Origin of the sequence: uncultured Bacteroides sp. (genome assembly GCF_905207245.1) — a bacterium.
Classification (GTDB): Bacteria; Bacteroidota; Bacteroidia; order Bacteroidales; family Bacteroidaceae; genus Bacteroides.
Map to the genome: position 1 here is coordinate 1 of NZ_CAJLKP010000005.1, position 57,671 is coordinate 57,671.

The 57,671-nt window shown below is 41.0% G+C and carries 50 protein-coding genes and 1 tRNA gene (1 of these 51 running past the window's edge); 24 read left to right on the plus strand and 27 right to left on the minus strand.

All coding sequences use genetic code 11. From position 1 onward, the window contains the following. The 4 genes from QZ135_RS02665 to QZ135_RS02680 form a co-directional block, all read left to right on the plus strand. On the plus strand, positions 1-305 hold a 305-nt coding region (locus QZ135_RS02665; RefSeq protein ID WP_294605706.1), incomplete at its 5' end, for an ATP-binding cassette domain-containing protein. A gap of 122 nt (positions 306-427) precedes the next feature. Beyond that, positions 428-1,564: a porin family protein gene (locus QZ135_RS02670; RefSeq protein ID WP_294605707.1), complete on the plus strand. Its 1,137-nt coding sequence runs from the start codon at positions 428-430 to the stop codon at positions 1,562-1,564. 12 nt (positions 1,565-1,576) lie between these two features. Beyond that, positions 1,577-3,430 carry an IPT/TIG domain-containing protein gene (locus QZ135_RS02675; RefSeq protein ID WP_294605709.1) on the plus strand — a complete coding sequence of 618 codons (1,854 nt, stop codon included), beginning with the start codon at positions 1,577-1,579 and terminating at the stop codon, positions 3,428-3,430. A 119-nt stretch (positions 3,431-3,549) separates the two neighbouring features. Then, positions 3,550-5,220 carry a formate--tetrahydrofolate ligase gene (locus QZ135_RS02680; RefSeq protein ID WP_294605710.1) on the plus strand — a complete coding sequence of 557 codons (1,671 nt, stop codon included), beginning with the start codon at positions 3,550-3,552 and terminating at the stop codon, positions 5,218-5,220. A 78-nt stretch (positions 5,221-5,298) separates the two neighbouring features. On the opposite strand, the gene glyA is transcribed toward QZ135_RS02680, so the two are convergent. The 5 genes from glyA to pyrB form a co-directional block, all read right to left on the minus strand. Continuing rightward, positions 5,299-6,579: a serine hydroxymethyltransferase gene (glyA, locus tag QZ135_RS02685; protein WP_294605712.1), complete on the minus strand. Its 1,281-nt coding sequence runs from the start codon at positions 6,577-6,579 to the stop codon at positions 5,299-5,301. Positions 6,580-6,683: 104 nt separating this feature from the next. Beyond that, positions 6,684-7,436: a porin family protein gene (locus QZ135_RS02690; protein ID WP_294605883.1), complete on the minus strand. Its 753-nt coding sequence runs from the start codon at positions 7,434-7,436 to the stop codon at positions 6,684-6,686. Between the two features lie 29 nt (positions 7,437-7,465). Further along, positions 7,466-8,032 carry a flavin reductase family protein gene (locus QZ135_RS02695; RefSeq protein ID WP_294605714.1) on the minus strand — a complete coding sequence of 189 codons (567 nt, stop codon included), beginning with the start codon at positions 8,030-8,032 and terminating at the stop codon, positions 7,466-7,468. Between the two features lie 117 nt (positions 8,033-8,149). Beyond that, positions 8,150-8,611, minus strand: coding sequence for an aspartate carbamoyltransferase regulatory subunit (gene pyrI / locus QZ135_RS02700; RefSeq protein WP_294605716.1), 462 nt, complete (start codon positions 8,609-8,611; stop codon positions 8,150-8,152). Between the two features lie 33 nt (positions 8,612-8,644). After that, positions 8,645-9,574 carry an aspartate carbamoyltransferase gene (pyrB, locus tag QZ135_RS02705; RefSeq protein WP_294605718.1) on the minus strand — a complete coding sequence of 310 codons (930 nt, stop codon included), beginning with the start codon at positions 9,572-9,574 and terminating at the stop codon, positions 8,645-8,647. A 535-nt stretch (positions 9,575-10,109) separates the two neighbouring features. Here pyrB and QZ135_RS02710 point away from each other — a divergent pair. The 5 genes from QZ135_RS02710 to QZ135_RS02730 all read left to right on the plus strand — a co-directional run bounded on the left by QZ135_RS02710 (position 10,110) and on the right by QZ135_RS02730 (position 16,259). Further along, the gene (locus QZ135_RS02710; RefSeq protein ID WP_294605720.1) at positions 10,110-12,431 is read left to right on the plus strand and encodes a transglycosylase domain-containing protein; all 2,322 of its coding nucleotides are present in this window, start codon (positions 10,110-10,112) and stop codon (positions 12,429-12,431) included. Between the two features lie 14 nt (positions 12,432-12,445). Further along, positions 12,446-12,814 carry a 2-amino-4-hydroxy-6-hydroxymethyldihydropteridine diphosphokinase gene (locus tag QZ135_RS02715; RefSeq protein WP_294605722.1) on the plus strand — a complete coding sequence of 123 codons (369 nt, stop codon included), beginning with the start codon at positions 12,446-12,448 and terminating at the stop codon, positions 12,812-12,814. Between the two features lie 58 nt (positions 12,815-12,872). After that, the gene (kdsB, locus tag QZ135_RS02720) at positions 12,873-13,622 is read left to right on the plus strand and encodes a 3-deoxy-manno-octulosonate cytidylyltransferase (RefSeq protein WP_294605886.1); all 750 of its coding nucleotides are present in this window, start codon (positions 12,873-12,875) and stop codon (positions 13,620-13,622) included. Beyond that, positions 13,616-14,905, plus strand: a complete 1,290-nt coding sequence (locus tag QZ135_RS02725) for a pitrilysin family protein (RefSeq protein WP_294605723.1) — start codon at positions 13,616-13,618, stop codon at positions 14,903-14,905. Before kdsB ends, QZ135_RS02725 begins: the two co-directional genes overlap by 7 nt. A gap of 187 nt (positions 14,906-15,092) precedes the next feature. Further along, positions 15,093-16,259 carry a phosphatidylinositol-4-phosphate 5-kinase gene (locus tag QZ135_RS02730; RefSeq protein WP_294605725.1) on the plus strand — a complete coding sequence of 389 codons (1,167 nt, stop codon included), beginning with the start codon at positions 15,093-15,095 and terminating at the stop codon, positions 16,257-16,259. A 97-nt stretch (positions 16,260-16,356) separates the two neighbouring features. Here QZ135_RS02730 and QZ135_RS02735 read toward each other — a convergent pair whose 3' ends face one another. Further along, positions 16,357-17,295 (minus strand): ribose-phosphate pyrophosphokinase, encoded by a 939-nt coding sequence (locus QZ135_RS02735; protein ID WP_009127479.1) that lies wholly within the window; start codon positions 17,293-17,295, stop codon positions 16,357-16,359. A 178-nt stretch (positions 17,296-17,473) separates the two neighbouring features. Between QZ135_RS02735 and QZ135_RS02740 the strand changes: the two genes are divergently transcribed. The 5 genes from QZ135_RS02740 (at position 17,474) to QZ135_RS02760 (ending at position 25,254) form a co-directional block, all read left to right on the plus strand. Continuing rightward, the gene (locus QZ135_RS02740; RefSeq protein WP_294605888.1) at positions 17,474-21,820 is read left to right on the plus strand and encodes a DUF5113 domain-containing protein; all 4,347 of its coding nucleotides are present in this window, start codon (positions 17,474-17,476) and stop codon (positions 21,818-21,820) included. Positions 21,821-21,831: 11 nt separating this feature from the next. Beyond that, positions 21,832-22,560, plus strand: a complete 729-nt coding sequence (locus QZ135_RS02745) for a DUF5932 domain-containing protein (protein ID WP_294605728.1) — start codon at positions 21,832-21,834, stop codon at positions 22,558-22,560. Then, a complete protein-coding gene (locus tag QZ135_RS02750) occupies positions 22,553-24,007 on the plus strand; it encodes an AbgT family transporter (protein ID WP_294605889.1) in 1,455 nt (484 codons plus the stop codon). Before QZ135_RS02745 ends, QZ135_RS02750 begins: the two co-directional genes overlap by 8 nt. Positions 24,008-24,107: 100 nt before the next feature. Continuing rightward, positions 24,108-24,181 (plus strand) — tRNA-Arg (locus QZ135_RS02755). 317 nt (positions 24,182-24,498) lie between these two features. Further along, positions 24,499-25,254, plus strand: a complete 756-nt coding sequence (locus QZ135_RS02760; RefSeq protein WP_294605730.1) for a hypothetical protein — start codon at positions 24,499-24,501, stop codon at positions 25,252-25,254. Between the two features lie 80 nt (positions 25,255-25,334). Here QZ135_RS02760 and QZ135_RS02765 read toward each other — a convergent pair whose 3' ends face one another. The 3 genes from QZ135_RS02765 to QZ135_RS02775 are packed head-to-tail and all read right to left on the minus strand — an operon-like array spanning position 25,335 to position 28,525. Further along, positions 25,335-27,344 carry an alpha amylase C-terminal domain-containing protein gene (locus QZ135_RS02765; protein WP_294605732.1) on the minus strand — a complete coding sequence of 670 codons (2,010 nt, stop codon included), beginning with the start codon at positions 27,342-27,344 and terminating at the stop codon, positions 25,335-25,337. A gap of 30 nt (positions 27,345-27,374) precedes the next feature. Beyond that, positions 27,375-27,821: a YhcH/YjgK/YiaL family protein gene (locus QZ135_RS02770; protein WP_294605734.1), complete on the minus strand. Its 447-nt coding sequence runs from the start codon at positions 27,819-27,821 to the stop codon at positions 27,375-27,377. 38 nt (positions 27,822-27,859) lie between these two features. Continuing rightward, positions 27,860-28,525 carry a DUF2461 domain-containing protein gene (locus tag QZ135_RS02775; protein WP_294605736.1) on the minus strand — a complete coding sequence of 222 codons (666 nt, stop codon included), beginning with the start codon at positions 28,523-28,525 and terminating at the stop codon, positions 27,860-27,862. A gap of 299 nt (positions 28,526-28,824) precedes the next feature. Here QZ135_RS02775 and QZ135_RS02780 point away from each other — a divergent pair, with 299 nt between their 5' ends. Then, positions 28,825-29,064: a hypothetical protein gene (locus QZ135_RS02780; RefSeq protein ID WP_294605737.1), complete on the plus strand. Its 240-nt coding sequence runs from the start codon at positions 28,825-28,827 to the stop codon at positions 29,062-29,064. A gap of 72 nt (positions 29,065-29,136) precedes the next feature. Here QZ135_RS02780 and QZ135_RS02785 read toward each other — a convergent pair whose 3' ends face one another. From QZ135_RS02785 to QZ135_RS02820, 8 genes are all read right to left on the minus strand, one after another. Next, positions 29,137-30,834 carry an alpha-amylase family protein gene (locus QZ135_RS02785; RefSeq protein ID WP_294605739.1) on the minus strand — a complete coding sequence of 566 codons (1,698 nt, stop codon included), beginning with the start codon at positions 30,832-30,834 and terminating at the stop codon, positions 29,137-29,139. Between the two features lie 12 nt (positions 30,835-30,846). Then, positions 30,847-31,674 carry a patatin-like phospholipase family protein gene (locus tag QZ135_RS02790; RefSeq protein ID WP_294605741.1) on the minus strand — a complete coding sequence of 276 codons (828 nt, stop codon included), beginning with the start codon at positions 31,672-31,674 and terminating at the stop codon, positions 30,847-30,849. A gap of 161 nt (positions 31,675-31,835) precedes the next feature. Then, positions 31,836-33,356 carry a 4Fe-4S binding protein gene (locus tag QZ135_RS02795; protein ID WP_294605743.1) on the minus strand — a complete coding sequence of 507 codons (1,521 nt, stop codon included), beginning with the start codon at positions 33,354-33,356 and terminating at the stop codon, positions 31,836-31,838. A gap of 25 nt (positions 33,357-33,381) precedes the next feature. Beyond that, a complete protein-coding gene (locus tag QZ135_RS02800) occupies positions 33,382-34,317 on the minus strand; it encodes a DUF362 domain-containing protein (RefSeq protein ID WP_294605745.1) in 936 nt (311 codons plus the stop codon). Between the two features lie 39 nt (positions 34,318-34,356). Continuing rightward, positions 34,357-34,752 (minus strand): phosphoribosyltransferase, encoded by a 396-nt coding sequence (locus QZ135_RS02805; protein WP_294605747.1) that lies wholly within the window; start codon positions 34,750-34,752, stop codon positions 34,357-34,359. A gap of 27 nt (positions 34,753-34,779) precedes the next feature. Beyond that, complete coding sequence (locus QZ135_RS02810; RefSeq protein WP_294605748.1) at positions 34,780-35,289, minus strand: ECF transporter S component; 510 nt, start codon at positions 35,287-35,289, stop codon at positions 34,780-34,782. 152 nt (positions 35,290-35,441) lie between these two features. Further along, positions 35,442-36,563 (minus strand): DUF362 domain-containing protein, encoded by a 1,122-nt coding sequence (locus QZ135_RS02815; protein WP_294605750.1) that lies wholly within the window; start codon positions 36,561-36,563, stop codon positions 35,442-35,444. 126 nt (positions 36,564-36,689) lie between these two features. Next, positions 36,690-37,187: an HU family DNA-binding protein gene (locus tag QZ135_RS02820; RefSeq protein WP_294605751.1), complete on the minus strand. Its 498-nt coding sequence runs from the start codon at positions 37,185-37,187 to the stop codon at positions 36,690-36,692. A 295-nt stretch (positions 37,188-37,482) separates the two neighbouring features. Between QZ135_RS02820 and QZ135_RS02825 the strand changes: the two genes are divergently transcribed. Then, complete coding sequence (locus QZ135_RS02825) at positions 37,483-38,574, plus strand: 6-bladed beta-propeller (RefSeq protein WP_294605753.1); 1,092 nt, start codon at positions 37,483-37,485, stop codon at positions 38,572-38,574. Between the two features lie 12 nt (positions 38,575-38,586). Here the strand turns inward: QZ135_RS02825 and QZ135_RS02830 are convergent, their stop codons facing one another. The 6 genes from QZ135_RS02830 to QZ135_RS02855 all read right to left on the minus strand — a co-directional run bounded on the left by QZ135_RS02830 (position 38,587) and on the right by QZ135_RS02855 (position 43,793). Then, complete coding sequence (locus QZ135_RS02830) at positions 38,587-39,348, minus strand: class I SAM-dependent methyltransferase (protein ID WP_294605891.1); 762 nt, start codon at positions 39,346-39,348, stop codon at positions 38,587-38,589. A gap of 7 nt (positions 39,349-39,355) precedes the next feature. After that, complete coding sequence (locus tag QZ135_RS02835; RefSeq protein WP_294605754.1) at positions 39,356-39,841, minus strand: YdeI/OmpD-associated family protein; 486 nt, start codon at positions 39,839-39,841, stop codon at positions 39,356-39,358. Between the two features lie 29 nt (positions 39,842-39,870). Beyond that, positions 39,871-40,881: a hypothetical protein gene (locus QZ135_RS02840; protein ID WP_294605755.1), complete on the minus strand. Its 1,011-nt coding sequence runs from the start codon at positions 40,879-40,881 to the stop codon at positions 39,871-39,873. A 634-nt stretch (positions 40,882-41,515) separates the two neighbouring features. Continuing rightward, positions 41,516-42,088 (minus strand): DUF5043 domain-containing protein, encoded by a 573-nt coding sequence (locus tag QZ135_RS02845; protein WP_294605756.1) that lies wholly within the window; start codon positions 42,086-42,088, stop codon positions 41,516-41,518. A 182-nt stretch (positions 42,089-42,270) separates the two neighbouring features. Further along, complete coding sequence (locus QZ135_RS02850; RefSeq protein WP_294605757.1) at positions 42,271-42,705, minus strand: hypothetical protein; 435 nt, start codon at positions 42,703-42,705, stop codon at positions 42,271-42,273. Between the two features lie 137 nt (positions 42,706-42,842). Continuing rightward, complete coding sequence (locus tag QZ135_RS02855; protein WP_294605758.1) at positions 42,843-43,793, minus strand: hypothetical protein; 951 nt, start codon at positions 43,791-43,793, stop codon at positions 42,843-42,845. A 119-nt stretch (positions 43,794-43,912) separates the two neighbouring features. On the opposite strand from QZ135_RS02855, the gene QZ135_RS02860 reads away from it, so the two are divergent. After that, positions 43,913-44,566, plus strand: coding sequence for a DUF4476 domain-containing protein (locus tag QZ135_RS02860; RefSeq protein WP_308757897.1), 654 nt, complete (start codon positions 43,913-43,915; stop codon positions 44,564-44,566). A 205-nt stretch (positions 44,567-44,771) separates the two neighbouring features. Here the strand turns inward: QZ135_RS02860 and QZ135_RS02865 are convergent, their stop codons facing one another. After that, complete coding sequence (locus QZ135_RS02865) at positions 44,772-44,996, minus strand: DUF4248 domain-containing protein (RefSeq protein WP_294605762.1); 225 nt, start codon at positions 44,994-44,996, stop codon at positions 44,772-44,774. A 240-nt stretch (positions 44,997-45,236) separates the two neighbouring features. Between QZ135_RS02865 and QZ135_RS02870 the strand changes: the two genes are divergently transcribed. Next, the gene (locus QZ135_RS02870) at positions 45,237-45,425 is read left to right on the plus strand and encodes a WG repeat-containing protein (protein WP_294605764.1); all 189 of its coding nucleotides are present in this window, start codon (positions 45,237-45,239) and stop codon (positions 45,423-45,425) included. A 31-nt stretch (positions 45,426-45,456) separates the two neighbouring features. Continuing rightward, positions 45,457-45,987 (plus strand): GNAT family N-acetyltransferase, encoded by a 531-nt coding sequence (locus QZ135_RS02875; protein ID WP_294605766.1) that lies wholly within the window; start codon positions 45,457-45,459, stop codon positions 45,985-45,987. A gap of 10 nt (positions 45,988-45,997) precedes the next feature. On the opposite strand, the gene QZ135_RS02880 is transcribed toward QZ135_RS02875, so the two are convergent. Beyond that, positions 45,998-46,525 (minus strand): hypothetical protein, encoded by a 528-nt coding sequence (locus QZ135_RS02880; protein WP_294605768.1) that lies wholly within the window; start codon positions 46,523-46,525, stop codon positions 45,998-46,000. A gap of 122 nt (positions 46,526-46,647) precedes the next feature. After that, entirely contained in the window at positions 46,648-47,535 is an 888-nt protein-coding gene (fabD, locus tag QZ135_RS02885; RefSeq protein WP_294605770.1) for an ACP S-malonyltransferase, read from the minus strand. 396 nt (positions 47,536-47,931) lie between these two features. Here fabD and QZ135_RS02890 point away from each other — a divergent pair, with 396 nt between their 5' ends. The 4 genes from QZ135_RS02890 (at position 47,932) to xylE (ending at position 53,132) form a co-directional block, all read left to right on the plus strand. Beyond that, positions 47,932-48,663, plus strand: coding sequence for an NUDIX domain-containing protein (locus tag QZ135_RS02890; protein ID WP_294605772.1), 732 nt, complete (start codon positions 47,932-47,934; stop codon positions 48,661-48,663). Positions 48,664-48,731: 68 nt separating this feature from the next. Next, the gene (locus tag QZ135_RS02895; protein ID WP_294605774.1) at positions 48,732-50,222 is read left to right on the plus strand and encodes an FGGY-family carbohydrate kinase; all 1,491 of its coding nucleotides are present in this window, start codon (positions 48,732-48,734) and stop codon (positions 50,220-50,222) included. 39 nt (positions 50,223-50,261) lie between these two features. Continuing rightward, positions 50,262-51,578 (plus strand): xylose isomerase, encoded by a 1,317-nt coding sequence (gene xylA, locus QZ135_RS02900; RefSeq protein WP_294605776.1) that lies wholly within the window; start codon positions 50,262-50,264, stop codon positions 51,576-51,578. Positions 51,579-51,680: 102 nt separating this feature from the next. Then, the gene (gene xylE / locus QZ135_RS02905; RefSeq protein ID WP_294605778.1) at positions 51,681-53,132 is read left to right on the plus strand and encodes a D-xylose transporter XylE; all 1,452 of its coding nucleotides are present in this window, start codon (positions 51,681-51,683) and stop codon (positions 53,130-53,132) included. A 96-nt stretch (positions 53,133-53,228) separates the two neighbouring features. On the opposite strand, the gene QZ135_RS02910 is transcribed toward xylE, so the two are convergent. Beyond that, complete coding sequence (locus QZ135_RS02910; protein ID WP_294605780.1) at positions 53,229-56,501, minus strand: TonB-dependent receptor; 3,273 nt, start codon at positions 56,499-56,501, stop codon at positions 53,229-53,231. Between the two features lie 217 nt (positions 56,502-56,718). On the opposite strand from QZ135_RS02910, the gene QZ135_RS02915 reads away from it, so the two are divergent. Beyond that, positions 56,719-57,671, plus strand: partial view of a carbon-nitrogen hydrolase family protein gene (locus tag QZ135_RS02915; RefSeq protein WP_294605782.1) — the 5' portion only. Its footprint extends 580 nt past the window's final position; the window shows 953 of its 1,533 coding nt (coding positions 1-953); it begins with the start codon at positions 56,719-56,721; the stop codon falls past the right edge of the window.

The following is a 57,671-nucleotide window of genomic DNA, read 5'->3' on the forward strand; positions in this document are numbered from 1 at the left end:
CGAAGCTGGTGCAGATCGAGGAGCTGATGGATCGCAAGCCCAAGGAGCTGTCCGGCGGCCAGCAGCAGCGTGTGGCCATTGCCCGCGCCATTGTTACCAATCCCCGCATTATCCTTGCCGATGAGCCTACGGGAAATCTGGACTCTACCAATGGCCGCGAAGTGATGAACCTTCTGAAAGAACTGAACCGGGAGGGGGCAACAGTAGTCATGGTTACCCACTCCGAAGAGAATGCCCGGGAAGCCGGACGAATCATAAGAATGATGGACGGATATATTCTGACCGAAAGCAGGAGCGCGAGATAAGGGAATCATATGCTTTGCAACACTTATTAAGAAAAAGGGCTTTTCCGGTAATGTAAATACAGGAAAAAGTCCTTTCTTTGTTTCTATAATTTACAATTAATGCGAATCACTCTGTTTTAGCTATGGCACATTCTGCAAGATTATTATTGTTCCTGATTGGTATCTGTAGCATGTCTTCTATGTATGCACAAAAGCGTAATCTATTGATTTATAAAGATACGGTTACCGGGAAGGATACCCTTATTCATAGTATCTCATTTTTCACAGAATCTCCTAAGAATAAGCAATATTTCATATCGATAGAAAAAGGCGGAGTAAAAGTGAAGACTTATGCTGCCGGAGATATACTATTGTATCGGGAAGGAGGCACCTCTTTTCTTTCAAAGACTATTATCGTAGATGGTGAAAAAAGGCAGGCTTTGTTACCACGCATTTATTGGAAAGAGCCTGTGAATATGTATTCTTTCATAACGGATAAAGGAAAAACAGAATACTATTTTCAGGAAGGTACAGATAATAATGAACCTCTGAAACCCATGAAAGATGATCCGCAAACAGGTTATGTAAATCCTTTGAAAACATATCTGGAACAGTTTCCGATAGCTCAGGAGAATGAAGACGTGAAAGCATATATCCATTCTATGAAACCTACGGCGAACTCTTTCAGAAGCCGGTATAAGGTTTGCCTGACGGGCAATGCGAATTATATCCCACGTGTCCGTTGGGGAGTGCTGGCAGGAGCGGGTATCGCCAAATTATCTTTTGAAACTTATGATTTTAAGTCCCAATTGCAAGGCTTTGTTGGGATATTTGCCGATATACCTCTGATTGATGGATTTTCTTTTCATCCGGAACTGACCTATCGTAAGTATGCTTTTAGTAAATTAGAGGAAACCATACAGAAGTTGAGTGCTGTTTGTAACAGGCAGGATTTCGTTTTGCCGTTAATGTTGCGCTATACTTTCCTGTCGCAGAAAGGAAAAGTGTTACCCTATATACAATTGGGCGCAGAATTGGAATATGCTTTAAAGAATGAGTCAGCCAGTCAATATATGACTACCGATTCGGAGGGTTTCAATGTATGGACTGAGAGCGGAACCATAAAACATGATAAGTTCGGGGTTGCCTATACTGGCGGTATTGGCGTCGAGTGGAAAATCCTCTCTAATCACTCTTTGTTTTTGGACTTGCGTTATAATAGAGAGACGACAAAGGAACATCTGACAGGTTACTATGCTGTTCTTTCTTTTAATCTTTAAAAACAGTCGGTTATGAAAACAAATCATTTTATAGTTTCCTTCTTCCTTTGGATAAGTTGTGCATTACTTTTTGTCTGTTCTTGTGGAGATGCGGAACTGGCCCTTTTTGATGCAGCCAAAGTGAAAATAAAGGCTGAGTGGAAAGATTACTCGTTTCATTTTTCAGCAGATGTCGAGAGCTCAGGCAATCTAAAGATAGAGGAACGAGGATTTGTGCAGGTTATTCCGGCCCACTATGAAGATATGGGTTCGTGTCCGGAGCAAACAGAAACTTTGATAATTCCATTAACCGGAGATTTTTCCTACCAGACAGAGAAAGATAATTTGATGAATGGTCTAGAATGTCGGGTTTATGCATATGTAAAGACTAATTTTGGTAACTTCCGCAGTGAAATGGCAGTGTTGAAAATACCCAACCAATCGCAACCGCAGATAACTTCGGTACATCATGTCCCTTTACCCGAAGGTCCCTATTGGGGAGGTGGCACTGTCTATATTGATGGCACCGGCTTCTCCAATATAAAGAAACGGATTGTGGTCTCTATAAAAACAGTGGGAGATTTATGGAATCCACCACAGAGTATTTATCTGGATGTTCAAGAAGTATCATTTACGCGGATTGTTGCTACCTATCCTTCCAATAAATGGAACCTGGTGGGAGATTTTCCGTTGACTGTATTTGTGGGTAATTATGAAAATAAGGCTGTTGGTACATTCAAAGTAGAAGGGGTAATATTAGAAAACATATCACCTTCTGTGCTTCGGTATGGAGAAAAGGCAATGATACAAATGTCAGGATTCTCTCCGGACAATGACTTTCAACTTGCAACGTATGCCCCCGGAGATTATAAAATAGTGTCTACTTCCGAGCAAGGGGTGGAATTGCAAGTATTTCCTAATCATTATGATTCCAATAGCGATAGGGAATATCAATTATTCTATTATGATAAGAATACGAATATGTATTCTACACGCCTGTCATTCCATGTGCCTGCGTCTAAGTGGGTGGAAAGGAATTCTTTTGAGATGCTAAGTCCTAATGCCGGGCAATATAATTGCTTCTATCAAGGTAAAGGCTATTTTTATGATACTGACAATTTTTTTAATTCGGATAACAATAAACTGAAAGTATATGACCTGGAAACATTTTCATGGGAATATTATCCGTTAATGGACAACGAACACAATTATGGCACTAATGAATATGCCAACTTATTTGCTCATGAGGGGTATATTTATCTTTCAATCAAGCGTCGGAGGTATAATGAAGAAACAGGTACTGTTCTCTCTTGGCAGTGTTTCTATCGCTTCAATGTCAATACCCATCAGTGGGAACAGTTGAAGAACATTGCCGACAATGCTGAAGATTGTATGAATATAGATGCTGTATGGTTTGATGGACAGCAGCTATATATGCATTCTGATAAGCCCTTTTTGTGGAAATATAACCCTACGACAGATAGCTGGCAAAAAACTACCATACATTTCCCTGCCGACTTCATATTTGCAGGTGAACACAACAGCTATATCTACTATCAAACAGAGGATACGCATATTTACCGCTTTAAGAAAGAGCAACCGGAAAAGGTTGAATATTTTGGTACGCTGGAACTTCCTGTTTCTAAAGAAGCGGCAGTCTGCGGGAACTATATTTACTATAGACATAAGATAGGGGTATTCCGCATACCGCTATCGCAACCAATAGGAGGAGAGATGCTTGAGGTCGAATCATTAGGTGCCATGGATGCATTCTATTATTGTCATGGTACATTCTTCTCTCACAATGGGGATATCAATTATCTTCTGGCTACCCGGCCTATTGCTATGGGATGGGGAGACTGTTATTTATATGAATATTCCAATTGAGACTTATATGAATGCTCAGCATGGCATGTCCTTTCCTTTTTTAATTCTTGCTATCTGCGCTCTTTTTCGTACTTTTGCAGTTTAATGAAAAGAAGTAGTTATTAAAACAAATATTCTGTATGAAATCAGACATTGAAATAGCCCGCAGCATTGAGCTGAAAAAGATTAAGCAGGTAGCCGAAAGTGTAGGTATTCCTCGTGAAGAAGTAGAAAACTACGGACGATACATTGCCAAAATTCCTACGCACCTGATTGATGAAGAAAAGGTGAAAAAGAGTAACCTGATACTGGTTACTGCCATCACCGCCACTAAAGCCGGTATAGGTAAAACAACAGTTTCCATCGGTCTGACATTAGGACTGAATAAGATTGGAAAGAAAGCGATTGTAGCTTTGCGCGAACCTTCATTGGGGCCTTGTTTCGGAATGAAAGGTGGTGCAGCAGGTGGCGGTTATGCCCAGGTGCTCCCCATGGAGAAAATAAATCTACATTTTACAGGAGACTTCCATGCCATCACATCAGCGCATAACATGATATCTGCATTGCTCGACAATTATCTGTATCAACATCAGGCGGATGGTTTCGGACTGAAAGAAATCATCTGGAGACGTGTACTCGATGTGAACGACCGCTCTTTGCGTAGCATTGTCACAGGTTTAGGTCCCAATACGAATGGTGTTACTGAGGAATCCGGCTTTGACATCACTCCGGCATCCGAAATCATGGCAATTCTTTGTCTGGCAACAGACGTAGATGACCTGAAACGACGGATTGAGAACATAATTCTTGGCTTTCGTTTTGATGGTTGCCCGTTCACTGTGAAAGAGTTGGGTGTGGCAGGTGCTATCACTGTTTTACTGAAAGATGCTATAAATCCGAACTTGGTTCAAACTACCGAAGGCTCGGCTGCATTTGTTCATGGCGGTCCATTCGCAAACATTGCCCATGGCTGCAATTCTATTCTTGCTACAAAAATGGCAATGACATTCGGAGACTATGTAGTGACGGAGGCCGGCTTCGGCGCTGATCTTGGTGCAGAGAAATTCTACAATATTAAATGCCGCAAGAGTGCTTTGCAACCGAAATTGACGGTGATAGTCGCCACTGCCCAGGGACTGAAAATGCATGGTGGTGTTAGTCTTGACCGCATCAAGGAACCTAATATGGAAGGACTGCAACAAGGTTTCGGAAATCTCGATAAACATATACGCAATCTGCGTTCATTTGGCCAGACAGTTATTGTTGCTTTCAATCGTTTTGCAAGTGATACGGATGAGGAGGTGGAAGCTATCCGCCATCATTGTGAAGAGAAATTAGGAGTGGGGTTTGCTGTCAATAATGCTTTTGCAGATGGAGGAGAGGGAGCGATGGAGCTTGCCAATCTGGTTGTTGACACTCTTGAAAATAAACCTTCCGAACCATTGAACTTTAGCTATAATGAAGATGACAGTGTAGAACAAAAAATAGAAAAGATAGCTTGCAATCTTTATGGAGCCAGTGTGGTGACTTACAGTATTCATTCGCGTAAAATCATTAAACTGATTGAAAAAATGGGTATCAGTCATTATCCGGTTTGCATTGCTAAAACGCAATATTCTTTTTCTGCCGATCCCAAGATATATGGTGCAGTGAATAACTTTGAGTTTCACATTAAGGACATCGTAATTAATAATGGCGCTGAAATGATTGTTGCCATTGCCGGAGAAATTCTTCGTATGCCGGGACTTCCCAAAGAACCACAGGCAATGCATATTGATATTGTGGATGGAAATATAGAAGGATTGAGCTAAGCCCACAATATATAAAAAAATAATCCGTAGCCTTGTAAAGCTACGGATTATTAATAATTACTGAAATAAATTATACTATTAATATGCGAAAAGCGGATACTTTTCCATTGTCTTATTCACACGTGCGCGAATTTCAGCAATAACCGCTTCATTATCTACATTAGAAAGAACTGTTTCAATCATTTCTGCAATTTCCAGCATCAAATCTTCCTTAGCACCACGAGTTGTGATGGCAGGAGTACCTAAACGAATACCAGAAGTCTGGAATGCAGAACGACTATCAAACGGAACCATATTCTTATTCACAGTGATATCCGCAGATACTAATGCTTTCTCAGCTACCTTACCGGTAAGATCAGGATATTTGCTACGAAGGTCAACCAGCATAGAGTGATTATCTGTACCGCCTGAAACGATAGTAAAACCACGATCAATCAATGCTTGTGCCAATACAGCAGCATTTTTCTTTACCTGAGCAGCATATTCTTTAAATTCCGGTTGCATGATTTCACCGAAAGCAACAGCTTTAGATGCAATAACATGCTCCAACGGACCTCCCTGTATACCGGGGAATACGGCTGAGTCTATCAATTGTGACATCATCTTGATTTCACCCTTCGGAGTAGTCTTGCCCCATGGGTTAGGGAAATCTTTACCTATCAGGATAATACCTCCACGAGGACCACGCAGAGTCTTATGTGTGGTAGAAGTAACAATATGGGCATACTTCACAGGGTTTTCCAGTAATCCGGCAGCTATCAATCCGGCAGGGTGAGCCATATCAATCATCAGGATAGCACCTACTTTGTCTGCAATTTCACGCATACGTTTGTAGTCCCATTCGCGGGAATATGCCGAACCACCACCGATAATCATTTTTGGTTTTTCGCGCAAAGCAACCTCTTCCATCTGATCGTAGTCTACGCGACCGGTTTCTTTATTCAGATTATATTCACAAGGAGTATATATGATACCCGAAGTGTTTACCAAGGAACCATGTGAGAGGTGACCGCCGTGAGCCAGGTTTAATCCCATGAATTTGTCACCCGGGTTCAAAACGGCGAGAAATACAGCAGCATTAGCCTGTGCACCCGAGTGAGGTTGTACATTAGCCCATTCTGCACCGAAAATTTCCTTTATGCGGTCAATAGCAATTTGTTCGCTCTGGTCTACCACCTCACAGCCTCCGTAGTAACGTTTGCCGGGATAGCCTTCTGCGTACTTGTTGGTAAGACAGGAACCCATTGCCTGCATAACTTGGTCACTTACAAAATTCTCTGATGCAATCAGTTCAATACCTTTGAGCTGACGTTGATGTTCTTTTTCGATGATATCGAAAATTAAATCGTCTCTTTTCATTTTGCTTACTTAGATAAGTTTGATAAATCTGTGTTCTCTTATTAAGCGCACAAATTTACGGTAAAAAAACGAATAAATTGACAGAAAAGGCAGAAATTTACTTTCTAAAAGAAAACTCCGAGAGAAAAGCTAAGTACATTATCCCGGCGATGGAAGCGTATTTCATCGACAGGAGGAATTTCGCCGTTCGTACCATCATCATAAGTAACCTTTCGGGAAATGTTATGCAATCCTATATCATAACGGAAATCGAAGAAAACGCGGGAAATAGTGACTGCTACTCCGAGAGTAAAACTAAGATTCAACGGACGTAGTTTTTCACTGATTTCCTGTTGGTCGAAATTCTCGAAAGTGACTTCACTTTTTTTATTCCAGATATAACGGAACTTAGGACCACCAAACACAGCCAGACTGTAAGGCCCCTCTTTGATAACATTATATCCATAGATAACGGGAACATCAATGCTATGAATGGACGAAGTAATAGATGCCATTTCCAAAGGAGCATCGTCTTCAGCCGGCTTCTCGAAAGTGATGTTGCAACGGTTGATATTGTAAGATATCTCCGGCTGCAAGAAATGGCGTTCAAAATTGATACGCATGAAGATGGAAGCAAAATAACCTATCTTATAGTTATTCTGCACTTCATCTATAGTGATACCATTCAGTGTGAGATTGGATACAAGGAAGAGGGAAGAGGTGAACCCGCCTTTAATTCCGAAATTCACCGGGCGATCATGGTGGTGCTTCTTTAAGGGTTCTTCGACTGCTGTACCGGGCACAAGGGGAGATTGTCCCCACAAGGTGGCGGGGAGAAATAAAAGGCACAGCATAAAGATTTTCAAAACTCTGTTCATCATTTATCGCTAACCGTTAATCATTCATTTTATTTCTTCTTTTCGACCGACCAGCCAAATTTGCCAATCTTTTCGCCCAATTCGTAATATCCTCCGTGTACATAAACCAACGGATTAGCTTCTGCCAATTCCAGTTTTCCCGTTTCCGGATTCAAGTTACGGTCGTCAGCACGTACATTTACTACGTCGGCTATAAACATGGCATGCGAACCGAGCGACATGATTTCCTTCACGCGGCATTCTATGCACAAGGGAGATTCCTCAATAAACGGAGCACTGACTACAGTACTTTTTCCCGGTGTCAGGTGCATCTCTTCAAACTTATTATAATCTTTGCCCGAGCGTACGCCACACCAGTCGGTAGCACGTGCCATATCCTTGGTGGTGAGGTTGATGACAAACTCCATATTCCGTTTCAGAATATCATAGGAGTGACGTTCGGGACGTACAGATATATAACACATGGGCGGGTTCGTACAAATCGTTCCCGTCCATGCAATTGTTAGTATGTTATATTCCTCCGGTGTATTCCCGCAACTCACCAATACGGCAGGGAGCGGATAAATCATTGTTCCGGGCTTCCAATCTTGCTTCATGTCATGGGTTTTAGTTACAAACTACAAGTACCTTTCGGTGTATCGGCATAAACTATACATTTTCTTCAAAATCATTGCACAGCCACCTGTAGCTTGTAGCTTTGTAGCTCGTAACTTTTATATTATCTCAATATCTTCTCTTCTCTGTTCTTTTTCGCAATAGTGGCATCTTATTACGCAATTCTCCTTGTCCACTACGTGGAATAACGTCGGCATAGGTTCATTGTTCGTTATGCACTTTGGATTGGCACATTTTACAATACCGTGGAGTTCTTCGGGCAGATTTACTTCACGCTTTTCCACCACTTCATAATCGCGGATGATATTCAGTTTCACATTCGGTGCCACCACAGCTATACGGTTAATTTCATCATCGCAAAAGAACTTGTCGGCAATTTTGATGATACCTTTGGTGCCTAGCTTTTTGCTTTTCAGATTGAACCCAATAGTGATATTATTACTCATGTGTTCAAGACCCAGCAAAGAGACTACAGTGAATAAATTCTCAGAGGGGATATGGTCGATGACAGTGCCATTTTCTAAAGCGGCTACCTGTAATTCTTGTTTCTTTTCGCTCATAGTTTTCTGATGTAACTTCAATTGTAATATTATTCATTCTTTCACATCATCCAGAGTAATGCCTAACACATCGCAAAGAATGGCTTCACGGGCATACAGGCCATTTTGTGCCTGTTGGAAATAATAAGCCTTCGGACTATCGTCTACATCATAGGCTATTTCGTTGACGCGAGGCAGGGGGTGCAGAATGCGCAAATTGGGGCGGGTATGTTCCAACATCTTTTTGCGCAGAATATATACATTTTTCACCCGTTCGTACTCCATGAGGTCGGTAAAGCGTTCACGCTGTACACGAGTCATGTAAAGAATATCGGCATCAGCTATTATTTCTTCGGTAAAGTCCGTGTGCTCCACGTATTTAATGCTATGATTGCGGCAATAGATTTTATATTCTTCGGGCATTTTCAGTTCGTCGGGAGCAATGAAATGGAAAGTGGGGTTAAAGTGGCGCATCGCCATCAGCAACGAATGCACTGTACGACCGTATTTGAGGTCGCCAACGAGGAAAATATTCAGATTTTCCAGCGTACCTTGGGTCTTGTAGATGGAGTAGAGGTCGAGCATCGTTTGTGAAGGATGTTGATTAGCTCCGTCTCCGGCATTGACGATGGGAATGTTGGTAACTTCACTGGCATAGCGGGCAGCACCTTCCAAATGATGCCGCATCACGATGATATCGGCATAATTACTCACCATTTTGATGGTGTCTTTCAAGGTTTCTCCTTTTGAAGAACTCGTGGCTTTAGGGTCGCTGAATCCAATTACACGGGCACCTAAGCGATTGGCTGCAGTCTCGAAACTGAGTCTTGTGCGGGTGGATGGCTCGAAAAAAAGGGTGGCAACTACTTTCCCTTCCAGTAAAGTGCGGTTGGGATGGGCTTCAAATTGTTTTGCCATCTCAATCATGTAGAGGATTTTTTCCTTGCTATGTTCGGCGATGGTGACTAAACTTCTGTTTTCCATATCGTTCGTTATTTTGTTTCTTTTCGAGAGTGTAAAGGTAGATAAAATATGCGGAGTACGAAAAAACACAGGAGAAAATTTAGAAGAAAATTTTGCCCTATGGCTGATAAGCTTCGTCTCATGAGATGAAGTTTATCAGCTTGCGAGACGATGCCGGAATATAATTTTTCATCATCATCAGCAGCAGCAGCTTTTTTTCTTTTTATGATGATGATGTTATATAAAGAATATATAAGAAAGAAAAAGCGTACTTTATTTTAGCTGTTTTTTGGGGAAATAAGCACTTTACGCTTTTTATTCCTAAGCAAAAAATGACGTTTTTTGGCGAAAAATGCATTAAAAACGGCCGATTCCTGCATGAAAAAGTGCTAAATCGTATCTGTTTTAATAGAATAAAGTGTGGCATTCCGGACGATAGGCTGTGGCATTTTAAGAGTTTTTCTATTGAAATTATAAGTGTGTTCCAATATAATTCCGTACCTTTGCCCTATTATTTTTACAGGTTAATCTATTTAGTGAATTTACAGTATTAAGCATGATAAAGAACATCATAAAAATCCTCTGGATATTCTTAGCCGTCGTTGTATTGGCTTGTGCCACTGTTTTCTTCTCCATTGCAAAAGGTTGGATTGGCTATATGCCTCCTGTTGAAGACTTGGAAAACCCTAATTATAAGTTTGCTACACAAGTCTTCTCTGAAGATGGAAAAGTGCTTGGCACTTATTCGTTTAGCAAAGAGAACCGTGTTTATGTGGGTTATAACGACCTGTCTCCCAATATTATCAATGCATTGATTGCAACAGAGGATGTGCGTTTTGCCGAACATTCCGGAATTGATGCCATCGCTTTATTTCGTGCCATCGTAAAACGCGGTCTGCTGTTCCAGAAAAATGCAGGTGGCGGTAGTACCATTACTCAACAATTGTCCAAGCAGCTTTATTCGCCCAGTGCGGATAATGTGATGGAACGTTTATTCCAGAAACCCATAGAATGGGTGATTGCTGTGAAATTGGAGCGTTATTATACCAAAGAAGAGATACTCACCATGTATCTTAATAAATTTGACTTTTTGAATAATGCGGTAGGTATAAAGACAGCAGCTAATACTTATTTTGGATGTGACCCGAAAGATTTAAAAATGGAAGAAGCTGCCACATTGGTTGGTATGTGTAAAAATCCATCTTATTTTAATCCGGTGCGTTTCAAGGAACGTTCACGAGGACGTCGCAATGTGGTACTCGACCAAATGCGTAAAGCCGGATATATCACTGTCGAAGAGTGCGATTCTCTGCAAGCACTCCCTCTTACTTTGAAGTATACTCGCGTAGACCATAAAGAAGGTTTAGCTACCTATTTCCGCGAATATTTGCGTAGTGTGTTGAATGCCAAGAAGCCTGTGCGTAGTGAATATCGTGGTTGGCAGATGCAGAAATATTATGAGGATTCTCTCGATTGGGAGAATAATCCTTTGTTTGGCTGGTGTGAAAAGAATACGAAGAAGGACGGTTCAAAATATAACCTTTATACAGACGGTCTGAAAATTTATACTACTATTGATTCCCGTATGCAACAATATGCAGAAGAATCGGTAGAAGAACATCTGAAAGAATTGCAAGGATACTTCTTCAAAGAGAAAAAAGGACGCAAAAAAGCACCTTATAGTAACAGGATTACTCAGGAACAGGTAGATGAAATTCTGACTCGTACAATGAAACAATCTGACCGTTACCGCATCATGAAAAAAGCCGGAGCATCGGATGCAGAAATAGAGAAGGCTTTCAATACGCCCGAAGAAATGTCCGTATTTACATGGGATGGAGAGAAAGATACGATTATGACTCCGATGGATTCTATCCGCTACTACAAACACTTCCTTCGTGCTGGTTTCATGTCAATGAATCCGCATAACGGACATGTGAAAGCATATGTGGGCGGTCCCAATTATAACTATTTCCAGTATGACATGGCAATGGTGGGCCGTCGGCAGGTTGGTTCTACTATAAAACCTTATGTTTATACGTTGGCTATGGAAAGCGGTTTTTCCCCTTGTGACGAAGCCCGCCACGTGGAATATACTTTAATTGATGAAAATGGTAAGCCATGGACACCTCGTAATGCCAACACCAAACGTTATGGAGAAATGGTAACCATCAAGTGGGGACTGGCTAATTCCGATAACTGGATTACAGCTTATCTGATGAGCAAACTCAATCCGTATTCCTTAAAACGCCTGATAGAAAGTTTTGGTGTGCGTAATCGTGAAATTGTACCGTCGGTATCCCTCTGTCTCGGCCCTTGCGAAATTTCAGTTGGAGAGATGGTAAGTGCCTATACGGCATTTCCGAATAAAGGTATCCGTGTAGCTCCTTTGTTTGTAACACGTATTGAAGACAATGAAGGTAATGTTCTGGCTACTTTCTCGCCGGAGATGGAAGAGGTAATCGGCGTTTCCAGCGCTTATAAAATGTTGATTATGCTTCGTGCCGTAGTCAATGAAGGCACAGGTGGCCGCGTTCGTCGTTTGGGTGTGAAGGCTGATATGGGCGGTAAGACCGGAACAACGAACTACAATGCGGACGGTTGGTTTATGGGCTTTACTCCTTCGTTAGTATCCGGATGCTGGGTAGGTGGAGAAGAACGAGACATTCACTTTGATACCATGCTTCATGGACAGGGCGCTTCGATGGCATTGCCTATCTGGGCTAAATATATGGTGAAAGTTTTTGCCGACAAGACTTTGGGGTACGATGAAAATGAACAGTTTCAACTTCCTGAAGGATTCGATCCCTGTAAAGACAATGCCGAAATAGATTTAGATTCGACATCTGAAAGTGGCTTGGATGAATTATTTAATTAATTCTTAATTTCCCCGTGGTTTACACAATTAGTATCGGCAGCAATGAGCGTCGAAAAGAAAACCTTTCATTGGCGCGGAAGCGTTTGAAAGAACTGTTTCCCGGCATCTGCTTCTCTACGGAAGAAGAAACGAAACCACTTTACTTTCGCCGCACCTCTTTATTTTCCAATCAAGTGGCACGTTTCATTTCCGATAATAATGCGATGGAAGTAACTTCTCATTTGAAGGCTATTGAAAAGGAGGCGGGGCGAATACCTGAAGAAAAAAAACAGGAAATAGTTCGGCTTGATATTGATTTGCTGTCATGTGACGATACAGTCTATAAACCGGAAGATTTGAAACGGGATTACATCTGCCGGGGATTGAAAGAGCTGAAAAAGTGATAAGTCATAAAGGTCGCGTAATTAAATAGTAAAATATCAAATAGAAAATCAAGATATGTTGAAGTTTTTAGGAATTATTCCTGCCCGTTATGCATCTACACGTTTTCCTGCAAAGCCGTTGGCGATATTGGGTGGAAAAACTGTGATACAGCGGGTATATGAACAAGTGGCAGGCATTCTGGATGATGCCTATGTGGCTACAGATGATGAAAGGATAGAAGCGGCAGTAAAGGCCTTTGGCGGTAAAGTGGTGATGACTTCTGTAAATCATAAGAGCGGCACGGACCGTTGCTACGAAGCATATACCAAGATTGGAGGAAACTTCGATGTCGTAGTCAATATACAGGGAGACGAGCCTTTTATACAACCTTCACAACTGGAGACGGTAAAGGCTTGCTTTGATGATCTTACAACTCAGATAGCTACATTGGTAAAACCTTTCACACCTGATAACGGATTTGAGGCATTGGAGAATATTAATTCACCCAAAGTGGTATTGAATAAAAATATGAATGCGCTTTATTTCAGCCGCTCCATCATTCCTTATCAGCGTAATGCTGAAAAGCAGGATTGGCTGAAAAATCATACTTATTATAAACATATAGGTCTGTATGCTTACCGTGCCGAAGTATTGAAAGAAATCACTTCTCTGCCGCAATCTTCCCTTGAATTGGCAGAATCTTTGGAACAACTTCGTTGGCTGGAGAATGGATATACCATCAAAGTCGGTATTACTGAGGTCGAAACAATAGGTATTGATACTCCGCAGGATCTGGAGAAAGCAGAAGAATTTTTGAAAACATGTTAGACAGAAGCATTCAACCTATTATCCGCGAACCTGAACAATTGGAAGTGCCATCACCTGAACGGCGGGTGATGCCGAATGGTGTACCTTTATATATACTCAATGCCGGAGATAATGAGGTAGTACGCATTGATTTGTTGATGGAAGGCGGACGATGGCAACAAACCCAACGCCTGCAAGCTTTGTTCACCAACCGAATGTTGCGTGAAGGGACTCGCCGCTATTCCGCTGCAGCGATTGCCGAGAAGCTGGACTATTATGGTGCATGGTTGGAGCTTTCAAGCTCGTCCGAGTATGCTTATGCCACTCTCTATTCTTTGAATAAATACCTGCCTGAAACTTTAGATATTTTCGAGTCTATTATAAAAGAACCACTTTTTCCTGAGAAAGAGTTAGGAGTAATTGTTGATAATAACATTCAGCAGTTTCAGGTAAATAGTTCGAAGGTTGATTTTCTGGCTCATCGGGCTCTGGTAAACGCAGTGTACGGTGATAAACATCCTTGTGGACAATTGGTGCAGGAAGAAGATTATCATTTAATCAATCCCTCTGTTCTGCAATCCTTTTATGACAGTTATTATCATTCGGAAAATTGCAGCATTTATCTTTCGGGAAAGGTCAGTGAAGATGCTATCCGCCGTATAGAAGTTCTTTTTGGAAGTGAACCTTTTGGAAAAGGTTTCTTAAAACCGGAAAAAAACTTTTATATTCCGGTAACGTCTCCCGGGAAACGCTTTTTTACCGAGCGTACCGATGCGATGCAGAGCGCCGTTCGTATGGGGATGATTTCTTTGGATCGCCGTCATCCCGATTATTTGAAAATGCGTGTCCTGGTAACTTTGCTGGGTGGATATTTCGGCAGTCGTTTAATGTCCAATATCCGTGAAGAAAAAGGCTATACATATGGTATTTCTGCTGGTATCATGCCTTATCCAGACAGTGGATTGTTTGTTATCAACACCGAAACAGCCAATGAATTTGTAGAACCACTTATCAAAGAAGTTTACCGCGAAATAGATTGTTTACAAAATGACCTTGTATCTGATAAAGAGCTTGCTATGGTACGGAATTATATGCTGGGAGACATGTGTCGCAGCTATGAGTCTGCCTTTTCGCTAGCGGATGCCTGGATTTTTATTCATACTTCCGGCCTTTCGAACTCTTATGTGAAGGATGCCGTAGAAGCAGTGAAGACGATTACGTCCAATGAAATACGAGAACTTGCCTCACTTCATTTGTGCAAAGAGACATTAAAAGAAGTCGTATCCGGCAAAAAAATGTCATAAAAGACGTGTGATATCTCTTCCTTTTGGGAGATTAATCGTATCTTTGTGCAAATCCTGTATAAAGCATGTAACAAATTACTGCCTTTATACGTCTTTAGAACAGGTTTCTCTATTTGCAAACTCAAAGGAATCTGATGTTTTTCGCAAACATCTCCTTTATTATTTAATTGCTAATTAATAATTTTCAATGAAATATCTATATACTGCACTCATTCTGGTATTTTTGTCCCAAAACGGGGCCACAGCCCAGGAAAAGAAACAAGGTTTCTTCGATAAAGTTAAAAGCACATTCTCTTCTGAAATAAAGATCGGAACGCATACATTCAAGGACGGCTCTGTGTATACGGGTGAAATGAAAGGACGTAAACCCAACGGAAAAGGAAAGACTGTTTTTAAGAATGGTAATGTCTACGAAGGTGAATATGTAAAAGGTAAACGTGAGGGATATGGCACATATACTTTCCCTGACGGCGAAAAATATGAGGGACAATGGTTCCAGGATCAGCAACACGGTAAAGGTATTTATTATTTTATGAATAACAACCGTTACGATGGCATGTGGTTCCAGGATTATCAACAGGGCAAAGGAACCATGTTCTACTACACCGGTGATGTTTATGACGGTGATTGGGTGAACGATAAGCGTGAAGGTCAAGGTACATATACCTGGAAAAATGGTTCTAAATATGAAGGCGAATGGAAAAATGATAAAAAAGAGGGCCAAGGTACATTTGTTTGGAATGACGGTTGCAAATATGAAGGCGATTGGAAAAATGATGTTCGTGACGGAAAAGGTACTTTTGAATATGCCAACGGAGATAAATATATAGGTGACTGGAAAGATGATATGCAACATGGTAAAGGTATTTATTTCTTCCATACGGGCGATCGTTATGAAGGCTCATATGTACAAGGTGAACGTACAGGAGCCGGTATCTATTACTATGCCAACGGAAATAAATATGTAGGAAACTTCAAGGACGGTATGCAGCATGGCAAGGGCGTGTTTACCTGGGCTAGCGGTGCTGTATATGACGGAGATTGGAAAGATAACCAGCGCGACGGGCGTGGATTATACAAATGGAATGTTGGAGATTCATACGAAGGCGAATGGAAAAACAATCAATTCAATGGTCAGGGCACTTTGATTATGACAGACGGAACCAAATATAAAGGTAGCTTTGTAAATGGCATGGAAGAAGGGAACGGCGTGCAGGAAGATAAAGATGGTAATCGCTACGAAGGTTTCTTTAAACAAGGAAAGAAACATGGTCCTTTTGTAGAAACAGATAAGAATGGAAAAGTGATAAGGAAGGGAACCTACAAAATGGGAAGATTGGATTTGAATAATTAAAAGTTATAAATTAAAAATTAAAGGCTGCGCGATGTTTAACTGCGCAGCCTTTAATTTTTAATTTATAACTTTTAATTTCTGATTTGCTAAATGCAAATCAGATAATGTATTGTGAACTGATTGATTCATTATTCACTACTCTCTTGATTGTTTCAGCAAACATGTCAGCGATGCTAAGCTGTTTTACTTTCGCACATTTCTTAGAGTAGGGGATACTATCAGTAAATACGATTTCAGTCAGGCTGGATTCTTGCACGCGGAAGGAAGCCGGGTCAGACATCACACAGTGACTTGCAATGGCGCGTACTGAACTCGCTCCGGCATCTAACATGATGTTAGCAGCTTTTGTGATAGTTCCGGCGGTATCTACGATATCATCTACCAACACAACATTCTTATTTGTTACATCACCGATGATTTGCATGGAAGCAACTTCATTTGCTTTTTCACGTGATTTATTGCACAATACCAAAGGAACCCCTAGATATTTGGAGAATGTGCTGGCACGCTTGGAACCACCAACGTCAGGCGTAGCAATTACAAGGTCTTTCAACTTCAGTGACTCAATATAGGGGAGGAACACTGCAGATGCGTACAAGTGATCTACCGGAATATTGAAGAAACCTTGAATTTGATCGGCATGGAGATCCATCGTAATCAGACGGTCGATGCCTGCTACTGAAAGTAAATCGGCTACCAATTTAGCGCCGATAGAAACACGTGGTTTGTCCTTTCTGTCCTGTCGTGCCCATCCGAAATAAGGAATAACAGCAACAACGCTTTTGGCTGATGCTCTTTTTGCTGCATCAATCATTAGCAGAAGTTCCATTAAATTGTCGGAATTAGGGAAGGTAGATTGAACTAAGAATACATGTGCGCCACGAATTGACTCTTCATAGGAAACAGCAAACTCACCATCAGCAAAGTGGGTGATGTTCATCTTTCCCAGAGGGCAATCAAGGCTTGCGCAGATTTTTTCTGCGAGGTATCTCGAGTTAGTGCCTGAGAATACCATTACGGGTGCTTTTTCGCTCATTTTGTAATAGATATTACCTATTTATTTAATTCGGCTGCAAAGTTATGAATTTCCCGCTACATTCTACAAGACTTATTGTAGAAAAATCTTTTTTCTTTCCCGGATTTATTTGTAGCTTTGCTAAGTGAAACAGTTTTCCCTCATACTATCGGCAAGTTTGCTGCTTTCCTGCGTGGCAATGGTTTCTTGTGTGGGCACTGCCCCCACCAAAGAAGTGCGTCTTATCGATTCGCTCAATCAAGTGGCTTATTCATACCGCTATAAAGATTTGGACTCTTCCTGTCATGCCGCCACACAAGCATACGAAAACGTAAACCTCTATCGCCAAGGTAAAGCAGAAGCCTCCAATAATTTAGGATTTTGTGCATTTATGCGTATGGACTTCGAACAAGCGGAAAAGTTTCATAATGAAGTGTATGGTTTAACCAAAAACGAACTGGAATTATTAATCGCTGACATCGGATTAATGAAAATCTATCAGCGAACTGCTATGAACAAAGAATTTTACGACTATCGTAACAGTGCTCTTCGCCGTATGAAACGAATTGACGAAGACAATAACCTTTTCGTAGATAAACACGAGCAACTACGGTTGAACTATGCACATTCTGAATTTTACATCGTTTCCGCAGTCTATTATTACTATCTTCAACAACGCCCGGAAGCAGTTGCTTCCATCAACGAAATATATCCACAGGAAGAACTGGCTGCAGATACCAATCAACTATTATATTATCATTATATAAAAGGTTCGGCAGCACTGTGTGATGGTGAAACAGCCGATGAACGTCGTTTGCGTGAGTTTGATGAATTATATACGGCTTGGAAACTGGCTTCCCGTGGAGGATACTTGTACTTTGAAGGAAATGGCGTTCAGGGGCTTGCTAACCTAATGGCATCGCCGGATAATTATGAGTTTTTTCAGACCCGGCGTTCTCATGCATTGAAACAGTTCGAAGTGCCGGTCGATTCTTTATTACCTATGCGTTTAGGTCAACTGGCTCTTAAGAAGTTTAAGCAATACAATGATTTATATCAAATTGCCGGAGCGTATGTTTCAATCGGCAAATATCTGAATGCACATGGTAACTACACCGAAGCACTGGATACGCTGACACTTGCTCTGGAATGTGTGAATAACCATCATCGACGTTTTTACGATTGCCACGATAGCCTGGACTGGCTAAAAACCTTTGATATCCGGGATACCATATCTTCTGAAAAAGCATGGATACAGAGGGAACTGAAAACGGTTCCCGAATGGATTTCACGTATTCGTGAACAACTGAGTGTTACATATGCCGGATTGGAGATGAAGCAACATTCTGACTATAACAGGAACATCTATCTGGATATTCTGGAAGATACCCGCCAGGACAAAGAACTGGAGAGCCGTTACCTGGCTTTGGAAAGTGAAGCGCGGCAACTCAATATTCTTCTTTTCTTTGTAATTGTCGGTTTTATTTTGGTAGTTTTATTCTTCTGGGTATTCAATAAACGTTCTAAGGAACGCAATCGTATCCACTTACACCGTTTGAAACAAATGTTGGATATTTGTCAGAAAATAACTGCATCCATTCCTGCAGATGCGCAAACAGAAGAAGAAATAGTAGATGCTATTCTATCTGCCGTTCAGACGGATATAGAGGAACTTTTCGGAATAAAAGATATTCGGATAGAAGACGGACAACTCATCTTGCCTAAACGGCTTGCAAAAGACGAACGGGCCATAGTGCATGTGATTACTCCATATATCACGTGGGCACTTGATAATGGAATGACATCTATTTCGCTGGGTGACGAACGCCGCCGTTTAGAGAAAGAACGCTATGTCTATGAACAACATATAGCGGGAAACAAACGTCAGAATCTGATAAAAAAAGCCTGCATGGCTATAGTAAATGGTATTCATCCATATATAGACCGGATTATCAATGAAGAACACAAACTGATGGAGAAAGGTTTCATCCATGATGAACGCATCAAGGCTGAAAAGTATCAGTATATGGATGAACTGGTGACAACTATCAATGAATACAATGATATTCTGGCTTTGTGGATTAAAATGAAGCAGGGTAGCCTGAGCCTGAATATAGAGATATTTGGGCTGAATGAACTTTTTGACTTGATAAGGAAAGGAAGCCGTGCTTTCGAGATGAAGCAGCAACGCTTGGAAGTCACTCCAACCGATGTTTATGTAAAAGCAGATAAAGCATTGACGCTATTCATGATAAATACGCTTGCAGAAAATGCCCGCAAATATACTCCGAAAGGAGGCAGCGTAAAAGTGTATGCCCGTTCGACAGAAGAATATGTGGAAATCTCAGTAGAAGATAATGGTTATGGCCTTTCGGAAGAAGATGTGACGCGCATTATAGGAGAGAAATTATATAATTCACAAGAAATAGGTATACTTGATGCTGCTGACCGGGAGGAACTGCGGAAAAATAAAGGGAGCGGTTTCGGCTTAATGAATTGCAAGGGCATTATCGAAAAATACAGGAAAACGAATGAGATATTCAGAGTATGCTTGTTCAATGTGGAAAGTACATTAGGAAAAGGCAGCCGTTTCTATTTCCGTCTGCCGACAAGTGTGCGTAAAACTCTGATGTCCTTTTTATGCATATTTTTGTCTTTGAGTATGAGCTCGTGTCATAAATCTATAGATGAAGTAATTATGCAGCTGGATGAGGTGTATGCGCAAACTGCACAAGATTCCCTGTCGCTGGCTGCGGAAAATGAGTATGAAATTTTACTAAATGAAGCTTCCGAATATGCAAATGATGCCTATTACAGTAATGTGGCAGGCGACTTCGAGCTAACATTGGAATATGCAGACTCCGCCATAGCTTGTCTGAATGCCCATTACAAGAAATATGCCCGTCACCCACAGCGCTATATGACATTGACAGGAGAAGGGGAACCAGGTGAGTTGTCCTGGTGGAATAATCTGTTCAACTCGGATTTTCATGTCATATTGGATATTCGGAATGAAGCAGCCGTTGCATTTCTTGCATTGAAGCAATGGGATGCGTACAGTTATAATAATGCTGCTTATACAACTTTATATAAGTTACTGGGTGAAGACCAATCGCTGGAGGAATATTGCCGTCAGTTGGAACGTTCTACTAATAATAAGATGGTGGGCGTCATTCTTTTTGTCGGGCTGATAGCGGTTTTATTGCTTGGGTACTACATTTTATATATACGTAAACGCCTTATGAACCGTTGGAATCTGGAACAGGTTCTGGAGATAAACAGGCAGATCTTTTCTGCTTCCCTGACGCAAGTTTCCGAAACAGAAGAAGCCCTACAACAAGAAGAAAATACGTTGAAAGCTATTCCACAACGTATTGTTGACGAAGCTTTTGACGCCGTAAATGAATTGCTGACTATTGACAGATTGGGGGTTGCCGTCTATAATGAAGCAACACACCAATTGGAATATGCATCCAACTCTGTAGCTGAAAAAGTAACATCAGTAGTCGGAGAGAATGGACTTTCAACGCGGAATGAAGCATGGAAAGAGGTTGTTCAGCATTGTTTTGAACAACATGCACAATTGTCCGCGCCGGGATTTGAAGCTTTGCCTTTGGTGGTGGACGCCGCAGGAGATTCACGCTGTATCGGCGTTCTATATCTTGAACGTCAGGAACGTGTTGAGCAGGAAACTGCTCATTTATTATTAGAGTTAATAGCGCGCTATATAGCCATTGTGGTATTCAATGCCGTAGTGAAACTGGCAACGAAGTACCGAGATATTGAAGCTGCCCATGAAGAAGCGCATCGGGCATCATGGGAAGATGGCCTACTGCACGTCCAGAACATGGTATTGGACAACTGCCTTTCCACTATCAAGCACGAGACAATTTATTACCCTAACAAGATTAAACAACTCATTGGTAAGCTCCGTTCGGGAATGTTGGCAGAAACAGAAGAAAGAGAAACTGTATCGGCCATCGGTGAATTAATAGAGTATTATAAAGGTATATTTACGATACTGAGTTCATGCGCATCCCGTCAGTTGGAAGAAGTTACATTCCGTCGCGGAATAATTGCTGTGCCGGAATTGTTTGCTTTAGCTGAAAAATATTTCCGTAAAGTAAACAAGGGAAAGACATTTACTGTATCATTTCATACCAAAGCTATCGACGAACGGATAATCGGCGATTTCATCCAACTGCGTTTCTTGTTGGAAAATCTCATAGACGAAGCATTGTCTGTGTCTTTAAATGGAGAAATATCTTTAGAGGCAATGACCGATGGAGAATATATTCGTTTCCTCTTTACGGATATGCGAAGGGAGAAGACCCGTGAAGAACTAAACCTGTTATTTTATCCTAACCTGGAACGTATGACGGCGACGGGAGAGAAAGGAGAGTTGCGAGGAACGGAATACCTCGTCTGCAAACAGATTATCCGCGACCATGACGAATTTGCAGGAAAACGCGGTTGCCGTATCAATGCCGAGCCGGCTGAAAAAGGCGGATTTACAGTTTATTTCACAATACCAAGAAGAAAATAAAAGATAAAAATATGGAAGATAAAAAATTCAAAGTTATTATTGTAGAAGATGTCAAGCTGGAACTGAAAGGGACAGAAGAAATTTTCCGTCATGAAATTCCGAATGCAGAAGTAATAGGTACAGCCATGACCGAAAGTGAATTCTGGACACTGATAGAAGGAGGAGTTCCTGATCTTGTCTTGTTGGATTTAGGTTTAGGTGGTTCCACTACAATTGGTGTGGATATTTGCCGAAACATCTTTAAACGTTATCCGGGTGTACATGTGCTGATATTTACCGGAGAAATTCTGAATGAAAAGCTCTGGGTGGATGTACTGAATGCGGGTGCGGATGGTATCATTCTTAAAACCGGTGAACTGCTTACAAAAACAGATGTGCAAGCAGTGATGGATGGGAAGAAGCTGGTGTTCAATTATCCTATTCTTGAAAAAATAGTAGACCGTTTCAAACAATCTGTTGCAAATGATGCAAAACGTCAGGAAGCTGTTATCAGTTATGATATTGATGAATATGACGAGCGTTTCTTGCGCCATCTGGCTTTGGGATATACCAAAGATATGATTGCTAATCTGAAAGGCATGCCTTTCGGTGTGAAGTCTTTGGAGAAACGCCAGAATGATTTGGTAAACCGATTATTCCCGCAAGGAGAACGTGTAGGGGTAAATGCAACCCGTTTGGTGGTACGTGCTTTGGAACTTCGTATACTTGATATAGATAACTTGGAAGCGGATGATGAATAACAGATGGCGTTTGCCACATCCGGCAACAATGTTCTTCCTGTTGACACTGACTGTCATTGTCCTCTCATGGATATTTGACATTTATGGCTTGAGCGTATTCCAACCCCAAACAGGGGAGGAGATACGGGTGCAGAGTCTGCTCAGTCCGGAAGGTATTCGTTGGCTATTGCGACATGTTGTTACTAATTTCACAGGGTTCGCTCCGTTGGGACTGGTGATTGTGGCAATGTTTGGTATCGGTGTGGCACAACATTCGGGATTTATTGATGCTTGTATCCGGAGGGGGGCACGACGTAAACATAATCCGTGGCGTATGGTCATACTGGTCATCTTTTTGGGGTTACTCTCCAATGTAGTAGGAGACGCAGGATATATAATCTTGCTACCGATTGCCGCAACTTTATTTCATTCGGTCGGTTTGCACCCGGTTGGCGGTATCATTACAGCGTATGTTTCCGTTTCGTGTGGTTATAGTGCCAATGTGTTGTTAAGTACGCTTGATCCCATGCTTGCAGCCAGCACTCAGAAAGCTGCGGATATGGCGAATGTAGTATCAGGCAATACGGGACCTCTGTGTAATTACTATTTTCTGATTGTTTCTACTTTTTTGCTGGCTTTTATTATTTATCAGATAACCCGTCGTAATCTGCTTCCGGCTTTGGGAGAGTATTCGGGGCATATTCGTTTTAACGGTTACAAGCAGCTTTCGCGTAAAGAGCGCCGTGCTATGATTGGGGCAATATCTATCGGAGCCATTTATACAACCGTAATCCTTTTTGCCACATTCTCGTCGTGGGGAATTCTGCGTAGTGTCAATGGAGGTTTAATCCGTTCTCCTTTTATAGAAGGAATTTTATTTCTGCTTTCTTTTGGTATTGGGCTTATGGGCATGGTTTATGGCTTTGCCTCCGGTCGTTATCGCACAGATGGCGATGTGATTGAAGGCCTCACTCAGCCTATGAAGCTATTGGGCGTTTATTTTGTCATTGCTTTCTTTGCTGCACAGATGTTTGCCTGCTTCGAATACTCTCATTTGGATAAGTGTATTGCTATTATGGGAGCGGATATGCTTTCGTCTATTCGCTTGGGAAGCTTATGGATATTAATCCTATTTATTCTCTTCACGGCACTCGTTAATCTTATTATGGTTTCCGCCACGGCCAAATGGACTTTTATGTCTTTCATCTTCGTACCGGTTTTTGCCGGTATGGGCATTTCTCCCGACATGGTGCAATGTGCATACCGCATTGGTGATAGTGCCACAAATGCAATCACTCCTTTTATGTTCTATATGCCCCTTATCCTTACTTATATGCAGCAATACGATAAGCGGGCTACTTATGGGTCACTATTGAAATATACATGGAGATATTCTTTATATATACTCTTGGCTTGGACATTGTTATTTGTGTTGTGGTATGTAACTGGTTTACCATTAGGATTATAGCATCAACTCGAATATGAAAATGATTCTTTTGTGAATATTTTATGCGTAAAATCTTTGCAACTTTCGCAAAAAAGTGTACCTTTGCACCGCAATTAAGGATGGTTCCGTAGCTCAGCTGGATAGAGCAACGCCCTTCTAAGGCGTGGGTCTTGCGTTCGAATCGCAACGGAATCACAAAGAAAAACCGCAAATAGCTAATAAATAGGCATTTGCGGTTTTATTTTTATATCTATAAAGATATACTGATGTAATGCAATCTTCTTTTAATGCATTATATATTTTCATTATAAACATATTATTGTTTGATTATATACATAATTTGTTTTGATTATATCACTAAATCCGTTCTACCCTTCAGTTTACAAAAGAAGATTTACGTAAAATAACACTTGTTACAGCAATTCTAAAAACTACAAAAAAGTTAAAAAGGTTTTGCTCCTATAGCTATGAACACTAATTTTGGGATATCAACTTTTAAAAAATTAAAGCACATGAAAAAATTATTGTTATCCATTGCACTTTGTTGTGCAGCTACAAACTTTTTTGCACAAACTACAGAACCTGGAGATCTGATTAACGAAGGAAAAGCAGCTCTCGAAGCTAAAAACTATCAGGAAGCATTCACTAAATTCAGTACTTACCTGACACAGACAAACGATCAGGATTCTGTAATTGCTTATAACTGCGGGGTTTGTGCCGATAAAATCAAAAATCCGGAAGCAGCTCTCAAGTATTTTGATATTGCCATTCAAAAGAAATATAATCTGGGAAATGCGTATGTAGGTAAAGCCGGTGCATTGAAAGATTTGAAAAAAGATGCTGATTATCTTGCAACCTTGAAAGAGGGAATAGAGGCAGCTCCGGAAAACAAAACTCTGAGAAGACTCCACGCTAATTATTATTTGAATGCTGGTATTAAGGCACAAAAGGCTAATAAACTGGATGATGCCGAAGAAGCATTTAAGCAAGTATTGGCTGATGATGCAAAAAATACAAATGCTCTGTACAGCTTAGGTACCCTCTCTTATAATAAAGCTGCTTTGGTTCTGAAGAACGCTGCTCCATTGGCTAACACAGACAAAGCAAAGTATGATGCACAAAAAGCAATTGCAGACAAAAATTTCCAGGAATCTAAAACTTATTTGGAACAAGCACTTACTTTATTGTCTGCTGACAAACCACGTGAAAAAAGTATGATAGATAATATAAAGAAATTGTTGCCACAGATTGAGACACAATTGAAGTAATCTATCAGAAGAGAACATAAAGAAAAAGCCCTACCGGAATTTAATTTTTCCGGTAGGGCTTTTTTCTTTACGCAATTATCTTATTTCGTTTTCTTCAATATCACCGCTGTACGTGCAGGAATATAAAGTTTCAACCATTCCTTCTGTTCCTTTTCATATAGCGGATCAGCAACAGTGAAGTGTTTCACTGTGTCGTCAGCAAAACCATTGCCACCATAAGCCGGATTATCCGTATTTAATATAACCTCATACGTTCCGGGAGAAACCAAGAAGCCATAATCAGTAAAAGATTGTTTCGGGTTGAAATTAAACACAAAGACGTAATCTTTACGCAAATATGCCAATACTTGATCGCCGTCATTGTGCCAGATTTCCTGAATAGGTGTTGCCTGGAAACCTTTCACACTCTTGATGATTTTGAGCATATCAGCATCGAAGTCCGCCATATAATGGTAAGTGAGGTTCTTGTTATCTACCAAGTCCCACTGACGACGAGCATACTTGCATGACCAACCATTACCTTCACGCGGGAAGTCAATCCATTCGGGATGACCGAACTCATTACCCATAAAGTTAAGATAGCCGCCATTGATAGTGGTTGCTGTCAACATACGTATCATTTTGTGGAGAGCAATACCACGATTTACAGTATAGTTTTCATCACCTTTTTGCATGTGCCAATACATATCAGCGTCTATCAGCCGGAAAATAATCGTCTTATCGCCCACTAATGCCTGGTCATGGCTTTCTGCATAAGAGATGGTCTTTTCATCTTTACGGCGATTAGTCACTTCCCAGAACATGCTGGACGGTTTCCAATCTTCGTCAATCTTTTCCTTAATGGTCTTAATCCAGTAGTCTGGGATATTCATCGCCATGCGATAATCAAAGCCATAGCCACCATCTGTCGTTTTGGCAGCTAATCCGGGCATCCCCGATACTTCTTCAGCAATGGTTAGAGCTTTTGCATTGACTTCATGAATCAATTTATTGGCAAGAGTCAGATAGCAAATGGCATTATCATCCTGATGGCCATTAAAATAATCTCCATAATTACAGAATGCTTCACCCAGACCATGGCTATAATAGAGCATAGAAGTTACACCATCAAAACGGAAACCGTCAAAACCATATTCTTCAAGCCAGTATTTACAGTTAGATAAGAGGAAATGTATCACTTCATTCTTGCCGTAATCAAAACAAAGCGAATCCCACGCCGGATGCTCGCGACGGGCACCGGGATAGAAATACTGGTTTGGATCACCGGCAAAGTTGCCAAGTCCTTCTACTTCATTTTTTACAGCATGAGAGTGGACGATATCCATGATTACTGCAATGCCTAATCCATGCGCAGTGTCAATCAATTCCTTTAGTTCATCCGGTGTACCGAAACGGGAAGAGGCTGCAAAAAAGCTGGATACATGATAACCGAAACTTCCATAGTAGGGATGTTCCTGGATAGCCATGATTTGAATACAGTTATATCCGGCTTTAGCTATACGCGGAAGTGTTTTTTCACGAAACTCGTTATATGTGCCTACCTTTTCGTCCTTTTGGGCCATGCCAATGTGACATTCATAAATCAACAGCGGATCAACAGAAGGTTTGAAAGCACGTTTCTTGGCTTTATATGGTTTTTCCGGAGCCCAGACTTGCGCACTGAATATCTTGGTTTGCTCATCCTGCACTACACGGGTAGCCCAAGCGGGAATACGTTCTCCACAACCACCTTCCCAATGTACAATGAGTTTGTATAAGTCACCGTGTCTCATGGCATCTGCAGGAAGTTCAATTTCCCAGTTACCATTCGTGATACGTTTAAGGCTGTACTTCTTTTCTTCTTTCCAGTCGTTGAATGTACCAACTATGAATATTTGTGTGGCATTGGGTGCCCATTCACGAAAAATCCAGCCGTCGGCTGTACGGTGTAGTCCGAAATATAAATATCCCGAGGCAAAATCAGATAAAGTCTGTTTCCCCTTGTTCGTCAATTCAGCTTCTTTCTCTAATGCATGCTGATGACGGCCGTTGATGGCATCTTCGTAAGGTTCCAGCCAAGGGTCGTTCTTAATCAAGTTCAATGTTTCCATAAAGGATAAGTTTTTGATTGATTGGAATTATTATGCTTTCACTTTCACGATGATCTTCTTTACTCCATCGGCAGAAATGCCGGGAGCATGTCCGTCTTGCGGGAAGAAGATGGCAAACATACCGGGTTTTACGGTGATGTAGGTTTCAGCCAGTCCTTCGAAGAAAGTTATATCTTTTTCTGCATTATAAAGAGCGTCAGCCGGTACACAATCTTTTCCCGCAGTATAACCCATTACTTCCGGTCCGGAAAGTGGTATTTGAATATCAATAAATTCATTGTGTGTTTCCAGTTTGGCTTGTTCTTTAGCTTTAGGGGTAGTTTGAGCCACGTTTACAACCAAATCTTTACCATTCAGTTCGGTTTTGCCAACTTCCATTGCGTTTAAGTCGTGTGATTTCAAAAAATCAATAGCTTGGGCAAACAAGGGGTTCAACGATGCATATTTTTCTAAATTTTCTAATCTATCTACTACCATAGCTTTAATGTTTTAAGTTAGTTATTTATTTTCAGATTTTATTCGATTTCATCTATAGTATAATTCAGGAAATCGGCAAAAGGCTTCATTTGCTTGAAGATATCTGCTGCACGGTCCGGGAAGTCCGAAGCCAAAAAGAAATCATCCGATTGATAACTACAGCAGGTATATTCCTTGCATTTCAGGTATTGTGCATACTCAAAATCTTTCGGAAAACCTTTGGGAACCGTCTTCAGGAATGTATCGCCGATGACAGGAAAGTATTGCTTGAAAGCAGGAGCTTCAACAATGCCACGATACTCATCTATATTATCATAGATAGCTTGCCGGATGGCTTTAAGCGTCTTTGGAGGTAAGCAATAGCTACCGCCTGCCAACAGACAATTACCCGGCTCGATATGAACGTAGTAACCACAGTGGTCTGATTTCTTACCGTGGGCGTTGATATATCCACCCAAATGAGTTTTATACGGGGTTTTGTCCTGCGAGAAGCGCGTATCACGATAAATGCGGTAGGTGCAATCTTTAGCTTGTACGCCGCGAATGCTTTCATCGAAAAGCGAGATACGGTTAATGATGACCGATAATAAGTTCTCAAATTCACCACGGGCTTCTTCATATAAGTCCTTATGGGCATTGAACCATTCACGGTTGTTGTTAGCGGACACTTCTTTCAGGAAGTGAAAAATAACAGGGATGTTCATATTTATATTTTCCTTATTATCTGACAAATTTACGCATAATTTTCCTAACATGCTACAAAGAGGGACAAAAAAAGCATCGGCTCTGGTAAACCGATGCTCCTTACACATTTATCAATCAAACAGACGCTTCTGTTTTTGATGTACTTACTTATCACAAGCGGGTACGTCTCCTTTAATTAATCTTATATCTAATACTATGAAAAACACAATTATATAACACGGCTCCTCAGAAAAAGTTCGCTAAGGTAGAGGGCATTTTATCATTTGTTTATATCTTTGTAGAAAAATTATACGAACATATGGAATATAAATATGATGAAGAAAGCGTGAATGCCTTGATGAAGTGGGCTGAGAACGCGCAATTACCCAATGAGTTACAGTTGAGTGAAGCTGAAAAAATAGTGGATGTGAAGCAATATGCGTTGGCAAATGTAAGTGATATCAGGGCGCATTACCCAGACGAATTTTACAATCCTGCCATCCAACGTTTATATAGGTTAAAGGATAAGCTGGAAGGAGAGGGAGTGCAATTATCATAAAACTACGTGCCGAAGGTGTGACACAGTACAATATTTGTGTCGCCACCTTCGGTACGTAGTTTTATAATTTTATTATAACTTGATTTTTAAAATTTTTCCACTGCAACCTTCCACAGAGATTTCTGTAGCTTTATATGGCAGTAAACTGATATTTTCCGTCTTGCCGGTCAGTAAATCCACTGCCGGATAAACATCCATCTGCGGTATTTGCAGGAAGTCGAAGGCATGTGAGGGAACGTTTATTGCCACGTCTACCGAAATATGATCGAAGTTCACGATAATGAACAATAATTCGTTTCCGGCTTTGCGCAGGAAGGTGTATTGTTTATGTTCGTTGAAACGCCAGCCGTTTACATTGGCATACATCAAATCAAAGAATTCCCCTTCAGTAATTGCTTTTTCCTTATTGCAAAGCGTCAAGATGCGCTGGTATATGCTATATATATGTTTCTGGTCTTCCGTCAACATCTTGCCGTCAAACTTACCGCCATTGCGCCAGCGACGGATCGTATCGACACTCCAATAGTCAAAAATAGTAGTTCGTCCGTCTCTGCCACTAAAGCCTTCACTATCCATACCCAGTTCCCCGAATTCCTGCCCGAAGTAAATCATCATCGGATTGGTGTTCATACAAGCCGATACAATCAGCCCGGGAATAGCTTTACGTGGATTTCCGGCAAAGAAATCGGAAGCAATGCGTTGTTCATCATGGTTTTCCAGGAAATTCAGCATTCGTTTCTCAATACCGGTCAGGCTTTGCCATGCACGAGTGATAGCTGTGGCTGAGTCATAACCGCAAATCACATTCCGAAGTGTATCATATAATCCTACTTTGTCATACAGATAATCGAATTTGCCACGAAACAGGTAGTTCTGATACTCTGCCGGATTATAGACTTCGGCAATGAATAACAAATTGGGATGCTTCTCTTTAACTTGAGGAATCACCCATTCCCAGAACTCAACCGGAACCATTTCCGCCATGTCACAGCGGAAACCATCTATATTCTTATCCGCCCAGAAAAGAAGAATATCAAGCATTTTAGTCCAGGTATCAGGAATAGGATTAAAATAGCGGGTTCCACCATTCTGGTAGTCTACACCGTAATTCAACTTCACAGTTTCATACCAATCGGATATATTGGGATATGCATCAAAGCGGTTATTTCCCGTAGCTTTGGCAGGACATTCCTTATAAGGTTCGGCAGCAGAACCCTTCATGTCAAACTGACCGTGCAACTCAGATTGGGGAATGTAATAGAAATTATTATAAGGACTGAAGGCATAAGCCGGGTCGTCATTTGCCCCCAACTGTGATGTTCCATCAGGTTGTGTATCCGAGTGATACTGACGGGCTACGTGGTTCGGCACAAAGTCTATAATTACCTTCAAGCCACTGCGATGTGTGCGTTGCACCAGATTCTCGAACTCCTTCATACGTTCCGGCACATCATTGGCAAGGTCAGGGTCTACATCATAATAATCTTTGATGGCATATGGAGAGCCCGCTTTACCTTTCACAATAGCCGGATGATCGGGACGGATGTTATGGCGGCGGTAATCCGTTTGCGTAGCATGTTCTATGATGCCCGTGTACCAAATGTGTGTAGTTCCGAGCTTCTTTATTTCAGTCAGTGCTTTGGTAGTAAAGTCCGCCATTTTACCACATCCGTTTTCGGTTATGCTACCGTTGTTGATGCAGTGATTATGATTGTTACCAAACAAGCGTGTAAACACTTGATAGATAATAATTTTTTCTTCTTTCCCCATTCTATTTTTATTTTATGATTTGATAATAACTTCTTCTTTCCAGATGGAACCTTTTTCCACTTTCAATTGATCTAAAAGAGTATTAGCTGCATTATATCCTTGCATAAATATCTCTTCAGCCTTCTCCAACTCCGTGTTGCTATATCCGTCCAGATTATATGGTTCTATCAGCAAGTCTGCTTTTTCCCGCTCTGGAAAGGTATTTGCGCGAAACATGAAGTGGTAAGAGCGCATAGCAATACTTACAATATTCATCTTGTATTTATTTGCCATCAGCGGACTGACATTTATCGCTACCACCTTGTCGCAAACACGCCGGATTGTAGTAACTGGCAAATTCATGAACAAACCTCCGTCTACATAGTGTGTACCTTCTATCTTAACCGGAGAAAAAAGTATAGGCATACAACAAGAGGCCGCTACACGCTCGGCAATATTTCCTTTATGGAAATGAACCATGCGTCCGTGGTCGAGGTCGGTAGCCGTGATGATGAGAGGTATTTGCAACTCTTCCATCGTCTTTGCCTTTAGATTTGTTTTCAGGAAGTCAATAAATTCGCCTAATTCAAAAAGTCCTACTTTCGGGATGACCAATTTAGTCAGATCCTGGAATTTATGTCCGGCAAAAAAGTCCAGAACTTTGTGTGGTTCATTGCCATCGGCATAGAACACGCCGGCCAGCGCACCCGCACTTACACCCGAAAGGATATTAGGTTTGATGTCATGCTCCAACAATGCCTGCATCACTCCCAGATGTGCGAAGCCTTTGATGAAACCACCACTCAAAGCAAAACCGATAGGATATTTTTTCGTAAACCAATTATTTGTTGTTACCTCCATGTCAAAAATCTACCATATATTTGTTCGGCACGAAATTAGTGATTTTATCGTAGGTTGAAAGTAAAAAGGAAGAAAAATGTGCGAAGATAAAGAAAAAGTAACGCCTGCCTCTGATTTACTATGCAGAAGGCAGGCGTTGATGGAATCGGGAACATATTCAATCAGAAACCAAAATCATCCACTTGGATTTCTTCCTGATGATTATCAGTGAAGGGTTTAGCTTCTTGTTGCACTGCATTCCCTTCGATATACACGGCACGGAAGGGACGGACAGGGCAGATGTATTCACAGCCGCCACAACCCACACAAATATCCGTATCTACATGGGGAATAGTCAGTCCGTCTTTGAAAGGTATCATTGAAAGAGCCTGTGTAGGGCAATGTTCGGAACATGCTCCGCAACTGGTGCCATCACGATAGACAATGCAGTTCTCTTTAATAAAAACAACCTTGCCCATTTGCGTCAAATGTTTCTGCTCTTTCGTCAGAGGCAAAATAGCCTTGTTTGGACAGACATCTCCGCACACTGTACAATCAAAATTACAGAATCCTTTCTCAAAATAAACCGTCGGCTGCATCATGCCTCCCAAGCCATACTCCATAAAAGCTGGCTTCAATACATGAGAGGGACATTTGCTGACGCACAAATGACAAGAGGTGCAATGCGCCTGAAAGTGTTCCTGGCTGACGGAGCCCGGCGGTGTTATAGGAATAGTCCGCTTTTCGCTTTTCATACCCGAAGCTGCTGCCACTACGTTCTGTGCCTGTGCCATCACTTTTGGAACCACAGCGGCGGTTGTAAAACCTGCAACCAAAAAACGGCGTTTAGAAGCATCAGCGACAGCCTTTCCTTTTGTTCCGGAAGGCAGCGTATAGCGAAGTGCCTTCTGGCGACACGTCCCCAGACAATCAAAACAATCCACACAACGGCTATAGTCAATAGCTTGTTCCTTACTATCAATGCACGATGCTTTACATTTCGTGGCACACAGTCCGCAATGGTTGCATTTTTCTGCATCAATACGTATCTTGAATAATGAAAAGCGACTGATGAATCCAAGTAATGTACCTACCGGACACATTGTATTACACCATGTGCGCCCGTATTTCCATGCCAGAAATCCGATAAGCAAGAACGTCACCAGCCCAATAATAAACGAAGAGATACTTAGCAGGGAGGCGTCCACCTGATAAAATGTATAGTTATCGAATCTGGAGAAAATGCTTTCCAGCAGATTGTTTCCTAACATGTACACAGGTTTGAACACGTTGACCACCATACGTCCGAAAGCACTGTATGGGTCGAGCAGACCTAAAATCACAGTGAAATTTAGGAGAAAAGCCACAACGGTTGCCCCCAATACACCCCAACGTAATATATTTCTGGCAGGAGAGTAGCGGAAACGTTTCTTCTTCTTTGCTGTTTTTTTAGAAATCCAGGTCACTATATCCTGAAATATACCCATCGGGCAAATCGTGGAACAATAAATACGCCCGAATAGTAACGTAATCAGTATCAATACAGCCAACGTTATAAAACTGAGTGACACCAATGCCGGTATAAACTGGATATGAGCCAGTCTATGGAAACTATTCGGCAATATTTCCGCAAAATCCAGAAAATAAAAAGTTATCAGTCCGAAGAAGACAACGGACAGTATAACACGTGCTTTTCTTAACATAAATGTGTGTTTTTATACTCTTGAATTAAAGCCTGATGCGCTTTACATTCAGTTTATCCAAATCCATTGTTCCAATCTTTAAGGCCTGACCGTTAGCAAGATGGGATACGCTTTCAACAGGCATTTCACGCACTTGATTAAAGAATTTGGTAGCGGCAGTATCCACAGCTACAATATCTTGCGAAATAAACAAACCTTTAGTCAGTACTACGTCGGAAGCAGAACGCCCGCGCGGACCATTCGTCTTCAAAACACGGTACGCATCTACTACATTCAGCACGGCTTTCTTATCCATAGTGCAGATATCTGCAATGCACTGCTGCAAATCGTTGGAATGGAAAAAGCCACGGTCCCAGACAATACCCATGTGATTCTTCATAGAAATGGTCAGATTGGCGCCTCCATGATTTTTCAGAATGGGAACATTAATCCAGACATCGCTGTTTAGGATAGCTTCGTGCACTTTGGCACTCTTCATACGCTTGCCTCGAGGTAATGAAACGTTTTTGTAGTAACTTTCCAGATGGGCCGGCATCACTTTTGCACCCGCAGCTTTTGCGGCTGCTTCGATACCACTGTTCTTGTAGCACTTCTGCCAGTCATCACAAGTATGGTCGAAAACCGTCACTTCTTTTGCACCGGCAGCAAGACATTGCTTCACGATTTCCGCAACCAACTGCGGGTTCGTATTACCCGCCAGTTCGGGCACTTTGTCCCAACCGATATTCGGTTTAACTACCACTTTTTGTCCCGGCTTGATAAACTGTTTCATGCCACCCATTTCGGCAATGGCCCGCCGAAACATAGCTTCCGGTTCTCCACCCATAACGGCCACCAAATCAACCTTACCTCCACCCGCATTCGTCAGCTTCTGCGCCAGTATATCCATTGCTTCAGAGCGTTGCACGGTCATCACTGCGCCCGTTACCGCCAGAGTCTTTAAAAAATCTCTTCTATCCATAGGCCCTTTTTAAACTATTAATTATTAATTTTCAATTGTCTACACTATCCAGGGGAACTTGAAACATGTCTCGTCGAACAAGGCATAATCTGCCGTACCATTGACTGCGAATGTTTTTATCAGGCGTGCTTCTTTAAGTAATTCGCATGCCAAACGAATGGTAGAACCACTTTTAATCCGGTCATCTACCAATAAGATGCTTTTATCTTTGAAGTCAAAATCAACCGGAGCAAGCAACTGGGGAACGTCATACTTCGGATGTTGATATTCATCCCGCAGATTGATGTGCAGCAGATGCACTTCTTTTTGCAGCCGCTGATTGATGATACCTGCCGGAACGATGCCGCCATTAGCAATTGCCACAATCATATCAAAATCATCGTGGAACTCGATTGTGCGGAAGCGCTCCAGCACTTCTTCCATTGTTTTCGCCATATTCTATGGGAGATTAGGAGTTGGTTTTTAAAGTTTGGAAATGGCTTTCAGTACAGCATAGCCACCGAACCATTGAATCAGCATACCCGGAATACCTATACGGAAGTCCTGTACGGCCAAGAAGAAGTTACCGCACCAAGCCCATTCAAAAGCCGTACCAATCACCTGATAAATAAGAATTGCACCAAGTAATGCAATTAAAGATACCTTTTTAGTATATCGTGCGGCAAGCGCAGCAGCCCCCGCTAATAAACCTGATTTTACTAACAACACAGGCAACACGGCTGCGGCAGGCATGCCAAACAGCAAATGATTAATCACCGGAGAAAGCAAGGCTGTAAGCAATCCTACACGGAAGCCGAATTTATAAGCGGCAATCAGCGTAAAGAAATAGATAGGCAGTAATGTTTGGCCCCCCATAGGCACCAGATGGCAAAGCTGTGGCAATGCAATATTTCCTGCAATAAATAAGAGTGCAAACAAGTAAGTCTTTACGTTACCAAACGACAAAGAGTAGAGTTTAACAGATGTTTCCATTATTCAATGATTAGATTTTAATTTATTATTATGATAATTTTTCAAGATACAAAGGTAGGGGATGAGTAGTCATTCTGTTTATAGATTTGTATCAATCCCTATTAGTTTTGTATCGGTATGTTTGTATTAAGACTCTTTCGGAGTGAAAAGGTTTAAATCTTCACCAATTCATATTGCATATTGCCCAATCCTATCTTTTCTGCATGACACAATCCGGCCAGCCAGTCGGTATTCGGATGCATCAGATGAAATTTATCGTGACCACACAAATCATCATGTTCATGCTCCGAAGAGAGACGGTTTTCCGTATGTAGGATAGGAGCTTGGATAACCATATCCGCGCATGCTTTATCCAAAGCTACGGGGTCTGTAGAAGCTAGAATACCGAGGTCAGGGATAATGGCTGCATCATTATGGTTCCAGCAGTCACATTCCGGAGAAACATTCATGATAAAGCTGATATGAAAGTTCGGTTTATCCTTTACAACAGCCAGTGAATATTCGGCAATCTTGTAGTTCAAGCGTTCGGAGGTATCTTCATCGCCCATCACGGCACCATCATATTGGCACAGAGCAACACATTGCCCGCAACCAACACATTTAGCATAGTCGATTTCTGCTTTGCGTCCTGCATTCAGATGTACAGCATCGTGTGCACAGTGTTTCACGCAAATATTACAGCCGATACAGCTTTCCGTATCAATCCTGGGTTGAGAAGCCGAATGCAATTCCAACTTTCCGGCTACACTGGCACAGCCCATACCCAAGTTTTTTAAAGCGCCTCCAAAGCCTGCCTGTTCGTGTCCTTTAAAGTGGTTCATACTGATGATGATATCAGCATCAGCAATGGCTGTACCGATTTTGGGTGCGGCACAATATTCACCGTTCAAAGGGATTTCCCGGCAGTCCGTACCTTTCAAACCGTCTCCGATGATAACCTGACATTGCGCGGATATAGGATTATAACCATTTTCCATTGCACTTTGCAGATGATCGACTGCATTGGCACGTCGACCAGAGTAGAGTGTGTTGCAATCCGTCAGGAAAGGTTTTGCACCATGCGTACGCAGTAAGTTCGCCATGCGTGCCGCATAGTTCGGACGGAGATAAGCAAGATTTCCAGGCTCACCGAAATGAATCTTGATAGCTACAAAATTGTCTTTTAAAGGGAGCTGTTCAATACCAGCCCGCTTCACCAAGCGTTCCATCTTGTCGAGAAGATTGGAAGTAGGAGAGGTACGCAAGTCTGTGTAGTATACTTTTGATGTTTCCATTATAATACCTATTTATTATTATAGTATGTGCAAAAATAACAGATATTATCCATATAAATAGGTATAAAACAAAAAAAAGTAGCGAAAATGCTTTCACTACTTTTTCATTCTCATCCCGAAGGAAGATTATCCTAACGGGTTATCCTCCAAACCACCTTCACCGCCTTGACTGCCACCGCCCTGGTTGCCGCCATTGCCACTATTACCGGAACTGCTTCCGTCTGTATAATCCGTATCCACCGGAACGGCACGTGTCACACTCATCTCTCCCAATGTACGTTGGAAAATCTTACCCGGAGTGAATACAATACGTTTACGGATGATGTTACTTGCCGTAACCTTTTCAGCAGAATCTTCGCTCTTGGCCTTAATGGTAGGACGAAAAATTCCAAACTCACCCAATTGAACACTCTTACCGTCATCAATATCTTCCGCCATCATATCGACTAAGCCACTGACTACCAAGTCCACTACCTTGCGATGCACTCCGCAAAGACGACTAACCTTAGCACACGTTTTGCTAAAACTCATCTGTCCCGAACGAACAGATTTGGCTACATACTTCTCTGTTTTTGAATCATCAAAACCAAATACTCTCTTTGTTACTACATACTCTAAAGCCATAATTGTTAAAGTTTAAATGGTTAAAAAAATAAGGTTTACTGTTGTCATTTGTTTCAATGACTTTGCAAAGGTACAACGAGATGTTTGATGTATTGTCCCCTTTTGGTACCTTTAGAGGTGTTTTTCTGAGAAAAGTAATAAGATGCTAATTTTCAAGGCATTGAAAAAAGGTATAAGGTTTGCATAGAAGATTATTATGCTTTTACCCTCTGTTTTTGCTTTAATGTTTTGCACATTCTATTATTATTCAATATCTTAGTACTCTAATTTATAAACACATAAAAAAGAAAGCGCTATGAAACACTCTTATTTCTATTCTTTCGCTTGTTTTATTTTACTTCTTACTGCTTGTTCGGGAGAAAAAACAGCTGATGCCAAACTCCCGATCATAAATATAGATGAGAGTACTGGGCATTTTGAGAATGATTACACTTCGGAAGCGTACAAAACACTGCTCAAAAATCCTAAGATTCTCCAACTGGAAACGAAAGACGACTGCTTGTTGGGTGGTTTTGTCTCTATTTGCGACGTCACTCCTAAATACATCGTTGTGGGAGGTGATAAGAAAATCTATTTCTTTGATGCGCATAGCGGGACATTCCTTTCGAAGATAGACAGACAAGGAGATGGCCCCGAAGAATATAATGATATATATTTCAGTTATTTTGATGAAGAAAATGAACTCGTTTATATCGCAACGCTCAAAAAGATTAAATCCTATAAGCCGGACGGGACCTTTGTCAATGAATATCCCAAAGATAGTTTTACCAACCTTGCGCATACCACCGATGGTTATTGGGGGATTTACGAGAGGGAATATTGGAAACAGCATTTAATTGCTTTACTGGACAAGGACTGGAAAGTAAAGCAATCTTTTTTTCCTGACCGTGAGGCTGCTTTTGTGAATGGAGACTTTTATATTCCACCCCGATTTAGAGAAGCTAATAACCATATATATACTATGGTAGACGATACGCTTTATACAAATAAAGAGGATAAGCTTTTTCCTGCTTTGGTTATTAATAAGGGCAAACTGAAGATGCCGAATGAAATCATTGGTGTTTTAGACCGCCTTGTCTCGGAAGGACAAAAGTACATCCAGATGGATGCTGCATTAATTGTGGGTAACTTAATGTTCTACAATTTCTTTTTGGAGCGTGGTCGGCATTATACCGTTTGGGATATAAAAACCGGAGAATTGCTGACACATTCTAAAAGTGGATACTTTATGCCTTTAGATGAAAAGACTACTGTAAATGCGCAGTTTTCTTTAATTAAGAATGATAAAGGTTATGCACTGCTTTCTACTAATGAATTGGCTAAATATGGACTGAGGGATGATGAAGATGATTCCAATCCGTTGCTGCTGCGTGTAGATTTAGAATGAAGATGAGAAACATCATTTATTTAATGCCAAAACATATATTTGTTTTTCAGAGCTATCACTAAAGGTTTCTTCTTTAAAATCTCCAAACTTGTACATAATATTAAATCCTGCCCATTCCAGATATGAATCCAGTTCTTGAGGGAAAAACAATCTCATATCCAAATCTTGAACTGAATGAAACTTACCATTTATAAAATAATGCCATTTTATACGATTAATTTGGGTTGCGTTTTCATAACGCATTGTTTGTTTTATCAATATTTTCCTTCCGTCACCGGTGACATATTCGGCTATTACTTTCTGCTCTTTTTCGCTTTCAACAATGTATTGAATATTAGGGTTGAAACAATCTAATAGCAATATTCCTTTTTCTTTGAGATGACCTTTAATAGCCTGTAATGCTTTAAATAAATCTTCATTTTTATATAAATGATGGATTGAATTAAATGGAATAAAAATAAAATCGAATTTCTCTTGTAGGTTCAATGTTCTGATATCTGCCTCAATGAAGTTAATCTCTAAACCCGCTTCGAAAGCTTTTGCCTTTGCTTGTTCAAGCATTGATGAAGTGTAATCTACTCCACAAATATTGTATCCATCTTTTGCAATGGGAAGTGTTAGTCTGCCTGTGCCACAGCAAAGTTCAAGTATCTTGGCGTCCTTGTTTTTCGGCAACCACTTTTTGTAAAATGGTAAATCAGAGAGGAAGGTGTTCAATCCATCATAAATATTTGCGTCATAAATCAAATCACCAACATTGTAATTTGTACTCATTTTATTTTTATTCTCTATCTGCATATTTTTTACTTTTGGAAAGTCCGACAAGTGTTTCTGCTATCCTGTTCACTTTTGTTTGTTCCGTCTTTGCAGAATATATCCACTTGACATACTTCTCTTGTTCATTCTTGTTGAGTGAATTGAAAAATTGTAAAGCTTCGCTGTCATCTTGCAGGCATAACAAAAACTCTTCGGGAATTTCTATCGGTTCATTGTCCGGATACAAAGTGATGTGAACGCAATCGCCTGCCTGTTTCTTTATCTTTTTTCGGATTTCAGATTTTACGGCAAGAAGTAAATCACCTTCTCCGGATGGCATTAAATGATAGTTTCTGATTTCATAGCCGTCGATGCTTCCACGTACTTTTACCCAACCGAACGGAGCATTCGGATCTGGTTGAATTTCAGGAATGATCGTATAAGTCCAACCACATTTGCCAGGCATTTTTTCAAGCAGATATTCTTTATTGACCAATGGCTTTTCATTCATTTTATTGCTCTTCTATATTTATACCAGATTTAGTCTTCTCTGAAAGGCGTATTATCTTTGGCATATGCCCCCTGACAAAATATAGGGTATCCATAAGACAATTCAGTAAAAGGAGTGTTCAAAAAAGCATCTAAATCTGTAAAACTTCTATATACCTCAGCCGTTTGTTGGGAATCAGCAACGGTAAATAAAGTGATTGTTGAATTCTTCAAGATGTCTTCCGTATTTTCCACATTACTCAATGATAGTTTTGATAAGACAGCATCCGCAACTTCTTTATACGAATACTTACTCTCAATAACAAAAAAGGCAGCTTTCCCATAAGAAATAGAACGTACATACACCGGGTTGTCCTGACTCATATCATTTTCTTTATCTTGAAAGAAACCATTTGCCGGATAATCCATATATGATGTAAAATTAATGCTTGATAGTTCTCCTGCTAATCTACTTTTTACATCATTTATTTTGCTTCCGTTGCTCATTACTTTCGCTAAATTTTCTCCAAGTATTCCATCGTTATTTGGAAAAACTTTATTGAGATCGGTAGAGGAATATATTTCTACCAGTTTGACCCCAAGGGAAGAATGCTTGCTTTCAATATATTCTTTATACTCTTGCGAGTCTAAAGATTTCACCAGTAATTTCATATATCCTGATGCCCCGCTTCCTTTCTCAAGAGTGCCGGTAAAAGGCTTGGTAAATGTGAAGATAACATCTATAGGCTTTTTATACGCTGCTATTTCAGGTTTGAAAGATCTTTTGAATTCTTTTTCTGTGTATGCCGCACCAACATAGAAAGCCGGTGGAGTTACCACATACCAGTTCTTTACTGATATATTTCTATCTCCGATAAACATGTCATCTGCAGTTGTTGCAGGGTGAACAAAATCCCATTTGAATGGGGCATTTTCAAATCTTCCCGCAGTAGATTCAGGATTCAGCGGATCTTCCTTTTCTTTGCTGCATGAAGAGCAAAATAAGGTCAATAATAGGCTGAGAAAAACGCAACCTAATTTGTGCTTTTTAGTGAATGACATATGCTTGATTTTAATGTTAAATTCGACAATGCTATTTCTACTAGGAGAAAAATGAAAAGACTTCTTGAGTTATTGTGTTTGCTTATTATCATACTGTTTTATTTAAATCGTTGTTTTTGTGAATACAAAGTTAAGCAATTTGCTAGGAAAAACAATTCCATAATAGGGAAAATAATTAAAAATCTCATAATCTTACTTTGGATAATCAGTCAATACTTCTCTAAATATCCATTTTCTATATTTCTTTTGAAACTCTATTCTAGGAAGTATCTTTCAACTTTCGTCTGCATAGTTTTTGGCATATACTATTGATTGCGAGTACCTTTATACAGCTAAGTAATAATGTTATAATTAAGAATAAGCACTTCATTATTTATATTTCAAATCTTTAAATGAAACTTTAAACATGTTATATACATAGAAGTTTGATTTTAGAGGCTGCTGTAATATCTAAAATGACAACAATGAATAAAATAAATATTCTTTTCATGCTTTCTATTTCAACTCCTCTTAAAAATTTTGATGTATAAGCATATAATTCGTCTGTGCGCAAATATGTTATATAGAATGAAAAACATTTGATTCATTTATAAGCAGATTCATACATACAGACGATTATAATTAGAATGACTTACTATTTAGGTTCTTGCGCCCACCAATAAAAGATATAACTCAGTTTTTTTCCTTCGTCAGTAGGGGTGAACCAAATATCTTTTTTTATTTCTGTTTCAATTTTACGATAAACGGAAATAGGAATAGTCGCAGGAGGATCGGATTTATGAAATTCAAAGCTCACCTCATCAACTTTGCCTGTACTAGAATTTATATACATAATTATATTAAAATCATGTCCTTTTATTCTTTGTTTTTCACTATCCGAAAATGCAGCATTAACAATGGAAAAACGTTTCGAACGTGTCCAAGTGTCACTCTCAAGCAATTTAATGCCTGCATCTGTTTGTGCAAAAGATCCACCTGTGCTTTTGTAAACAGGATAAGTATTAATCCATTTGTTACTTTTGTTATAAAGTGTAACAAATCCAGAAGCTCTTACATTACACTGATAAGTGTAGCCACTCTCGTAAAATGTCTTGGTAGCAATATAATAATTTGTCTGTACATACAAATATGTAGCACTGAACAATATACTGATAAAAATAATTAAACTTTTCATTAGCAATTGTGCTGTTAATTTCTTTATTTTCATGGAATTTCATATATTCTCTTCCGTTTTCTTCGCTATCAATTATACTTTTAAATAGTTGTAAAGCTATATCCTTTACTCACAGGCCTATCTATTCTCTCATTTCATAGTGTTCCTAGTGAAAAATTACACTAGGAACACTGAAAATTTATATTATTTGCTCTGATTCTATTCAGTTACCGGATTTATTTCCATTGATATTTTTCAACTACTTTTTGTTTAAATTTAGTAACTCCTTTAGATCGAGCATGAATATATATTTCTATTTCCACCATATAAATGTCATCTAAAATATCTCCTTTGAATTGTTTACGTAGATTTATTTTATAGTCTTTACTCTTTTTAGGATCTATAAATATCTCATCACTACGTCTCTTGAACACATAGTTAGAAGATGAGCTCAGTATGTTCCCTTTTATATCTTTATAGCTTATCGTATAATATGTACCTGCTTCTGGGATATCATCCATACGAGGTTCGATAACAACCAATTCGTCAAATTGATTAGTTAAATTCAAGTTTACAATTTTATTATCCTTATCATAGGATAGTTTATAAGTTATTTGCGCTTGACTAACTAATGAAAAACAGAATGATAAAGCGATTAATAATGTTCTCATATTTTTTGTATTTTTATTTTGATACTTTTTTGTATAATTCTTGGTATTTCCATAACATCCATTGAAGTTCTGCTGTATAGTGAGTACTTTTACTAATTCCATTGTTCAATTCTGCAGTATAGGTTTCTATTTCATTTTTATACCACACTGCCTTGTTCTCTGGCTATATCAGATAATCTCATATAAGCTCCGTACTTTGTATAATACGATTCTGACTTCAGTGCTTTATTTAAATAACATGTAGCAGAGTCATATTGCCCCTCTTTGTAAAAGCTACTTCCTATAATTAAAAAGGCTGCATATTGCTTTGTTGCATTTGGTTCTAAATCCAAGAAAAGTTGTGCTGTTTCTCGCGCTTCTTTTGTTCTACCCATATATTGATATAGCGATGCAAGAGAATATAGTGTTTTCTTTTTTATCGGAACATTATCCGAGAGGTGTATTATAGACCAAACCTTTAGGAGCTTTTCTTCCGCTTTCGGATAAGATTTCTCTCCTTTTTCCATGCAAATATCTGCACTCTTAATTAAACTGACAGCCCAACGCAATGAGTCGTGATGCTCACTTGCAAGGCGTTCTACTTTACTGTATAACGAATCTGCTTCTTCAAGTAGGCCATGAGTATAAAAGAGATGTCCTAAATTAGATTGTAACAAACATATCAAATCATAATCTTGCTTTTCTTCTGCCAGAGGTAGTGCTTTCATAAATTCACGCACAGTCCCTACTGCATCTTGATTATCTTGATAAATACGTCCCCAATAGTAATGTGCTTTTGCACGCATTGATATATTTCCTGTATTATCGTAATATTGTACAGCAACGCGTATTAACGAATCATTTGTATGACGAATATAATTTTTATCATGAGCTTGAGTGAGTAACAGTGCATATTGGGCTTGTAAAGAAGAAGTGTATAAAGATTCTAATGGAATAGAATTTAGAGTTTGCAAGGCACTGTCATAGTATGAATTCTGAATCAAAGAGTCTGCACAGACTAAGAGTTCTTCTTGTTTGCTTATCGGGCGATAGGTACAGGAATAGCAAACATAGCCCAGAAATAATAAAAAGTATATGATGTTTTTCATGAATTGCTCATATTAGGGAAATCTCCCTCAAAAATAGGGAAAAAGATAATATTATATGCTTTTTCCCGCCTATATTTGTGCTAACATAAGAACTAAAAACAATATATACAATGAAAACAATAAAAACAATAAAACTGACATTGGCGCTACTGATATTTGCAATCTGTATAAGTAGCTGTGCCGCGATTTTGGGAATTGACAGTAACACCTTGATGAAAGTTCAGAAAGGGATGACCAAACAAGACGTTACATCCATATTGGGGCAGCCGATGCACCGTAGTTTCGATCACGAAGTGGAAGGATGGACCTATGAGAAAAACATTGCCGGAGCTCCCGGAATAACGGTTATCGAACTTGGTTTTGTCGATGGGAGACTGACTTATATGGATTCCTACGAGAAATATACGAATCCGCCCGTAGCTGTTTATCCCTCCGTAGAAGTCAATGGAGACATTCCTTCCCGTCCGCACGTCACCGTTGGGAGGGGAATGAATGAAAGAGATTTCCAGTCGCTTTATAATAAAGTGAAAAGCAAGCCTTTCAAGGACGACCAACTGGAATTATTGGAAAATGGCATTGGCAATAGAAAGCTGAGTTGCAAGCAATGCGTGCGGATGATGTCAATATATACGTTCGATGATGACAAGCTGAAAGTGTTGAAAATCCTGGCTCCGAACATTGCCGACCGGGAGAATTATGACGAGATAATCGATGCACTCGATTTCATCTCCAGTGAAGAGAAAGCAAGACATATTTTGGGGATAAAGAAGTAAATGATAAATCGATACAATTACGAGTATCCCATTAATAACCGTAAACAGTGTTTTTAAAGAATAACAGGAACGTTTTTTAAGAATGTTCCCGACGTTTATTAACAGCGCAGAAATCAGTCACAAGACCTAAACTAAATATATATCAACAGAAAAGGCGGTAAATCCTCGTAAGGAAGTACCGCCTTTTCATCTTTTACACCCGTCGTTATTCCAGATACGGGTCGCCCAGATTTTCCAAAATCAACCCGAATTGCTTAGGGGTAAGCCATCGGTGATTATACGGCAAATAGCCTGTTTCTGATAAAGCAATTGTCAAATTAGTGCACCGTTTGATGCTTCGTTGTAAAGAGCGCACTGCGTTCTTCGGAGTAGAACAACCCGGAAAATACATTCCGGCAAGTTCCGAAAAAGAAAGGATAAGTTTTGCCATTTGCTAAGGTTTTAGGTTTATATTAAAGTTTTGTTCTTAAACTTCTACAAATATACTACATCAGAAAGGCGAAGTCAAGTGTTTCAGTCCTTATTTTCAACTGTTTTTCAATTCATGGTGCTAATCTTTTCTGTTACAGGCATAAACTTCTCACGACATTTCTTATCTTTGACCGCTGACTTACTCAGCATACCGATAATTCAATGTTTAACGAACTATTGTAGGGAGGATACTCAGAAGATGAAAATACAAAAATTAGTGCCAACGGAAGAGAATGGCAAGTGGGGCTTTCTGGATGCAGCTACAAGCGAAAAGGTGATTCCATTTATATATGATGATGCCCGCTATTTTAATAAAGATGGCAAAGCAAAGGTAAAACTAAACGGTGAAACGTTCTTTATAGATATGGAAGGAAACCGGGTTGAATAAATATAAAAAATGAAATAACTTAAATGCGCCAATGATTCATAAAGACGAGATTATATTAAAGCCCTTGCTTGACGAAGACATACTGTTGTTTAATGAATGGTTGAACAAGGATTATATCTATAAATGGCTGTGTCCGGACGGAGAAGGGCAAAGAGATGCCTGGCTGGATGAAGTAAACAATAGAAATGATGAGTACGATTTCATGAAACACTTCATTGTTTACTATAAGGACAGGAAAATAGGGTATTGCCTTTATGCTGATTGTTTCTTCTTGAAAGATTTTGAGGAGGAGGGGCACGACTTTGAGAGTTTGTATGGCGATGTACCCGAAAAGAATCACACTTACGAGATTGGCTATTTGATTGGTGAAGAAGAGTATCTGAATAAAGGTATCGGTAAAATAATGATCCAGAAGTTAGAAGAGAAAATCATTGAGCTGGGAGGACACGAAATTTCGGCAGACCCTTCCGAAGAGAATACTGTTTCAATAAAAGTGTTGCTGAGTAATGGTTTTAAGAAGAAAAGCGATGGGGATTACCGGAAAGCGATAGGGGGAATGTAGAAACGAAGACTTATTTATTTATCTTCTTCAAAATATTCCGAATGGTAGTCTTAACTCCTGTGGAGTAATATTCCGTATCTGCATTCTCTAATATGAGCTGTAGCTCCTTCAAAAGTTCCGGTTCGCACTTGCAAAGCCGATAAGCCATTCTAATGGCCAGAGCTTGTACGCCTATACTTTCCTGTGGAGCCAGCATGTGGTCCAGACAGTAGTTCAGTAAATCTATGGAAATAGGAGTGGACACGGGTACATTATACAGTATGGATAGAAACAGACGTTTAGAACCATCGTGCCGACAAGTCAATAACCGCTGGATCATGTCGTCCTGCAATGGGACAAACCAGCTGGGATGTTGCTCACTCACTTTCTCGCATGCCCATATAGCCCGCCACGAAACAACGATTTTATCATCGGAAATCAGTTGATACATATCTTTCAGGTATTCAGGATGCAGACATATTTCCCGTACCAGCTTATCTATTGATAACTTACTTAGGGGCATTGCAAGAGTATTTCTGAACTCGTCTATCTTTTCCATAATCACGCATATTTGTGCAAATATAAGGAATCTTCCGGTCTGTTGCCACAATCGAAGCCGTAAAAAAGAAAGGCTGCCTTCCAAATTGGAGGACAGCCTTGATAAATATAATTTTCAAAGGATTATGCAATGCCGTGAGCAGACACTTCCGGGGCAATCTTCTTAATAAGCCCTTGCAACACAGCCCCCGGACCACATTCTGTGAAATCGGTAGCACCATCAGCAACCATATTCTTAACTGTCTGTGTCCAGCGTACGGAAGCCGTCAACTGAGCAACAAGATTCTTCTTGATTTCTGCCGGATCAGTATGGGGCAGAGCATCTACATTCTGATAAACCGGGCATTTTGGAGTATGGATTTCAGTAGCGTTGATAGCAGCTTCCAATTCCACCTTTGCAGGGTTCATCAGCGGAGAGTGGAATGCACCGCCCACCTTCAATGGTAAAGCGCGTTTTGCTCCGGCAGCTTTCATCAGTTCGCAAGCCTTGTTGATACCTTCGATAGAACCGGAAATCACAATTTGTCCCGGACAGTTATAGTTAGCAGCAACGCAAACTTCACCTTCGGCAGTCACTTGCGCACAGATTTCTTCTACTTTCTCGTCAGCCAAGGCAATGATGGCTGCCATTGTGGAAGGTTGTGCTTCGCATGCTTTCTGCATAGCCATAGCACGAGCGTAAACCAACTTCAAACCGTCCTCGAAACTCAATGCACCGGCAGCTACCAGGGCAGAGAATTCACCCAGTGAATGACCGGCAGTCATTTCAGGCTTAAAGTCATCGCCCATGCAAAGGGCAGAAATAACAGAATGGAGGAATACAGCAGGCTGAGTCACCTTTGTCTGGCGCAGATCTTCATCCGTGCCGTTGAACATAATATCCGTAATGCGATATCCCAGGATATCATTAGCTTTTTCAAACAATTCTTTTGCTAAAGCGGAATTTTCATACAGGTCTTTACCCATTCCTACGAATTGGGCACCCTGACCCGGAAATACAAATGCTTTCATATTGTTCTTATTTTAGGTGTTAATTAAAAAAGTGGTGCAAAGGTATAGCTTTTTCTGATAACCACCGCACAAATGTATGTTTTTTGTGCAATGCTTCCAAGGCAAAGGACGCAAGAATACAATAAGAACCTGCTATTCCTTTTTCACTCCGGTTATACTAAAATCCTTAAAAATAAAGCACTTCACTCTTATTGTACTTCCTACAATTACCTGCTTCCTTTGTTTATCAGGAATACATATTGTCCTTTCAACGATAAGCCCGCATTTTCATATTGTAGAATATACGATATGTATCATATTGAAAAATAATGCTTTATAACATGTTATTTTTCAAGTTTTACTTGCTTGTGTATTCAAAAAACCTGTTTATATTTGCAGCGCTTAAACAAAAATATTATGCAGGATATAGAACAGAAAACCCCATTGGCCAACAATCATATCTCAGTAGACTGTGTAGTGATTGGCTTTGACGGAGAACAATTAAAAGTTCTTTTGATAAAGCGTGTAGGTGAGGAACAAGGCGAAATCTTTCACGATATGAAGCTTCCCGGAAGTCTTATCTATATGGATGAGGACTTAGACGAAGCAGCCAAACGAGTGCTGAACGAATTGACGGGATTGAAGAATGTTAATCTGATGCAGTTCAAGGCATTTGGTTCCAAGGACCGGACAAAGGACCCGAAAGATATTCATTGGTTGGAGCGTGCCATGCAATCGAGGGTGGAGCGTATCGTTACGATAGCCTATCTGTCATTGGTGAAGATTGACCGCGCATTGAGCCGTAATCTGGACGATTTCGAAGCATATTGGGTGGCGCTGCAAGATATAAAAGCGCTGGCTTTCGATCATAATCTGATTATAAAAGAAGCATTAGTATATATCCGACAGTATGTTGAGATAAACCCGTCTTCCTTGTTCGATTTACTCCCCCGCAAGTTTACCGCATCACAATTGCGCACCTTATATGAATTGATATACAGCAAACCGATTGATGTGCGGAACTTCCACAAGAAAATCGCCATGATGGAATATGTAGTTCCGATGGAAGAAAAGCAACAGGGAGTTGCCCACCGTGCCGCACGCTACTACCGCTTCGACAAAAAAATATATAATAAAGTAAGAAGATAGGTGATGCTAAAAGGCGAACAGAGACCATCATTTTTTAACTTTTAATTTTCAATTTTTAATTTATCTATATGTATTTATTAGGCTATGACATTGGAAGCTCGTCCGTAAAAGCGAGTCTGGTAAACGCCGAAACCGGCAAATGTGTATCTTCCGCTTTCTTTCCTAAGACAGAAGCGGCTATCATTGCTGTAAAACCGGGTTGGGCGGAACAAAATCCCGAAAGCTGGTGGGAGAATCTGAAACTTGCCACACAAGCGGTTATGACTGAATCGGGTGCAAACGCAGGTGAAATCAAGGCAATTGGTATCTCTTATCAGATGCATGGATTGGTGTGTGTGGATAAAGCCCAGAACGTGCTGCGTCCTTCCATCATCTGGTGTGACTCACGTGCTGTTCCTTTCGGGCAGAAAGCATTTGAAACGCTGGGAGAGGAGAACTGCCTTTCGCATCTATTAAACTCCCCGGGCAACTTTACCGCCTCCAAACTGGCATGGATAAAGGAAAATGAACCGGCTATCTACGAAAGAATCTATAAGATTATGCTTCCGGGTGATTACATCGCCATGAAGCTGAGCGGCGAAATCTGTACTACCGTTTCCGGTCTTTCGGAAGGTATGTTCTGGGATTTCAAGAACAACCGTGTGGCCGACTTCCTGATGGATTACTACGGCTTCGACAAATCTTTGATTGCAGACATCAAACCGACATTCTCCGAACAGGGACGAGTAAATGCTGCCTCTGCAAAAGAACTGGGCCTGAAAGAAGGTACGCCGATTACTTATCGTGCAGGCGACCAACCTAATAATGCTTTGTCACTCAATGTATTCAATCCGGGTGAGATTGCTTCTACAGCAGGTACTTCCGGCGTAGTATATGGTGTGAACGGTGAAGTGAATTATGATCCGAAATCGCGCGTGAATACATTTGCTCACGTGAACCACACGGACGAACAGACTCGTCTGGGTGTTCTGCTTTGCATCAATGGTACGGGTATCCTTAACTCTTGGGTGAAGCGCACGATTGCTCCCGAAGGTATCTCTTACAATGAAATGAATGTATTGGCATCGCAAGCTCCCATCGGCAGTGCAGGTATCAGTATCCTGCCTTTCGGTAACGGTGCGGAACGTATGCTTGAGAATAAGGAAATCAACTGTTCCATCCGTGGCTTGAATTTCAATTTGCATGGTAAACAGCATATTGTACGTGCGGCTCAGGAGGGTATTGTATTCTCCTTTAAATATGGTATCGACATTATGGAAGGTATGGGTATTCCCGTACAGAAAATCCATGCAGGACATGCGAATATGTTCCTTAGCTCCATCTTCCGTGATACATTGGCGGGTGTGACGGGTGCAGTGATTGAACTGTATGATACGGACGGTTCGGTAGGTGCGGCCAAAGGCGCAGGTATCGGGGCAGGTATCTATAAAGATAATAATGAAGCATTTGCAACGCTGGAAAAACTGGATGTTATCGAGCCTAACCAGGCTAAGCGTCAGGAATATGCGGATGCTTATGCACGCTGGAAACATCGTTTGGAAAAATCAATGGCTAAATAAACTGATAATAATTAACCCTTTAAAAATTCAATTAAAATTATGGCAACAAAAGAGTATTTTCCCGGAATAGGAAAGATTAAATTCGAAGGTAAAGAAAGTATGAACCCGATGGCATACCGTTATTACGATGCTGAGAAGGTGATTATGGGTAAAAAGATGAAAGATTGGTTGAAGTTTGCTATGGCTTGGTGGCACACTCTCTGTGCAGAAGGTGGCGACCAGTTCGGTGGTGGAACCAAACAATTCCCTTGGAATGGTGATGCTGACGCTTTGCAGGCAGCTAAAAATAAATTGGACGCAGGTTTCGAATTCATGCAGAAGATGGGTATTGAATACTATTGCTTCCATGATGTAGACCTTATCTCTGAAGGTGCAAGTATTGAAGAATATGAAGCTAACCTGAAAGCTATCGTAGCTTATGCAAAACAGAAACAAGCTGAAACAGGCATCAAATTGTTGTGGGGTACAGCTAACGTATTCGGTCATGCACGTTATATGAACGGTGCTGCTACCAATCCTGATTTCGATGTTGTGGCTCGCGCTGCTGTTCAGATTAAGAACGCTATTGACGCTACTATCGAACTGGGTGGTTCAAACTATGTATTCTGGGGCGGCCGCGAAGGTTACATGTCATTGCTGAACACTGACCAGAAGCGTGAAAAAGAACATCTTGCAAAGATGCTGACCATTGCTCGTGACTATGCACGTGCACGTGGCTTCAAAGGTACTTTCCTGATTGAGCCGAAACCGATGGAGCCGACCAAGCATCAATATGACGTAGATACTGAAACTGTGATTGGCTTCCTGAAAGCTCACGGTCTGGACAAAGACTTCAAAGTAAACATCGAAGTTAACCACGCTACTTTGGCCGGCCACACTTTCGAACATGAACTGGCTGTAGCTGTTGACAACGGTATGTTGGGTTCTATCGATGCTAACCGTGGTGACTACCAGAACGGTTGGGATACCGACCAGTTCCCCATTGACAACTATGAACTGACTCAGGCTATGATGCAAATTATCCGTAACGGTGGTTTGGGTAATGGCGGTACAAACTTCGATGCTAAAACTCGTCGTAACTCTACCGACCTGGAAGATATCTTCATCGCTCACATTGCAGGTATGGACGCTATGGCACGTGCTTTGGAAAGTGCAGCTAAATTGTTGGAAGAATCTCCTTACAAGAAGATGTTGGCTGACCGTTACTCATCATTCGACGGTGGTAAAGGTAAAGAATTCGAAGAAGGCAAGCTAACTCTGGAAGACGTTGTGGCTTATGCGAAAGCTAACGGCGAACCGAAGCAAACCAGCGGTAAGCAGGAATTGTATGAAGCAATCGTAAATATGTATTGCTAATGATTAGCGGTGAGTGATTAGTGATAAGCAACGCAGCTAATCACTAATCACTATCCCGCTAATCATTACTCTCTCTCATTTATCAACCTAATCTTTTTTATCATGAATGATGCGAACAATGGTAGTAAACTCTACCTATATTCTATCACAAGTGTTGCCATTCTGGGAGGATTGCTGTTCGGATACGATACAGCGGTAATCTCCGGTGCGGAGAAAGGTCTGGAGGCCTTCTTCCTGCAAGCAACGGATTTCCAATATGATAAGGTGATGCATGGCATCACATCTTCCAGCGCACTTATCGGCTGTGTACTCGGAGGTGCCCTTTCCGGCATCTTTGCTTCCCGCCTGGGACGCCGCAATTCGTTGAGACTGGCATCTGTGCTGTTCTTTTTGTCGGCATTGGGTTCTTACTATCCCGAAGTTTTATTCTTCAACTACGGTGAGCCGAATATGAACTTGCTCATCGCATTCAATCTGTATCGTGTATTGGGCGGTATTGGTGTAGGTCTTGCATCTGCGGTATGCCCGATGTATATTGCAGAAATTGCTCCTTCTAATATTCGTGGCACGCTGGTATCTTGTAACCAGTTTGCCATTATTTTTGGTATGTTGGTAGTTTATTTCGTCAACTTCCTGATTATGGGCGACCACACCAATCCTATTATTGACAAGAGTGTGGATGGCATTTTGTCCGTAAACCCCGCTTCGGATATGTGGAGTGTACAGACTGGTTGGCGTTATATGTTCGGTTCAGAGGCTTTCCCGGCTGCATTGTTCGGGTTCCTGCTTTTCTTCGTGCCGAAGACTCCGCGTTATCTGGTACTGGTACATCAGGATGAAAAGGCATACTCTATCTTGGAGAAAGTAAATGGTGCAAGCAAAGCGAAAGAAATTCTGGCAGAAATCAAAGCTACTTCGAAGGAAAAGACAGAAAAGTTATTCTCTTATGGCGTAGCAGTTATCGTTATCGGTATTTTACTTTCTGTATTCCAACAGGCTATCGGTATTAATGCCGTATTGTATTACGCTCCACGTATTTTTGAAAACGCAGGTGCTGAAGGTGGTGGTATGATGCAGACAGTCATCATGGGTATTGTAAATATCGTGTTTACTCTGATTGCCATCTTTACAGTAGACCGCTTTGGCCGCAAGCCGCTGCTGATTATCGGTTCTATCGGTATGGCAGTAGGTGCATTTGCCGTGGCAATGTGCGACAGCATGGGTATCAAAGGTATTGTTCCGGTATTCTCCGTAATCGTATATGCTGCTTTCTTCATGATGTCATGGGGACCGATTTGCTGGGTACTGATTTCAGAAATCTTCCCGAATACAATTCGTGGCAAGGCTGTAGCTATCGCTGTTGCTTTCCAATGGATTTTCAATTACATCATATCGTCCACATTCCCGGCATTGTACGATTTCAGCCCGATGTTCGCATATAGCTTATATGGCATTATCTGCGTCGCTGCTGCAATCTTTGTATGGCGTTGGGTGCCCGAAACAAAGGGTAAGACTCTGGAAGATATGAGTAAGCTCTGGAAGAAAAACAGGTAAGTTCTCTCTCCTTTAATATCTTATAAATGAAAAAGGTGCAGCCGGGTAATTTGGTTGCACCTTTCTTTATATAAGAAGACTACTTATTTATTCGCATCAATTGAATATATAACGTAGACCTATTTGGAGTTTCCAACACTCACTGTAGTTCAGGTTGCGGGTGAAGCTTTCGGTTGGATATTCCTTATTACTGTTTTTATACATGGAGAAGATAGGAGTGTTATTTTCATCCTTACCCGTATAAGTGAGGATTCGTCCTCCATTGGCTACAGACATGTTTTTGTTTACGCCCCACTTACTATTCAGCAGATTGCCTACATTCAGGATATCCAGGCTGAGTTGCAGTCTGTTCTGGGTCTTGCCTATCTTCACAAAGAAGTCGCGGCTCCAACGGAAATCAAAGCGGTGTACCCACGGGGCACGTGCTGCATATGCTTCGGCATACTCGCCTTTATGCTTCTTCAGATACGGGTCCTGATTCACAAATTTCCAGAAAGCATCTGCATCTTCGGTGCTTGCGAATTTGATTTCATCTTTGGTTTTGGGGATATACATGAGGTCATTCGTCACACCGTCGCCGTTCATATCATTGGTGTACATGAAGCTATAACCTCCGGCAGAATATCCGCTATAGAAAAGGCTGAAATTAGAAGATGTTTTCTTATTCAGATGCACGCGCCAGTTGATAGAAGCGATTACACGGTCGGGAGTGACGTAGCGCGAACGCATCAATCCAGAGTTGTTCGGACCGTTAATAGAAGGCATATTTGTCCAGGCAGAGTTGGCATCGGAACCAGGCATGCCACTGATTTCTTTGGATTCAGTATGCGTGTAGGCAGCCATGATATTCACGTTCTTTACAGGTTCGGCGGTTACAGTGATATTTCCTGTCCAACCCCAGCCTTTGGAAGTGTTGGTCAATACGTTTGCACTATTGATATTGCTGTGTTCCAGGTAGTTCTTTGGATAGATATAACGGTCATCCGACCCGTTGAAATGCTGCCATGCATCATCCGGACTTTTTATGTTATAGTTATATTGACGTACGGCGTTGATGTCCTTAGAGAACATTCCTTCCAATGTAACGGTAAGAGGGAAGGAGACAGGCACCTGATAATCCAGCGCCAGGGAGGTCTTCCAGACTTGCGGCATCTTGAAATCCGGGTCAATACCTACTATACCGCTTGGCAGTACACCTTCTTCGGGAGTGATGGTTGTAGGGAGTCCTAATGTGGAAATCATCTGGTTTACATCCGTTATCATGTTTCCTTTCAGCAAGTCCAGACGCGGGTCGCGGCTTGTAACTTTACCATCCTTATATCTGGTAGTGATGCTCACCAGATTCTGAATCATACCGGAGTTAGTGGGCATATTGGTAAAAAATACCAGAGGGATGCGTCCTGTGAAGAATCCCGAACCTCCACGCAGTTTCAGAGTCTTATCATTGAATACATCCCAAGTGAAGCCCAAACGCGGGGAGAATTGCATTTTACTGTCAGGCCATGCACCTGTATCGATGTGCATACCGTCGAAATCCAAATCATAGATGGCCTGGTTACGCATCAGGTCGTTCAGGAAACTCAGATTATCCATACGTATACCCGCAGTCAGTTTGAAATTATCGCGAATATTCCATTCATCTTGCAGATAGATACCCAACTGACCGAAATTCACATCAGCGGAAGGCTTCGTGTTGCCATTGTAACCATAGGCTAAGGCAAAAGACTCAGGAGCAGCTCCATTTTTGAAATCATCGAAACTGGAATAACGGTAGTAGCCTGTTCCGTTGCGCATGTATGAGTTACTTGCCTTTTGGCGTTCGTAGCTGATACCGGCCGTTAATTTATGGGCTCCCAGATAGTAAGTGAAATTGTCAACGATGGTCATTACCGTATTCTTCACTTTATTATTGTAAGTAAACAACTCATATCCCGCCGTCATGTACGGTTCCAGGATCGGATTTCCGTCTTCATCGTATCCGTACATGATGTCGATGAAAGGGAACAGGCTGGAATTTGTGCCGCGCTCATCTTTCATATCACTGTATGTGAACAGTAACTGATTGGATATAGTGGAAGTGAAGCGGCTGTTTAATTCTGCGGTAACAGAGTTTACAACATTCTGCTGGGAATAGCAGGCATTTGCATAAGCCATGGAGTACTTGGAAACACGGTCGTATGGCAAACGATAGCCGGTGTTTCCTGAACTTCCATTGGGGGCGTTCCAGGTTGTGTTATCAGTAAAGTTATAACGCACACTCAACTTGTTTCCTGCATTAATGTTCCAGTCGATACGCCCCAATAGTTTCAGATTGGTTATGTCAGCAGGGAAACTGGTGAAAGAGCCGGTATCATAACCATATTTATCTTTCAGTATTTGAGAGAATTCGGCCATATCCGCTTCTGTAGTGCGAGAGATAGTGGAGTTATTAGAGGTTTCACCCTCTTTTGCAGCACGCCATTTTACTACTTGTTGCGGACTCTTTTCATATTCCACATTGGCAAAGAAGAACAATTTATCTTTGATAATCGGACCGCCGAAAGTGGCACCATACACAGTCTTAGATTCTTCGGCACGTGCACCGAAATCCGTATCACCGATTTTATTGCCGCGCATCACTTCATTATTGAAATACATGTAGGCGCTACCTCTATAAGTATTGGTACCCGATTTCGTAATCGCATTGATGCCTGCACCGATAAAGTTAGCTTGGCGCACATCAAAAGGAGCAATGACCACTTGCACTTCGTCAATGGCATCCAATGAGATGGGATTGCCACCACCCGGCAGTTCGGAAGACAAACCGAAGTTGTTGTTCAGATTGGCACCATCTACCGTGAATGTGTTGGAGCGCCCGTCTCGACCACCGAAAGTATTGCCGGAAGCATAGGGAGAAATACGTGTAAAGTCACTGAGGCTGCGATTAATACTCGGCAATGTGGTCAACTGCTCGGTCGATATGTTGGTAGTAGCACCAGTCTTTTCGGCACTGAATTTCGACTTACTGGCTGTCACAGTGACTTCTCCCAGTAGTTCGGAAGCTTCGTGCAGGGTTACATTTAAAGAATAAGTCTCACCCAATTGCAATTGGATACCTGTATATATTGCTGTTTGATAACCTACATAAGAAACCGTCACCTTGTACGGGCCACCGGTACGCATACCTTGAAAACTAAAACGTCCGTCTATATTGGTAACAGTGCCGTAGCTGGTTCCGGAGGGTTCGTGTACCGCTACCACTGTAGCTCCTATGACAGATTCCCCGTCTGCCATAACCTTTCCACTCATTCCGGCAGTAGTTACCTGTGCTCTTACCATTCCTGTAACAGAAAGTAAAAGCACTAACAGAAATAACATCTTTTTTGCCATGATTTTTAATTTTTAGTGAATAAAATATAACCCCTTACGAAAACGCCACAAAAGTATAAAAAAAAGTAAAATAAGCACTTGGTAAAAGTGTTAAATCCTTGCTGCGTTTTTGTAACAAGATGAATGTGCTATAAAAATATATGCTTCCAAAGACAATGTGTGATTTTTAACTGTACCTTTGCAGTGGATTTAACATTCTGGAATAACAGAGAACACTATGGATTCATTGAAAATTAATAAGGTCCAATTGCGTAATTTACAGATAGAAGACTATGAGCAATTGGCGCAATCATTCACCCGTGTATATACGGATGGCAGCGATGTGTTTTGGACACATAAACAAATTGAGAAACTGATTAGGATTTTCCCTGAAGGACAGATTGTCACGGTAGTGGACGAAAAAATTGTTGGCTGTGCACTCTCCATCATTGTGAATTACGATGATGTGAAGAATGACCATACTTATGCACAGGTAACCGGGAAAGAAAGCTTCAATACACATAACCCTAAAGGAAATATCCTGTATGGCATTGAAGTGTTTATTCATCCCCAATACCGTGGCCTGCGTCTGGCACGCCGCATGTACGAGTATCGGAAAGAGCTTTGCGAAACGCTGAATCTGAAAGCTATCATGTTCGGCGGGCGTATTCCTAACTATCATAAGTATGCCGACCAGATACGACCGAAAGAGTATATAGATAAGGTGAAGCAAAAAGAAATCTTCGACCCTGTACTGACTTTCCAACTCTCCAATGACTTCCACGTGCGTAAGGTAATGCGCAACTATCTGCCTAATGACGAGGAGTCGAAGCACTATGCTTGTCTGTTGCAGTGGGATAATATCTATTATCAGGAACCTACACTGGATTATGTAACACCCAAAACAACGGTACGCGTCGGTCTGGTGCAATGGCAGATGCGTAGTTATAAAACTCTGGATGATTTATTCGAACAAGTAGAATTCTTTGTGGATGCCGTGTCGGATTACAAGAGTGACTTTGTCCTTTTTCCCGAATACTTCAATGCTCCGCTGATGGCAAAGTTCAACAATGAAGGCGAATCACAAGCTATCCGTGGACTGGCAGCTTATACAGAGGACATCAGGGAACGGTTTATTAAACTGGCTATCAGTTATAATATCAATATCATTACAGGCAGTATGCCTCTTAT

Coding starts and splice junctions, on each gene's coding strand:
- QZ135_RS02850 (WP_294605757.1), bottom strand. CDS start 42,705: ATGAGAACATTATTAATCGCTTTATCATTCTGTTTTTCATTAGTTAGT.
- QZ135_RS02785 (WP_294605739.1), bottom strand. CDS start 30,834: ATGGGGAAAGAAGAAAAAATTATTATCTATCAAGTGTTTACACGCTTG.
- QZ135_RS02790 (WP_294605741.1), bottom strand. CDS start 31,674: ATGGAGGTAACAACAAATAATTGGTTTACGAAAAAATATCCTATCGGT.
- QZ135_RS02675 (WP_294605709.1), top strand. CDS start 1,577: ATGAAAACAAATCATTTTATAGTTTCCTTCTTCCTTTGGATAAGTTGT.
- QZ135_RS02770 (WP_294605734.1), bottom strand. CDS start 27,821: ATGGTAGTAGATAGATTAGAAAATTTAGAAAAATATGCATCGTTGAAC.
- QZ135_RS02775 (WP_294605736.1), bottom strand. CDS start 28,525: ATGAACATCCCTGTTATTTTTCACTTCCTGAAAGAAGTGTCCGCTAAC.
- QZ135_RS02815 (WP_294605750.1), bottom strand. CDS start 36,563: ATGGAAACATCAAAAGTATACTACACAGACTTGCGTACCTCTCCTACT.
- QZ135_RS02910 (WP_294605780.1), bottom strand. CDS start 56,501: ATGGCAAAAAAGATGTTATTTCTGTTAGTGCTTTTACTTTCTGTTACA.
- QZ135_RS02740 (WP_294605888.1), top strand. CDS start 17,474: ATGGTTTCTTGTGTGGGCACTGCCCCCACCAAAGAAGTGCGTCTTATC.
- QZ135_RS02795 (WP_294605743.1), bottom strand. CDS start 33,356: ATGTTAAGAAAAGCACGTGTTATACTGTCCGTTGTCTTCTTCGGACTG.
- QZ135_RS02820 (WP_294605751.1), bottom strand. CDS start 37,187: ATGGCTTTAGAGTATGTAGTAACAAAGAGAGTATTTGGTTTTGATGAT.
- QZ135_RS02800 (WP_294605745.1), bottom strand. CDS start 34,317: ATGGATAGAAGAGATTTTTTAAAGACTCTGGCGGTAACGGGCGCAGTG.
- QZ135_RS02810 (WP_294605748.1), bottom strand. CDS start 35,289: ATGGAAACATCTGTTAAACTCTACTCTTTGTCGTTTGGTAACGTAAAG.
- QZ135_RS02825 (WP_294605753.1), top strand. CDS start 37,483: ATGAAACACTCTTATTTCTATTCTTTCGCTTGTTTTATTTTACTTCTT.
- xylE (WP_294605778.1), top strand. CDS start 51,681: ATGAATGATGCGAACAATGGTAGTAAACTCTACCTATATTCTATCACA.
- QZ135_RS02890 (WP_294605772.1), top strand. CDS start 47,932: ATGCAGGATATAGAACAGAAAACCCCATTGGCCAACAATCATATCTCA.
- QZ135_RS02745 (WP_294605728.1), top strand. CDS start 21,832: ATGGAAGATAAAAAATTCAAAGTTATTATTGTAGAAGATGTCAAGCTG.
- QZ135_RS02725 (WP_294605723.1), top strand. CDS start 13,616: ATGTTAGACAGAAGCATTCAACCTATTATCCGCGAACCTGAACAATTG.
- QZ135_RS02730 (WP_294605725.1), top strand. CDS start 15,093: ATGAAATATCTATATACTGCACTCATTCTGGTATTTTTGTCCCAAAAC.
- glyA (WP_294605712.1), bottom strand. CDS start 6,579: ATGAAAAGAGACGATTTAATTTTCGATATCATCGAAAAAGAACATCAA.
- QZ135_RS02865 (WP_294605762.1), bottom strand. CDS start 44,996: ATGGCAAAACTTATCCTTTCTTTTTCGGAACTTGCCGGAATGTATTTT.
- QZ135_RS02760 (WP_294605730.1), top strand. CDS start 24,499: ATGAAAAAATTATTGTTATCCATTGCACTTTGTTGTGCAGCTACAAAC.
- QZ135_RS02855 (WP_294605758.1), bottom strand. CDS start 43,793: ATGAAAAACATCATATACTTTTTATTATTTCTGGGCTATGTTTGCTAT.
- QZ135_RS02710 (WP_294605720.1), top strand. CDS start 10,110: ATGATAAAGAACATCATAAAAATCCTCTGGATATTCTTAGCCGTCGTT.
- QZ135_RS02805 (WP_294605747.1), bottom strand. CDS start 34,752: ATGGCGAAAACAATGGAAGAAGTGCTGGAGCGCTTCCGCACAATCGAG.
- QZ135_RS02750 (WP_294605889.1), top strand. CDS start 22,553: ATGAATAACAGATGGCGTTTGCCACATCCGGCAACAATGTTCTTCCTG.
- QZ135_RS02735 (WP_009127479.1), bottom strand. CDS start 17,295: ATGAGCGAAAAAGCACCCGTAATGGTATTCTCAGGCACTAACTCGAGA.
- QZ135_RS02880 (WP_294605768.1), bottom strand. CDS start 46,525: ATGGAAAAGATAGACGAGTTCAGAAATACTCTTGCAATGCCCCTAAGT.
- QZ135_RS02830 (WP_294605891.1), bottom strand. CDS start 39,348: ATGAGTACAAATTACAATGTTGGTGATTTGATTTATGACGCAAATATT.
- QZ135_RS02680 (WP_294605710.1), top strand. CDS start 3,550: ATGAAATCAGACATTGAAATAGCCCGCAGCATTGAGCTGAAAAAGATT.
- QZ135_RS02875 (WP_294605766.1), top strand. CDS start 45,457: ATGATTCATAAAGACGAGATTATATTAAAGCCCTTGCTTGACGAAGAC.
- QZ135_RS02690 (WP_294605883.1), bottom strand. CDS start 7,436: ATGAACAGAGTTTTGAAAATCTTTATGCTGTGCCTTTTATTTCTCCCC.
- QZ135_RS02695 (WP_294605714.1), bottom strand. CDS start 8,032: ATGAAGCAAGATTGGAAGCCCGGAACAATGATTTATCCGCTCCCTGCC.
- pyrB (WP_294605718.1), bottom strand. CDS start 9,574: ATGGAAAACAGAAGTTTAGTCACCATCGCCGAACATAGCAAGGAAAAA.
- QZ135_RS02835 (WP_294605754.1), bottom strand. CDS start 39,841: ATGAATGAAAAGCCATTGGTCAATAAAGAATATCTGCTTGAAAAAATG.
- QZ135_RS02895 (WP_294605774.1), top strand. CDS start 48,732: ATGTATTTATTAGGCTATGACATTGGAAGCTCGTCCGTAAAAGCGAGT.
- xylA (WP_294605776.1), top strand. CDS start 50,262: ATGGCAACAAAAGAGTATTTTCCCGGAATAGGAAAGATTAAATTCGAA.
- QZ135_RS02765 (WP_294605732.1), bottom strand. CDS start 27,344: ATGGAAACATTGAACTTGATTAAGAACGACCCTTGGCTGGAACCTTAC.
- QZ135_RS02780 (WP_294605737.1), top strand. CDS start 28,825: ATGGAATATAAATATGATGAAGAAAGCGTGAATGCCTTGATGAAGTGG.
- QZ135_RS02870 (WP_294605764.1), top strand. CDS start 45,237: ATGAAAATACAAAAATTAGTGCCAACGGAAGAGAATGGCAAGTGGGGC.
- QZ135_RS02845 (WP_294605756.1), bottom strand. CDS start 42,088: ATGAAAATAAAGAAATTAACAGCACAATTGCTAATGAAAAGTTTAATT.
- pyrI (WP_294605716.1), bottom strand. CDS start 8,611: ATGAGCGAAAAGAAACAAGAATTACAGGTAGCCGCTTTAGAAAATGGC.
- QZ135_RS02840 (WP_294605755.1), bottom strand. CDS start 40,881: ATGTCATTCACTAAAAAGCACAAATTAGGTTGCGTTTTTCTCAGCCTA.
- fabD (WP_294605770.1), bottom strand. CDS start 47,535: ATGAAAGCATTTGTATTTCCGGGTCAGGGTGCCCAATTCGTAGGAATG.
- QZ135_RS02670 (WP_294605707.1), top strand. CDS start 428: ATGGCACATTCTGCAAGATTATTATTGTTCCTGATTGGTATCTGTAGC.